At 61.2% G+C, this 57,299-nt stretch carries 49 protein-coding genes (1 of these 49 cut by a window edge); 26 read left to right on the top strand and 23 right to left on the bottom strand.

Translation table 11 applies throughout. From position 1 onward, the window contains the following. Positions 1-33 precede the first annotated feature (33 nt). From ACR0NB_RS10515 to lptF, 6 genes are read left to right on the top strand one after another with little or no spacing between them, the layout of a single operon-like run. Positions 34-1,593 carry an FAD-binding oxidoreductase gene (locus ACR0NB_RS10515; RefSeq protein WP_480775610.1) on the top strand — a complete coding sequence of 520 codons (1,560 nt, stop codon included), beginning with the start codon at positions 34-36 and terminating at the stop codon, positions 1,591-1,593. A gap of 44 nt (positions 1,594-1,637) precedes the next feature. Continuing rightward, positions 1,638-3,338, top strand: coding sequence for a hypothetical protein (locus tag ACR0NB_RS10510; RefSeq protein WP_480775609.1), 1,701 nt, complete (start codon positions 1,638-1,640; stop codon positions 3,336-3,338). Beyond that, positions 3,331-5,088, top strand: a complete 1,758-nt coding sequence (locus tag ACR0NB_RS10505; protein WP_480775608.1) for a ferritin-like domain-containing protein — start codon at positions 3,331-3,333, stop codon at positions 5,086-5,088. Before ACR0NB_RS10510 ends, ACR0NB_RS10505 begins: the two co-directional genes overlap by 8 nt. Beyond that, positions 5,085-6,392 carry a radical SAM protein gene (locus ACR0NB_RS10500; RefSeq protein ID WP_480775607.1) on the top strand — a complete coding sequence of 436 codons (1,308 nt, stop codon included), beginning with the start codon at positions 5,085-5,087 and terminating at the stop codon, positions 6,390-6,392. The genes ACR0NB_RS10505 and ACR0NB_RS10500 overlap by 4 nt, the downstream gene beginning before the upstream one ends. A gap of 11 nt (positions 6,393-6,403) precedes the next feature. After that, positions 6,404-7,843 carry a flavin-dependent monooxygenase QhpG gene (gene qhpG / locus ACR0NB_RS10495; RefSeq protein WP_480775606.1) on the top strand — a complete coding sequence of 480 codons (1,440 nt, stop codon included), beginning with the start codon at positions 6,404-6,406 and terminating at the stop codon, positions 7,841-7,843. Positions 7,844-7,894: 51 nt separating this feature from the next. Further along, positions 7,895-9,034 (top strand): LPS export ABC transporter permease LptF, encoded by a 1,140-nt coding sequence (lptF, locus tag ACR0NB_RS10490; protein ID WP_480775605.1) that lies wholly within the window; start codon positions 7,895-7,897, stop codon positions 9,032-9,034. A gap of 2 nt (positions 9,035-9,036) precedes the next feature. On the opposite strand, the gene ACR0NB_RS10485 is transcribed toward lptF, so the two are convergent. Further along, complete coding sequence (locus ACR0NB_RS10485; protein ID WP_170585011.1) at positions 9,037-9,879, bottom strand: LysR family transcriptional regulator; 843 nt, start codon at positions 9,877-9,879, stop codon at positions 9,037-9,039. A gap of 98 nt (positions 9,880-9,977) precedes the next feature. Here ACR0NB_RS10485 and ACR0NB_RS10480 point away from each other — a divergent pair, with 98 nt between their 5' ends. After that, positions 9,978-10,568 (top strand): HD domain-containing protein, encoded by a 591-nt coding sequence (locus ACR0NB_RS10480; protein WP_170585014.1) that lies wholly within the window; start codon positions 9,978-9,980, stop codon positions 10,566-10,568. Here the strand turns inward: ACR0NB_RS10480 and speB (ACR0NB_RS10475) are convergent. The 10 genes from speB (ACR0NB_RS10475) to ACR0NB_RS10430 all read right to left on the bottom strand — a co-directional run bounded on the left by speB (ACR0NB_RS10475) (position 10,565) and on the right by ACR0NB_RS10430 (position 21,655). Beyond that, positions 10,565-11,407: an agmatinase gene (speB, locus tag ACR0NB_RS10475; protein WP_170585016.1), complete on the bottom strand. Its 843-nt coding sequence runs from the start codon at positions 11,405-11,407 to the stop codon at positions 10,565-10,567. The two genes, ACR0NB_RS10480 and speB (ACR0NB_RS10475), sit on opposite strands and share 4 nt — an antisense overlap. Next, a complete protein-coding gene (gene nspC, locus ACR0NB_RS10470; protein WP_480775604.1) occupies positions 11,404-12,573 on the bottom strand; it encodes a carboxynorspermidine decarboxylase in 1,170 nt (389 codons plus the stop codon). The genes speB (ACR0NB_RS10475) and nspC overlap by 4 nt, the downstream gene beginning before the upstream one ends. Before the next feature lie 130 nt (positions 12,574-12,703). Further along, positions 12,704-13,915 (bottom strand): saccharopine dehydrogenase family protein, encoded by a 1,212-nt coding sequence (locus ACR0NB_RS10465; RefSeq protein ID WP_170340139.1) that lies wholly within the window; start codon positions 13,913-13,915, stop codon positions 12,704-12,706. A 23-nt stretch (positions 13,916-13,938) separates the two neighbouring features. Continuing rightward, positions 13,939-15,828 carry a biosynthetic arginine decarboxylase gene (gene speA, locus ACR0NB_RS10460; RefSeq protein WP_480775603.1) on the bottom strand — a complete coding sequence of 630 codons (1,890 nt, stop codon included), beginning with the start codon at positions 15,826-15,828 and terminating at the stop codon, positions 13,939-13,941. 99 nt (positions 15,829-15,927) lie between these two features. Next, positions 15,928-17,016 carry a DUF1513 domain-containing protein gene (locus ACR0NB_RS10455; protein ID WP_480775602.1) on the bottom strand — a complete coding sequence of 363 codons (1,089 nt, stop codon included), beginning with the start codon at positions 17,014-17,016 and terminating at the stop codon, positions 15,928-15,930. A gap of 3 nt (positions 17,017-17,019) precedes the next feature. Continuing rightward, positions 17,020-18,030: an imelysin family protein gene (locus ACR0NB_RS10450; protein ID WP_480775601.1), complete on the bottom strand. Its 1,011-nt coding sequence runs from the start codon at positions 18,028-18,030 to the stop codon at positions 17,020-17,022. A gap of 3 nt (positions 18,031-18,033) precedes the next feature. Beyond that, entirely contained in the window at positions 18,034-19,569 is a 1,536-nt protein-coding gene (locus tag ACR0NB_RS10445; protein WP_480775639.1) for a di-heme oxidoreductase family protein, read from the bottom strand. Further along, entirely contained in the window at positions 19,541-20,026 is a 486-nt protein-coding gene (gene bfr / locus ACR0NB_RS10440) for a bacterioferritin (protein ID WP_480775600.1), read from the bottom strand. The genes ACR0NB_RS10445 and bfr overlap by 29 nt, the downstream gene beginning before the upstream one ends. After that, positions 19,974-20,267, bottom strand: a complete 294-nt coding sequence (locus ACR0NB_RS10435) for a (2Fe-2S)-binding protein (RefSeq protein ID WP_480775599.1) — start codon at positions 20,265-20,267, stop codon at positions 19,974-19,976. The genes bfr and ACR0NB_RS10435 overlap by 53 nt, the downstream gene beginning before the upstream one ends. 116 nt (positions 20,268-20,383) lie before the next feature. Beyond that, complete coding sequence (locus tag ACR0NB_RS10430; RefSeq protein WP_480775598.1) at positions 20,384-21,655, bottom strand: imelysin family protein; 1,272 nt, start codon at positions 21,653-21,655, stop codon at positions 20,384-20,386. 284 nt (positions 21,656-21,939) lie between these two features. On the opposite strand from ACR0NB_RS10430, the gene ACR0NB_RS10425 reads away from it, so the two are divergent. Beyond that, on the top strand, positions 21,940-22,458 hold the full coding sequence (locus ACR0NB_RS10425; RefSeq protein ID WP_480775597.1) for a ZrgA family zinc uptake protein: 519 nt from the start codon (positions 21,940-21,942) through the stop codon (positions 22,456-22,458). A gap of 12 nt (positions 22,459-22,470) precedes the next feature. Here the strand turns inward: ACR0NB_RS10425 and speB (ACR0NB_RS10420) are convergent, their stop codons facing one another. Next, the gene (speB, locus tag ACR0NB_RS10420; protein WP_480775596.1) at positions 22,471-23,436 is read right to left on the bottom strand and encodes an agmatinase; all 966 of its coding nucleotides are present in this window, start codon (positions 23,434-23,436) and stop codon (positions 22,471-22,473) included. A gap of 350 nt (positions 23,437-23,786) precedes the next feature. On the opposite strand from speB (ACR0NB_RS10420), the gene ACR0NB_RS10415 reads away from it, so the two are divergent. Beyond that, positions 23,787-27,455, top strand: a complete 3,669-nt coding sequence (locus ACR0NB_RS10415) for a flavoprotein (RefSeq protein WP_480775595.1) — start codon at positions 23,787-23,789, stop codon at positions 27,453-27,455. On the opposite strand, the gene ACR0NB_RS10410 is transcribed toward ACR0NB_RS10415, so the two are convergent. Beyond that, on the bottom strand, positions 27,412-28,653 hold the full coding sequence (locus ACR0NB_RS10410; RefSeq protein WP_480775594.1) for a hypothetical protein: 1,242 nt from the start codon (positions 28,651-28,653) through the stop codon (positions 27,412-27,414). The genes ACR0NB_RS10415 and ACR0NB_RS10410 overlap by 44 nt on opposite strands. Continuing rightward, the gene (locus ACR0NB_RS10405; protein WP_480775593.1) at positions 28,650-31,949 is read right to left on the bottom strand and encodes an adenylate/guanylate cyclase domain-containing protein; all 3,300 of its coding nucleotides are present in this window, start codon (positions 31,947-31,949) and stop codon (positions 28,650-28,652) included. Before ACR0NB_RS10405 ends, ACR0NB_RS10410 begins: the two co-directional genes overlap by 4 nt. Positions 31,950-32,229: 280 nt before the next feature. On the opposite strand from ACR0NB_RS10405, the gene napF reads away from it, so the two are divergent. The 8 genes from napF to ACR0NB_RS10365 are packed head-to-tail and all read left to right on the top strand — an operon-like array spanning position 32,230 to position 38,727. Further along, positions 32,230-32,742, top strand: coding sequence for a ferredoxin-type protein NapF (napF, locus tag ACR0NB_RS10400; RefSeq protein WP_480775592.1), 513 nt, complete (start codon positions 32,230-32,232; stop codon positions 32,740-32,742). Then, positions 32,739-33,032, top strand: coding sequence for a chaperone NapD (locus ACR0NB_RS10395; RefSeq protein WP_093964450.1), 294 nt, complete (start codon positions 32,739-32,741; stop codon positions 33,030-33,032). The genes napF and ACR0NB_RS10395 overlap by 4 nt, the downstream gene beginning before the upstream one ends. Beyond that, positions 33,029-35,521 (top strand): nitrate reductase catalytic subunit NapA, encoded by a 2,493-nt coding sequence (gene napA / locus ACR0NB_RS10390; RefSeq protein WP_480775591.1) that lies wholly within the window; start codon positions 33,029-33,031, stop codon positions 35,519-35,521. Before ACR0NB_RS10395 ends, napA begins: the two co-directional genes overlap by 4 nt. 27 nt (positions 35,522-35,548) lie before the next feature. Further along, the gene (gene napG / locus ACR0NB_RS10385; protein ID WP_480775590.1) at positions 35,549-36,367 is read left to right on the top strand and encodes a ferredoxin-type protein NapG; all 819 of its coding nucleotides are present in this window, start codon (positions 35,549-35,551) and stop codon (positions 36,365-36,367) included. Beyond that, positions 36,364-37,281 carry a quinol dehydrogenase ferredoxin subunit NapH gene (napH, locus tag ACR0NB_RS10380; RefSeq protein ID WP_170365084.1) on the top strand — a complete coding sequence of 306 codons (918 nt, stop codon included), beginning with the start codon at positions 36,364-36,366 and terminating at the stop codon, positions 37,279-37,281. Before napG ends, napH begins: the two co-directional genes overlap by 4 nt. A gap of 12 nt (positions 37,282-37,293) precedes the next feature. Further along, complete coding sequence (locus tag ACR0NB_RS10375) at positions 37,294-37,731, top strand: nitrate reductase cytochrome c-type subunit (protein ID WP_170339556.1); 438 nt, start codon at positions 37,294-37,296, stop codon at positions 37,729-37,731. A 30-nt stretch (positions 37,732-37,761) separates the two neighbouring features. Further along, on the top strand, positions 37,762-38,457 hold the full coding sequence (locus ACR0NB_RS10370; RefSeq protein ID WP_093964455.1) for a NapC/NirT family cytochrome c: 696 nt from the start codon (positions 37,762-37,764) through the stop codon (positions 38,455-38,457). Between the two features lie 12 nt (positions 38,458-38,469). Continuing rightward, positions 38,470-38,727 carry a hypothetical protein gene (locus ACR0NB_RS10365; protein ID WP_170340171.1) on the top strand — a complete coding sequence of 86 codons (258 nt, stop codon included), beginning with the start codon at positions 38,470-38,472 and terminating at the stop codon, positions 38,725-38,727. A 15-nt stretch (positions 38,728-38,742) separates the two neighbouring features. Here ACR0NB_RS10365 and ACR0NB_RS10360 read toward each other — a convergent pair whose 3' ends face one another. The 3 genes from ACR0NB_RS10360 to ACR0NB_RS10350 form a co-directional block, all read right to left on the bottom strand. Then, entirely contained in the window at positions 38,743-39,213 is a 471-nt protein-coding gene (locus ACR0NB_RS10360) for a phage holin family protein (protein WP_480775589.1), read from the bottom strand. A gap of 11 nt (positions 39,214-39,224) precedes the next feature. Beyond that, positions 39,225-39,500, bottom strand: a complete 276-nt coding sequence (locus ACR0NB_RS10355; protein ID WP_170367714.1) for a hypothetical protein — start codon at positions 39,498-39,500, stop codon at positions 39,225-39,227. Between the two features lie 72 nt (positions 39,501-39,572). Then, a complete protein-coding gene (locus ACR0NB_RS10350; RefSeq protein WP_480775588.1) occupies positions 39,573-40,655 on the bottom strand; it encodes an AI-2E family transporter in 1,083 nt (360 codons plus the stop codon). A 173-nt stretch (positions 40,656-40,828) separates the two neighbouring features. On the opposite strand from ACR0NB_RS10350, the gene ACR0NB_RS10345 reads away from it, so the two are divergent. The 4 genes from ACR0NB_RS10345 (at position 40,829) to ACR0NB_RS10330 (ending at position 46,502) form a co-directional block, all read left to right on the top strand. Continuing rightward, the gene (locus tag ACR0NB_RS10345; protein WP_480775587.1) at positions 40,829-42,322 is read left to right on the top strand and encodes a BCCT family transporter; all 1,494 of its coding nucleotides are present in this window, start codon (positions 40,829-40,831) and stop codon (positions 42,320-42,322) included. A 474-nt stretch (positions 42,323-42,796) separates the two neighbouring features. Then, on the top strand, positions 42,797-44,251 hold the full coding sequence (xylB, locus tag ACR0NB_RS10340) for a xylulokinase (protein ID WP_480775586.1): 1,455 nt from the start codon (positions 42,797-42,799) through the stop codon (positions 44,249-44,251). Beyond that, a complete protein-coding gene (locus ACR0NB_RS10335; RefSeq protein ID WP_480775585.1) occupies positions 44,248-45,204 on the top strand; it encodes an aldose epimerase family protein in 957 nt (318 codons plus the stop codon). The genes xylB and ACR0NB_RS10335 overlap by 4 nt, the downstream gene beginning before the upstream one ends. Continuing rightward, a complete protein-coding gene (locus tag ACR0NB_RS10330; RefSeq protein ID WP_480775584.1) occupies positions 45,201-46,502 on the top strand; it encodes a cytochrome-c peroxidase in 1,302 nt (433 codons plus the stop codon). The genes ACR0NB_RS10335 and ACR0NB_RS10330 overlap by 4 nt, the downstream gene beginning before the upstream one ends. On the opposite strand, the gene ACR0NB_RS10325 is transcribed toward ACR0NB_RS10330, so the two are convergent. Together ACR0NB_RS10325 and ACR0NB_RS10320 are read right to left on the bottom strand one after the other, a co-directional pair. Continuing rightward, positions 46,503-48,014 carry a CRTAC1 family protein gene (locus tag ACR0NB_RS10325; RefSeq protein WP_480775583.1) on the bottom strand — a complete coding sequence of 504 codons (1,512 nt, stop codon included), beginning with the start codon at positions 48,012-48,014 and terminating at the stop codon, positions 46,503-46,505. It lies immediately after the preceding gene. Then, positions 48,004-49,221: an ROK family transcriptional regulator gene (locus ACR0NB_RS10320; protein ID WP_170356971.1), complete on the bottom strand. Its 1,218-nt coding sequence runs from the start codon at positions 49,219-49,221 to the stop codon at positions 48,004-48,006. Before ACR0NB_RS10320 ends, ACR0NB_RS10325 begins: the two co-directional genes overlap by 11 nt. A gap of 187 nt (positions 49,222-49,408) precedes the next feature. Between ACR0NB_RS10320 and xylF the strand changes: the two genes are divergently transcribed. The 4 genes from xylF (at position 49,409) to xylA (ending at position 53,874) form a co-directional block, all read left to right on the top strand. Continuing rightward, positions 49,409-50,392: a D-xylose ABC transporter substrate-binding protein gene (xylF, locus tag ACR0NB_RS10315; RefSeq protein WP_437438568.1), complete on the top strand. Its 984-nt coding sequence runs from the start codon at positions 49,409-49,411 to the stop codon at positions 50,390-50,392. A 63-nt stretch (positions 50,393-50,455) separates the two neighbouring features. Next, positions 50,456-51,754 (top strand): sugar ABC transporter permease, encoded by a 1,299-nt coding sequence (locus ACR0NB_RS10310; protein ID WP_170339578.1) that lies wholly within the window; start codon positions 50,456-50,458, stop codon positions 51,752-51,754. A 71-nt stretch (positions 51,755-51,825) separates the two neighbouring features. Next, complete coding sequence (locus tag ACR0NB_RS10305; RefSeq protein ID WP_480775638.1) at positions 51,826-52,557, top strand: ATP-binding cassette domain-containing protein; 732 nt, start codon at positions 51,826-51,828, stop codon at positions 52,555-52,557. 9 nt (positions 52,558-52,566) lie between these two features. After that, positions 52,567-53,874: a xylose isomerase gene (gene xylA, locus ACR0NB_RS10300; protein ID WP_480775582.1), complete on the top strand. Its 1,308-nt coding sequence runs from the start codon at positions 52,567-52,569 to the stop codon at positions 53,872-53,874. Positions 53,875-54,021: 147 nt separating this feature from the next. Here the strand turns inward: xylA and ACR0NB_RS10295 are convergent, their stop codons facing one another. Next, entirely contained in the window at positions 54,022-54,831 is an 810-nt protein-coding gene (locus ACR0NB_RS10295; RefSeq protein WP_480775581.1) for a glutathione S-transferase family protein, read from the bottom strand. Positions 54,832-54,836: 5 nt separating this feature from the next. Next, positions 54,837-55,280: a cupin domain-containing protein gene (locus ACR0NB_RS10290; RefSeq protein WP_480775580.1), complete on the bottom strand. Its 444-nt coding sequence runs from the start codon at positions 55,278-55,280 to the stop codon at positions 54,837-54,839. Positions 55,281-55,391: 111 nt separating this feature from the next. Between ACR0NB_RS10290 and ACR0NB_RS10285 the strand changes: the two genes are divergently transcribed. Then, a complete protein-coding gene (locus ACR0NB_RS10285; RefSeq protein ID WP_170356977.1) occupies positions 55,392-56,321 on the top strand; it encodes a LysR family transcriptional regulator in 930 nt (309 codons plus the stop codon). A 23-nt stretch (positions 56,322-56,344) separates the two neighbouring features. On the opposite strand, the gene ACR0NB_RS10280 is transcribed toward ACR0NB_RS10285, so the two are convergent. Beyond that, on the bottom strand, positions 56,345-57,085 hold the full coding sequence (locus tag ACR0NB_RS10280; RefSeq protein WP_480775579.1) for an energy transducer TonB: 741 nt from the start codon (positions 57,083-57,085) through the stop codon (positions 56,345-56,347). After that, on the bottom strand, positions 57,082-57,299 hold the 3' portion of the coding sequence (locus ACR0NB_RS10275) for an ExbD/TolR family protein (protein WP_480775578.1). 178 nt of this gene lie beyond the right edge of the window; 218 of the gene's 396 nt are visible here — the last part of the coding sequence; its start codon lies off the right edge, out of view; its stop codon occupies positions 57,082-57,084. The genes ACR0NB_RS10280 and ACR0NB_RS10275 overlap by 4 nt, the downstream gene beginning before the upstream one ends.

The following is a 57,299-nucleotide window of genomic DNA, read 5'->3' as shown; positions in this document are numbered from 1 at the left end:
CGTTCTGCATGTTATGCCAAGGGAGCGTCCATCATGCGCAAGATAAGCAAGACCATTCTGGCCAAGGATCGGGTCGCCTCCAGCCGAACGGACCTGTCGCTGCAGCGCTATCATCCGATTACGCCCGAGGAGATACGGGAGTTTGAAAAAGGCCTCGTTGGATCGGTCGTTTTGCCGACGGATCCGAACTACAACACGGATCGTCAGCTTTGGAACCCGGCCTTTCAGGACTACCCGGAAATCATTGTCTATTGCGAAACCATTCAGGACGTGCGGGCCAGTCTGGCCTTCGCGCGGGCCCATGATCTGTGGGTGGTCAGCCGATCGGGCCGGCACAGTACGGCCGGGTACTCGGTCAACAATGCGATGGTGCTGGATACCAGCAGGATGTGTTACGTGACGGTCGATCCAGATACCCCGATGGCCTATGTCGGCCCCGGTACCCCGTTCAAGGTCCTGAACTCGGTGCTGGATTCCTATCATCTGCACGTGCCGGGTGGCGCGTGTCAGGATGTCTGCGTGGCCGGATTCATGATGGGCGGAGGATACGGGTTCACGTCGCGCCTGTTCGGAATGGCCTGCGATAATGTCCTGGGCGTGACGGTGATGCTGTGGGATGGCAGTATCGTAATCGCGGATGACACGACCAACCCCGATCTTTTCTGGGCGATCCGGGGAGGCACCGGCAACAACTTAGGGGTGCTTCTGGAAATCCGGTTCAAGCTGCACAACCTGTACGAAGTTTGGGGCGTTCATATCAAATGGCCGCTGGACAGGGCTGCCAAGGCTTTGGAGTTTCTGCAGGCCAACTACATGAAGGACGGTCTCTCGGACAAATTTGGGGCCTACATCTTTCTGGCTTATCAAGGAGACCAGAAGGTTCTCTTGGTCTCGGCCCTATATCACGGGCCCGAAGACGAAGGGCGCCGGGTCATTCAGCCGCTGTTGGACGAACCCATTGGCGGCCACATGGAAAACAGCAAGACAGGGACCTACCAGCAGATCAATTCCTGGCTGTATGACGAGAAATACGACATCCCGGTGGTCCCGGATCAAGCCCGCGAAGACAAGCAGGGCGGGTACATCGCCCGCCAACTGTTGCAAGATGAATGGCAAAGGGTCGTCGATTATCTGGACAGCACGCCAAACGACTACGGGGCCGTGGCGATCGAGCCGTATGGCGGGGCGATCAACCGAATGCCGGTTGGCAAACAGGGAAACGCCTTCATTCACCGCGACGTGTCGATGAATTTCTACGTTGACGTGTTCTGGTTGTCCGAGGATGAGAAAGACGTCGTGGTCCCATGGCTGGATGGGTTCATGCAGATGATGACGGACGAGGGCTTCTTCATCGATCGCTGCTATCAGAATTATCCGCGGCGCACTCAGTTGAACTATCGTTGGCTCTATTGGGGCGACAACTTCAACTCACTTCTGTTCGTGAAGCAGAAATTCGACCCCCATAACTTCTTTCGCTACCAGCAGAGTATTTCTCCGGTTCCTGACGACGCGCCGCCGGACATCATTCGGGACAAGTCGACTCCGTTCTTCTCGGACCCGACGATCACCTATCAAAGCTATTCGTACCCCTGAAAACGGGTTGCGGACCGGCATGGCCAAACTGGAGAGGGCCCGGCATGGACACGATACAGGAAATCTTCTTTCTGCCGCCGATGGCCGTTGCCAGGCTTGGCCCGGGCGAGACCCCGCTGGAAAGCTACGAATGGCAGCAGGATCTGGACGCGCATGGCAACAACAAGACGGTCATACGCTCGAACGTGACTTTACGGGAAAACGAGGATGGGAGTGTCTCGGCCTACCTGCCGGACCCGCGGAAGATCCGATTTCGGGATGAAGGCACCGGCGCTCTGCGTCCGGTCGCGCCGTTCTTTGAACTGTGGGCGCGCATGTTCGATGCTGAAACCGGCGAGGCCTATGAAACTCCTGTGACTCTGAACCTTCTTGAAGGGCAGGGGCTGTCGCTGAAGAACATCCGCTACACGGTCGCTGTCGGCAATCAGAAAGCCGCCCGCCGCACCGGAGATGCAGCCTGCGGGTTTCGTACACGGGTCGAGATCGCGGCCGAGGATTTTACTCCCAAACCTTTGCTGGCCTTCAGTCCGCACACGTCGGAACAGCAACCGCTGGTCTATGAACACAACCCGATCCCGCTGGGCTCGGTGCGGGTTGTCCGCCCGGTCCACGGGACGGACGAGCCGGTGCCCGGCGAGATGGTGGACCGCAGTCTTCTGCGTTTGCGGTTCACTCCGCCCAAGGGCGAGGTATACGGCCCGCCCGATGCCGCCTTCGGCCCTGCAACCCTTGCTGTGCCGGGATACAAGAATGACCCGCCCAAATCGGAATATGGCCGGATTCATGAGATCGTGCCGGCGCAGAACCGCATCCTGAACCCGGACACGCCGTGGTCGAAATGGATCATGATGTCGGGGTTGTCTGATGATCCCGAACCGCATGACAGTTATGATGGTGCCAGGGTCGGCAACGATCAGTCTTGGGGAGTGGTTGACGACACGTGTGATGGAACGATCGAGGCCACGCTGGCTGTTCGTGGTCAGCGTTTGGTCGCCCGGGCGCGCATCTTCACCGGACCGCCGGATTTCGCACCGGATTGCCGGCCTTTCTACAGCCTCGAAGACGATCTGGCGGATCGCGACATGTCGTTGATCTCGGTCACCGCCGAAAACTACGTTGATGCAAAAACCGAAGTGGTCGACATCTTCCGAAGGGCGTTCGAGACCAACAGCCTGATCAATCTGGATGACATCCGGGCACAGGGCCTCAAGGACAATGCCTCTCTTCAGGCGCAGACCAATATCGCACCTACACCGGGCCTGCCGTCCACCGATGCTGCATCGATGACGGAAAAGGACGCGGTGCCGCCCGACAAGATCGACGAGTTGATCCGCCCACAGCCGATTTCGGTCTTTTCGAACTCGGTCCCGAATGAACAGCTGCCCTATACGGTCGCCACCAAGTTTGTGCACGAGCAGTTGATCGATGAGGAAAACCTTTTGGATTTTCTGCGCCGCAGGCCTGATTTCGTTCGGCGATTGATGCGCCCACCCTTTGGCGTTCTGGCCCAGTTCGAAGAGGACCCGAACCCTGACCAGACACCCGATCCCGCCTTCCGCGACCCGCGGATCGTGCGCGACATGATGCACGACGCCCGCATGCCGCCCTACATGCGGGATTCAAACTATTTTCCGCTCTCGTTGTCACGGCGGCAGTACCATCTGGTGATGTCTTTCATCGATTACCTCGAGGCGCACCCGCCCGCGCCCGAAACCGAACCGGTAGGAGAGCCTCGGGATGTCTGACAAACCAGCGCCGATCCGCATCAAACCCCGCAACCTGACGGCCCGTGCGGCCTACAAGGTGCCCGGAAACCCTGACAACACCCGGCTGGACGGGTCGGTCGGAAATTGTTTCCCGGGGCTGGAAATGGACGTACGCGACCTTGATCGCCGGTTCTTTCCGGGATTGGTTTTCAATGCCGTACGTGTCCCGCTGAACCCGGTTCCGGAAGCACCCGAAAACGCGCAAGGGTTTCATCTGGTCTATGTCGACTATTTCTATGACCCGATGTTGCCCGATGACAGTTCGACACCTTGGGTGCAGGATTTGCTGGACGCCTATCGTGGTGACATCGGCGCCGAGCTGTCCAGTGGCCGGTGGTTTCTGGCCTGGGTCGAACAAGGCGGTCGACGTATCTCGTTCTGTGATGACAAGGGCAAACCCTACGACGGCATGTTGGTCTGGCGGTTCATCCGCAGCCTTGAATGCGGCGACGATCATCCGGTGACCATCGCACTGGAGCGGCGCAATCACGACGGTGTCGTCGACGCTCCGCCGGTCGTCCTGCACGGATACCGCCGGCAGTACCGCACCGAAGCCGGCGTGTTCGATACGGCCTACGACCCCGGAGAGCTGACCCAAAGCCTGTGCAATCCCTGGTCGCATGACTTTCGGGATTGCGGCTGCCACTACTGGCCATCAAACCACCCGGATGTGGTCACTGCCGAAGTACCGCATGACACCCGCCTGCCGACTGGTGCGCCCGACGATCCGGTCGTGGCCGAAACCTATCTGGATTGGCTGCGTTCGGACAAATCGCCCTCGGGCAATGTGGCGGCGTTGAATACCGTCGAACAGAACCGCCCGTTCCAGATTGACCACTACGAGGTCAACCAGATGTGGAGCGACCTGCCGATCGTCGTCGAGGGACGCGAGACCGGCGAAGTCTATGAGGCCGACACGGACCTGCCCGGTGTCGAACCGTATGAAAGCGTAGCGGCGATGGTCCAGGACCTGCAGACCCGTCTGGCGCCGATGGAGATGACGCTCAGCCTGCAATACCTCTATGCCTATTTTTCGCTGGCCGATCCCGAAACCGTCGATTGCGAGCGCTGGCCAACGCTGAAGGATGATCTGATCTTTGCGCGGCGCGCCCTGCTGGAAGTTGCGATCGGCGAGATGACCCATATGCGCTGGGCAAACCAGTTGCTGTGGTCGTTGCAGGGCAAGGATTACGAACCGGTGCTAACGCCCGCGCTTGCCCTGCCCATCGGACCCAAGCGGATCATCCCACGGTCGTTGCGCCCTTTGACGCCTGAGGCCATCGACGACTTCATCGAGATCGAACGCCCCGACGGCTTCATCGACCGCGCTTATGCGCAGTGCGTGGCGACACTGGAACACAAGGCGTTCACCGATCGGCGCCTGTATGCTTTGGCCGTGCGGATCGACACCGACGGCGACGAGCATTTTCTGCGGTTCCGCCAGATGAAGGACGTTCTGGCCAAATACCAAACGGGCCGCGGCACACCTGCCTATCTGCGCCCGATCCAAATGGGCTCGGAAACGCAGGCGCAAGAGGCACTGGATCTGTTCCGCCGCATCACTGATGGGCTGGAACAGGCCTATCAAAACGAGGCTCAGAACCGATTCACCGAAGCGCAGGAGTATATCCAGCAGGTGCGCGACACGATGAAAAGCTTCCGGGTCGCCGGTGAAGTCTTGGCGGAAAAGGGTATTGGTATCCCGTTCTGGCCCGAGGTCGAGACATGATCGACCCATCTGCCGAGGTGCATTTTTTCGAAACGACCTTGGGCGAGCATATGCTGGCCGTAGATGGCTCGCGCGTGTTCGACGTGCCCGACGGAACGGCGGATCACTTCGCCGGTATGGCCGCCGAAGGACAGCGAGAGTTTCTGTCGCAGATGGGCCTTGATGGTGTGCCGTTCATTGACGACGCGCCGCCGCGCCGCATGCCGGTCAGGTCTTTGTCGCTGGCGGTCGCGCAGAAATGCAACTTGGCATGCACCTATTGCTATGCCTCGCAGGGCAGCTTTGGTGGTCCTGCCCGCAGTATGGAATGGGAGGTCGCGAAAGCCTCGGTCGATCGGCTGATCAAGGACTCGGAACCCGGCACCCGGATCAATCTGGCCTTCCTGGGAGGCGAGCCGTTGATCAATCGCGACCTGATCCGAAAAACGACGATTTATACTGCTGAACAAGCGCAACGCAACAAAGTGGATGTCGGATTTTCGATCACGACGAATGGCACGTTGTTGCGCCCGGAAGACGCTGAGTTTTTCGAAGACCACGCCTTTGCCGTCACCATCAGTCTGGATGGCGTTGGCAAGGCACATGACCGGTTGCGCCCCAACCAGGGTGGGCGCGGCAGCTACGACACCATTCTGCGCAAGGTGCAGCCGTTGCTGGACAAACAGCATCGCATGCAGGTGGGCGCTCGGGTCACCGTGACACCGCGCAACCTCGAGTTGCCTGAGACCCTGAACCATTTCATAGGCTTGGGTTTCCACTCGGTCGGGTTCGCACCCATGCTGGCTTCGCCAACCGGGCGCGAAGAAATGAGCAGCAAGGACATGGCCGAAATGCTTTCGCAGATGATCCGCTGCGGACGCGTTTTCGAAGACGCAGTGCTGCAGGGCCGCCGCTTCCCCTTCTCGAACATGGCCGCCGCAATGCACGAGATCCACCGTGGCACGCACCGGCCCTACGCTTGCGGAGCCGGTGGCGGATATTTCGGGGTTTCGGCGGATGGCGATCTGTTCGCCTGCCATCGCTTCGTCGAGGATGACGTGGCCGCGATGGGCAACGTCCATGACGGCCCCGATGCGCGGCGAGAGACCTGGCTGGCCGAGCGCCACGTGCACAACCAATCGCCGTGCAACACCTGTTGGGCACGGTACATGTGCGGTGGCGGTTGCCATCACGAGGTCATTCATCGTGGCCGCCCGGCATGTGATTATATCCGCGGTTGGCTGGATTATTCCCTGCAAGCCTATGTCCGGCTGTCGGCTGCCCGCCCGGATTTCTTCGGCGACGCTGCCCGCCGTTCGGCCTGAGGGCGCAGCGGATGGCGGCCGAGATTGAAACCGAGATCTGCGTGATCGGCGGTGGCCCGGCTGGGGCCGTGACCGCGATGCGGCTGGCACAGCTGGGGCGACGGGTCTGTCTGCTGGAACGCGCCACCTTTCCACGCCCACACATCGGCGAGTCACTGCCTGCCTCCATCTGGCCCATTCTGCGGTTTCTGGGTGTGGACGATGCGATGAAAGCTGCGGGATTCCTGCAATCGTCGGGTTCCGTCCTTATGTGGGGCGGGGCGTTTGAAAGGCGGGGTGAACCAGTTGGCGATCCGGGCCTTCTGGTGGATCGCGGCCAGTTTGATGCCGTCCTGCTGGACGCTGCACGCCAGTCGGGTGTTCGTGTGTTGCAACCCGCACGCGCCTATCGACCACGGCGCACCTGGGCCGGTTGGGAGGTTCCGATCCTGACGGCGCAGGGAAAAAGCCGGCTGCGCGCTGACCTATTGGTGGATGCGGCGGGCAAGCATGCGGGACTCGGTCGGAGATTCCGCCCGGCCTCAGCGCCATTGATGGCGCTCTATGCCTATTGGCAAGCCCCTCCGGGTTTTGGCACGCAGGCCCGCGTGGAGGCCGGTGGTGCCCATTGGTATTGGGGCGCAGCACAGCCGGATGGTACGGTCAACGCTTGCGTTTTCATCGACCCGTCGGATTGCACTGGTTTGTCGCCGGCGGCCCGGCGTTATCTGTATCTGAATCTTCTGGCACGATCGACTCTTCTGGCCTGCTGTCTGGAGCAGGTGCGAATGGGCCCGGTGCGCCGGTGTGATGCCAGCAGCCAATGTGAATTGACCCCGCCCGCCGATGATCTGCTGCGCGTGGGCGAAGCGAGTTTCTCGGTAGATGCGCTGTCATCGCAAGGGGTGCAACTGGCTATGGCGCAGGCCATGCAGGCCGCAGTGGTTGCAAACACGCTTCTGACTCGGCCCAGAGACACCAACATCGCGCTGGGATTCTATTCGGAACGACAGCGCGAACGCGTCGAAACCCACGCCGAACTGGCGGCGGCATTCTATGCACGTCACCACGAGGTCTCCTCTGGGCCGTTCTGGAGCCAGCGCGCGCGGCCGCTGGACTGGCTTCGCCGCCCGCCTGCAGACCTGCAGAATGCGGAGCTGTCCAAGGGCGAGGTGCTTCGCCGGTCGCCGGAGGCGAAGCTGATACAGGGCGGTGTGCAAGGCGACGCGTATGTTGTGCGGTCAGAGATTCTGACCCACCCCAATCTGCCGCGCCCGGTCCACTCGCTGGCGGGGGCCGAGCTGGCGCCGTTGATATCCGATCTGCGCGACCCACTCTCTGTGCCCGATATTCTGCAGCGATGGTCGAGCCGCATCGGACCCACCTCGGCGGCACAGGTCCTGCGGTGGCTGTGGCACACCAAAATCCTTGTGCCGGCCGGTGAACTGGGGCGCAATCGCGGTTCCCCTTGACTGGCGAATGGCCTAATGTCCCGCCAGGATAAAACAGCCGAAAGAGGTCACATGTCGCGCTTTGATGGGTATTTCCTGCGGCAGCTATTGGTTCTTTTCGGCTTTTTCACGCTTGTTCTGGTGGGCGTGTTCTGGATCACCCGCTCGGTCAGCCTGTTCGAACACGTCATCAGTGGCGGCCAGTCGGCAATGGTGTTTCTGGAGTTCACGGCGCTGACCCTGCCGACGCTTGTCCGAACGGTCATGCCGATGGCGGTCTTTGCCGCCGCAGTCTATGCCACCAACCGGCTGAGCCGGGAAAGCGAGCTGACCGTGATGCTGGCCACCGGGTCCAGCCCATGGCGGCTGGGCCGGGCGGTGTTGTTGTTTGGCCTGGTGGCGGGGCTAATGATGGCGATCGTCAGCGTCATTCTGCGGCCCGCATCCGTTGAACAGCTGGAATTGCGCCAGGCAGAGGTAGCAGGTGACATCACCGCGCAGTTGCTCAACGAGGGTGAGTTCATGCACCCGGCTCGCGGCGTGACCGTCTATATCGGTCGGATTGATCTGGATGGCACATTGCACGAGGTGTTCGTGTCCGACCGTCGCGAGCAGGAAAACCCCGCCACATACTCCAGCACGTCCGCCTATCTGGTGAACAACGGATCTGGCGTTCATCTGGTCATGGTGGATGGGGTTGCACTGCGGCTGAACAGGGAAGGCAAGACGCTGTCGTCGACCCTTTTCGACGATGCATCATACGACATTTCGGAGCTGTCCCGAAACACCGACAATGGACGCCGCAGTCTTGAGGCGATTCCGACGATCGAGTTGTTGGGCGATCTTGACGCCGTCGCCGCGGCGGATGGCTACCCGTTGGGGGAATTGGTGGAAGAGCTGCACCAGCGGTTTTCCTGGATCGCGATCTGTATCACCGTGGCGCTGGTGGGGTATTCGACGCTGATGCTGGGCAGTTTTTCCCGGTTCGGCCTTTGGCCACAGATATTCGCAGCATTCACGATTCTTGTCTTGTTGGAAGGTGTGCGTGGGTTCGTGTCTCCGGTGGTGATCAAGGATGCGAAGCTTTGGCCGCTGCTCTATGGTCCGGCTGTTGTCGGGTTCGCGATATCGGCCGTGTTCCTGGCTTTCGCCGGAAGACCGATCATTCGCCGGCGGGTGAGAGCCGCCGCACCTGCGCCATCCCCAGCCTAAGATCAGCCCCGCAGCTCTGACAGGCACTGGTGTAATTCATCCAACAATTTTGGGTGGTCATCCTCGGCGCGCGAGACCAAGTGGACCGGTAGAATTAGCGGTGCCGCTTCCTCGACTTTGCGCAGCGCGCCATTCTCAAGGTGCGGGGCGACGACGCTGTGCGGGAAAAAACCGCGCCCGCCGCGTTGCAGGATATAGCGCAGTGCCATCATGCAATTGCCCAGAAACACGGTTTGCCCAGCAGACAACCGGGCCAGACCGCGTACATGCTCCTGATAGCCTTCACCAAGTTCGAGGTTGATGAAAACAGGATCGCTGCCGGACTTAGCCAGATGGGGCGTCTCGACAAGGATCAAATGCTCGGGCGGCAAGTCCTGGCACGAAATCCCGGACCGCGATGGCCTCTCATGTGTCAACGCCACGTCCAGAACGTGCGAAGCAACGGCCTCGGCCATGTTCAGCGTGTGGTCATAGTTGAGCGTCAACAGAAGTTTGCCAAACCTCTGCTCGAACCGGACGGCCAGATCGACCAGAAGCGGGTCCCAGATGCTGAGCTGAGCGCCCAGGCGAAGGGCCACACGACCTTGACTTTGGGCCGGCAGGTCCTGCGAGGCGAAGGACCAAAGCGACAGCATCTGTTCGGCATAGGGTTTGAACTGCGCCCCAAAGTCGGTGAGGCTGGTACCGCCGGCACCACGTGAAAACAGGGCTTTGCCCGTGGCGGCCTCAAGCTGGCGGATCCGTGCACTGACGGCCGTCTGTGTTACGTTCATCCGTCGGGCCGCAGCATGGAACCCACCGGTTTCCGCCACGCACAAAAACGTTTCGAGCTCACGCATCTGCATGTGAAAGTATTTTTTGATCGACGTGATAAAATCAATTCATTTTTTCTAATGGCTGGGCGCGGCTAGTCTGGCTGTGCCCCGTAGCCAAAGGACCCGCCATGCTGGACAAAAGCCACAAACCCACCTGGACAAGTTTCGAAGAGGCCACCAAGGCGGATTGGGACGCCGTCATGGAATATGAAGAGGCCTATAACGCGGCTTTGCCCGACCGGATTCTGGACGCGATCCGGTCCTTGGACGAGGAATGGACACCCTATCCGGTCAACCGGTATCAGCACAGCCTGCAGGCCGCGACGCGGGCCTACGAGGATGGCGCGGATGAGGAACTGGTCGTTGCTGCCCTGATCCATGACACCGGGGACATCCTGTCACCCTACAACCACGGTGAGCTGTCAGCGGCGATGATGAAGCCCTATGTCAGCGAACGCACCCATTGGATCCTGAAACATCACTGCGTGTTCCAGGGCTATTACTACAACCACCATCTGGGTGGGGACCGCAACGCGCGCGACAAGTATCGCGACAGCCCTTACTGGGAGGACTGCCGCTATTTCTGTCACGAATACGATCAGAAGGCGTTCGACCCGGACTATCCGACAAAACCGCTGGAGTTCTTCGAGCCCATGCTGCGCCGCGTGTTGAGCAAGGGCGAGGGGCACATGGAGCTCAACGAAACCGCAGACGCCTAGCAGGCGGCCATCAAGCGATAGACGATCTGCGCGGCGGTGAAATCCCACGCCGCGTTGCCGTCCGGGGCCAGTTCGACCACGTCGAAGCCCACGCAGCGGCGGCCTTTCAAGGCGTGTTCGACCAGATGCAGTGCCTGATAGTATCCCAGCCCGCCCGGAACCGGCGTGCCGGTTGCGGGCATTAGCGACGGGTCCAGACCATCGACGTCAAAGCTGACATAGACCAGTTCTGGAAAGTCCTCGGGCAGGTCGACGGCATGAATGTTGCCGGTGACCAGTTCTTCGGCATCCACATGGAAGACACGGTTCCTCAGACGGCTTTTGGCTTCCTCGGTCGAGAAGGCGCGTACGCCGAATTGCGCCAGACGGACGCCTTCCTCGGCCAGCAGATGCATGACCGAGGCGTGGCTGTGTTTCTCGCCCTGATAGGCGTTGCGCAGGTCGGCATGAGCGTCGATCTGCACGATGCCGAGGGGCTGAGCCAACGCGCGGGCCACGCCCATCACCGCTCCATAGCTGAGCGAGTGTTCACCGCCCAGCGTGACCGGCACTTTGCCGGCGTGGATCGCGGCCTCGGTGCGCTGGGCCAGACGCTCCATGACGTCCGGCAGCGGGCCGGTGCAATCCAGCGAAGGTTCGGTGAAGATGCCATCGACACAGGGTTCGGAATGGCCAGTGATGCGTTCGAGTTCGTTACTGGCTGCGATGATCGCGGCGGGGCCGCCTGCCGTACCCGAACCGTAGGAGACCGTGCGTTCCAGCGGCACCGGGATGACACGGAACCGGGCGTCTTCGCTGCGCTCGGCCTCGGTCAGTTCGCTGTCGAGGAAAATGCTCATGAAAGCCTCTCTTTGAAGTCGTCGTAGCCGAATTGCCTGATGATCTTCAGGTCGTCGGTTTCGCTGTTCCACAGGGCGATGGTGGGCAGGGGCACGCCGTTGAACGTGTTGGTCTTGACCATCGAGTAATGCGCCTGATCGAGGAAGGCAAAACGCTGCCCGATCTGCAGCGGCTCGGCCCAGGTGTAGTCGCCGATCACGTCGCCCGCGAGGCACGAGGGGCCGCCCAGGCGATAGGTGTGGCCGGTTTCGGCTTCGTCCATCAGGGCGGGGCGATAGGGGGCCTCGATCACGTCGGGCATGTGGCAGGTGGCCGAGATGTCGGTGATTGCCAGGTCCACGCCGTTGTGCGGCAGGTCGAGGATTTCACCCACCAGGATGCCCGCGTCCAGTGCCACGGCTTCGCCGGGTTCCAGATAGACCTCGACGCCGTATTTGGCGCGGATGTGTTTGATGAACTCCACCAGCCCGTCGCGGTCATAGTCGTTGCGGGTGATGTGGTGGCCGCCGCCGAAATTCAGCCATTTCAGGCTGTTCAGGAATGGCGCGAGCTTCGGTTCGACCGCCGCCCATGTGCGCGCCAACGGCTCGAACCCCTGTTCGCAGAGCGTGTGCATGTGCAGGCCATCCACGCCCTCCAGCGCCTTGGCGTCTAGTTGGCTGACCGGGGTGCCGAGGCGCGAACACGGGGCGCAGGGGTCGTATTTCGCAACCTCGCCTTCGGAATGTTCGGGGTTGATGCGCAGCCCGACCTGCCGCCCGGCGGCCTGTGCCTTGGCCAAAAAGCGGTCTTTCTGCGCGGGGCTGTTGAAGATGATGTGATCTGAGAGCGCAAGGATTTCGTCGATGTCGGTTTCCTTGTAGCCCGCGCAGAAGGTCGCGACCTCGCCGCCATATTCCTCGCGGCCCAGCCGGGCCTCGTAGATGCCGCTGGCGCAGGTGCCGCCGATATACTGGCGCACCAGCGGGGCCAGAGCGAACATGGAGAAGGCCTTGAGCGCGGACAGAATATGTGCGCCGGACCGCTCGCCGATATCGGCCAGAACCGCAAGGTTTCGCTCCACTGCCTTTTCGTCGACGACGAAGCAAGGCGTAGGAACGCGATTGAGGTCGAAGGTGCGGAAGGCACCGGCGTCTCCGGCCTGTGTCTGCATCAGTTGGGTCATGTCCGGCGTCTCCGATTGGTGGATAAGCCGGGGGTGCGACTTGTCGCCATTGTCGCTTGGACCAATGGCGACCCCCCGGGATATTTTGGGCCAGATGAAGCAGGGCGGTCGCGCGGACCGCCCCGAGGGTTCAGAACTCGACCGGGCCGTCGAGTTCGTGGACCTGCCAAGGCAGGCCATGCTTGTTCAGCATGTCCATGAAATCATCCGGGTCGAGCTGCTCCATGTTCCAAACGCCCGGCTCGCGCCAGTTGCCCTTCAGCACTTGCGCCGCGCCGATCATGGCGGGGACGCCGGTGGTGTAGCTGACGGCCTGGCTGCCGACCTCGCGGTAGCATTCCTCGTGGTCGCAGATGTTGTAGATGTAGTAGGTCTTTTCGCCCGAGCCGTCCTTGGCCTGGCCGGTGGCGATGTCGCCGATGCAGGCCTTGCCCTTGGTTTCGGCGCCCAGATCGCCGGGATCGGGCAGCAGGGTCTTCAGGAACTGGATCGGAATGATCTCGACCCCGTTGTGCACCACCGGGTCGATCCGGGTCATGCCGACATTCTGCAGCACCTTGGCATGGGTGATGTAGGCATCGCCGAAGGTCATCCAGAAACGGGCGCGCTCGATCTCGGGGAAGTGGGTCGAGAGTGACTCCAGTTCCTCGTGATACATGAGGTACATGTTCTTCGGCCCGATGCCGGGGAAGTCGAACTCGACCTTGTGGGTCATGGCTGGCGTCACTTTCCACTCGCCGCCTTCCCAGTGGCGGGCGTCGGCCAGTACTTCGCGCAGGTTGATCTCGGGGTTGAAGTTGGTGGCGAATTCCTGATCGTTCTGGCCGCCATTGGCGTCCAGAACGTCGATCTGGCGGATCGAGTCCAGCTTGTGTTTCTTGAGCCACTTGGCAAAGACGCTGGTCACGCCGGGATCGAAGCCCGAGCCGAGGATCGCGGTCAGGCCGGCCTGCTTGAACTTGTCCTGATAGGCCCACTGCCAGTGGTATTCGAACTTGGCCTCGTCCTCGGGCTCATAGTTGGCGGTGTCGAGATAGTGGCACCCGGCCTCGAGGCAGGCATCCATCAGCACAAGGTCCTGATAGGGCAAGGCCAGGTTCACCAGAAGCTCGGCCCCGGTGTCCTTGATCAGCTTGACGGTGTCGGCGACCTTGTAGGCGTCAAGCTCGGCAGTTTTGATGTCGACGCCGGTGCGTTCCTTGACCGATTTGGCGATGGCATCGCATTTCGCCTTGGTGCGGCTGGCCAGCGTGATCTCGGTGAAGATGTCGGAATTCATCGCCATCTTGTGCACGGCGGCGTGGCTGACGCCACCCGCGCCAACAACCAGTGTCTTGCCCATGGGAAATTCTCCTTTCGCCGGGGTTATTCGTAGTAGGTATAGCCGTTGATGCTGTCGCGATAGGCAGTCATCAGGGTTTTGCGTTCATTCGCCTTGAGCGTGCCGGTCGAGATCGCCTCGTCGACCATCTTGCGGAAGGCAGCGATGCAGTCGCTTGGGTCGAACTCGACATAGGACAGGACTTCGCGGATCGTGTCACCCTCCTGTTCATGCAGCAGGTCGAACCCGCCATCGGCGCGCAGGTCGATGGTTACCACGTTGGTGTCGCCGAACAGGTTGTGCAGGTCGCCTAGGGTTTCCTGATAGGCGCCGACGAAGAACACGCCCATGTAGTAGTCGCGATCTTCGGGCAGGGAATGCACCGGCAGGCTGGGCGAGACACCGTCGGCCAGAATGAACCGGTCGATCTTGCCGTCGCTGTCGCAGGTGATGTCGGACAGTACCGCGCGGCGGTCGGGGGCCTGGTCCAGCATCTGCAGCGGCACGATCGGGTGCAGCTGGTCGATCGCCCAGACATCGGGCAGCGACTGGAACAGCGAGAAGTTGCAGTGATAGATGTCCGCCAGCTTTTCCAACTGGTCATCCACATCGGTTTCGACCTCGTCCGAGGCCGCCAGCGCCTTGATCCGCGCCATCAGCGACAGGTAGATGCGCTCGGCCCGGGCCATCTGGCGCAGGTCGACATAGCCACGGCGGAACAGGGCGCGCAACTCGTTGCGGTAGAAGGTGGCGTCGTTCCAGCATTCCTGCAGCCGATCGTGGCTGAGGTACCCGTTCACCGCCGCCAGATCGGACACCATGTGGTGGTCGTCGGGTTCCACCTCGGGGCCGTTGGGCGCGTCATAGAGCGTGCTTTCAAGCACGTTGAACACCAGCATCGACGAGGTCGCCACCACCGCGCGGCCGCTCTCGGTCACCAGCGTGGGGTGGTCCACCTCGGCCTCGTCCATGGCATAGGCCACGGTCTCCACCACATTGGCGCAGTATTCCTCGACCGTGTAGTTGATCGAGTTCTCGGTCGCCTTCTTCTCGCCCGTGTAATCGACGCCCATGCCGCCGCCCAGATCCAGGTGGGTCAGCGGCACGCCCTCGCGGGTCAGTTCGGTGTAATAACGGCAGGCTTCGCCCACGGCGCGGCGCACGTCGTTCACGTCGGGCACCTGGCTGCCCAGATGCGAATGCTGCAGCTTCAGGCAATGCAGCAGGCCCGCATCGCGCAGCTTGTCGACGACCGCGACCAGCTGATCGGTGTTCATGCCAAAGGTCGACCGATCCCCCGAGCTTTCCTGCCATTTGCCGCTGATCTGGTTGGTCAGTTTCACCCGCACGCCCAGCAGCGGCTCGATGCCCAGCCGTTTGTAGACCTCGATGACCGTGTCGGCCTCTTTCGGGCTTTCCAGAACGATGACCGTGTTGAACCCGATCTTGCGGCTGAGGATGGCCAGCTCGATGAACTCCGCGTCCTTGACGCCGTTGCACACGATCAGCGCCTCGGGGGCCAGACGGTGCGCCAGTGCGATTACCAGCTCGGGCTTCGATCCGGCCTCGAGCCCGTAATTGTATTGCTTGCCGAACTCGACGATCCGGTCGACGACCTGCGCCTGCTGGTTCACCTTGATCGGGAACACGCCGCGATAGGACCCCTTGTAGCCGGTACGCGCAATCGCATCGCGGAAGCTTTCGTTGATATGCGCGATTTCGCGTTCCAGATACGAGCTGATGCGCAGGATCATCGGCGCCTTGATCCCGCGCTGATCAAGGTCGTGCAGAATACCGGGCAGGCTGATGGCCGCCGCATCGGGTGCCATGGGATTGCGCAGACTGATCTCGCCGTCCTCCGTCACCTCGATGAGACCCTTGCCCCATTTTTCAACCCCGTAGATGGAATGCGGTGCGACGGGCGTCTGTTTCAATCAAGTCAGTCCTTGCGTTGCAGGCGTGGAAATTTCGCCCGCCAATACGGCAGCCGTTCGATTCTTCCAAGTGTAATCTGTATCGGAGGTTAGCCCAATTCAGATCGCAGGGCGAATGGGAACCAGATGGTTGTCCCAACGGACCCGAGGATGGGGCGATACCGCCGGGTTTGACCCAACCAGATGCCCCACATCGCCATGCCCGGTGGTAAAGACAAAGCCGGATGGCCCGGGGCCCAACCCGCACACGTCGCCGAGCGAATGGGCGCTGTCAAAACGAGCTGCCTCGGCATCAAAGACGTGCAGCGCGTTGCCGCGTGGGCAGGTGATGGCGACCTGACGCCCCTCGGCGGAAAAGGCGACACTGCCTGCATAGCCGGCCAGCGTCGCCTGAATGTCATCCGGCGCGGACAGAAGGTGGTAACGGCCACCCCGCCGATGCAGCCCCAGCAGGGCCGGTTTGTGGGACAGGTCGCCCTGCCACTGCATCGCGAAGGCCAGCAGGCCATCCGCACGAACGGCCAGATGCCGGATCGAGTTTTTGTGCAGCGCCGCGGGCAGCTCGACCTGCTCCAGAACCGATCCGTCGAGGCTGACATAGGTCAGGTTCGGGCGCATGGTCGGCAGGTTCAACTTGCTGCGCCCGGTATCCGGGTGGGTTTCGATGCCGCCGTTGGCGATGGCAAGAGATTTGCCGTCGGGCATCAACACTACGTCATGGGGGCCGACCCCCGCCGAAGAAAACTCGCCCATTCGGGCATAGCCCTCGGCCGCGTCCCAGACGCCGATGACCCCGGTGCCAGCCTCATAGTCGTTTTCGGTGGTGAACAACCGGCGGCCGTCGGGCGAAAATGCGCCGTGGCCATAGAAATGACGCCCGGCCGGCGCCTCGAGCCGGGTCAGCTGGTCCCCGGTCGCGCAATCGATCACAAGCGCAAATCGCCCCGGACGGCGCGCGAATGCAACGGCCCGCGCCAGATGGGGATGGGCGGCGGCGGCGTGCCCGCGGCCGGGCAGGGGGACCGAGAACCGCACATCCCCCGAACTGGTCAACCCGACCAGGCGGTACGACCCATCGTCGAACAGTGCAGCCGACAGGAAATCGGGCGAACCGACCGCAGCCCAGCCGGGCAGGGGGGCGAGAGTGGCCGCAGCCAAACCGGTCAGGAATCTTCGGCGGCTGGTCATCGGTCAGTCTCCGTCCAATGAATTGAACCCGGCGCTGATGCCCAGGGTCGGACCCAACTGCGCGGCGGCCAAGCTGCGGATGTCGTTGATCGACTGCTGCAGCGCCTCGATCCGCAGCCGCCCCTGTGGCTCGGCCACGCCAGCCAGCGCGGGATCGTCCAGCGCCTGCGCCCGGGTGATGCTGCGGGCAAAGGCATCGTCCAGCGAGGCCGCAATCTGCGGGTGGTCGGCCGACAGCCGCGCCGCCAGATCGCGCAGCGCCACCAGCGACAGTTCCACGTGCCGCAGCGACCGCAGCGACCGGCGGGCCTCGGCCCGGTTGGGCCGGGGGCGGTCGAAACTGCCCATCGGGCGGCCCAGACGGGTATCGGCCGTGAATTCGAGCCCGGTGACGAGGGCCTTGTAGAGCTCCTGCAGGGCTTCGTCTTCTGATCGGTAAACCTTGCCGGTGCCGGGCTGGGTCAAGTTCACTGCATAATCTGCCCAGTCGGCAGCGATCGCGGCGGCATTTTGGTGAATGTCGGACGCAATCGCACGGATCAGGTCGCAGTGATATGCTGCATCTCCCCGTCTGGAAAACTCGGGGTCGTACAACATGAGTTCCAGTGCAAAAAAGCCGCGCCCCGCGATCGATGTTTCGGCAAACGCAACTGCATCGGTGACCGCAGGATCCTGAGCCGAGATCATTCCGGTCAGAGCTTTGGGCGTAAAGCCCTTGGTGTCCGGCCAGAAGGCAAGGGCAAAAGCGCGATCATCGACTTCGGACGGACCAAATCGCAAATGGCTGGCAGAAATCCATGCATCGAACGCCGAATGGAATGCAGCGCGCAGGTTTTCGGAGTCCGAAGAACAGTCGTGCTGTGCGGCCGTGGAGAGTTCGGCCGATCTTTCGGAAAGCTCTTCAAATCTTGGAAGGATGTGGTTCTGTGTAACGTCCTCAGGAACTGTCGCCCGATCTTGAGCGGCAACAGCCAGAGGAACCAGAACGGCGATGATCAGTGGGACAAGGCGCATCGGTCAGAGGCTTTCAAGAAATTCGATCAGGGCGTCCCGATCCGGTTTTGGCATGGAAACGACTGCATCGCGCGCGGCCTGCGCTTCGCCCCCATGCCACAGGATCGCTTCGAGCAGCGAGCGCGCACGGCCGTCATGCAGGAGCTGAGTGTGCTCCGAGACCCGTTTGGTCAGGCCGACGCCCCATAGCGGCGCGGTGCGCCATTCGCGGCCCGTGGCGCGGGCCTCGGGGCGGTTGTCGGCCAGTCCCTCGCCCATGTCGTGCAGCAGCAGGTCCGTGTAGGGCCAGATCAGCTGGAAACTGTGCTCGGGCCGGTCGGGCAGACGGTGGGTGACGAAAGCAGGCGTGTGACAGGACGCGCAGCCAATGGTGTGGAAAACCTCTTTCCCGCGCAGAACTTGCGGGTCATCCACATTGCGGCGGGCGGGAACGCCCAGGTTGCGGCTGTAGAAGGCCACCAGATCCATGCCCTGCTGGTCGATCTCGAAGCCGCGTTCGTCGCCGTCACCATGCGGGGCGGTCTGGCAATCGGCCTGGGCCGGGGTGCAGTCGCCAAATGGCGCGGGGTAGAGCGGGCTGGAAATGCCGATATCGCCGGCGAAGGCCGCGGCCGACTGCTCCATGATCGTCGGCATGCCCGCCTTCAGCCCGAACCGGCCCAGCATGGGTTCGCCGAATTCCGTCGACCACACGATGTTGGGCCGCCCCGAGATCCCGTCCCCATCGGCGTCGTCGGGGTCGGCCTTGGCCAGGATGTCCTCGGCCGGGATCGCCTCGAGCAGGCCCAGACCGATCATCTGCGGCGCCACGCGTGGGCTGAGCATCGCGTCCGGGTGCAACGGCCCATAGCCCAGATCGGCCGCTCTGTAGGTGGGCTTGCGCAGCGACACGGTTTCGCCGTCGGACAGTTCCACCGGGATTTCCTCGTAGGTGATGTCCAGCCGGTATTCGGCCTGGTGGCCGGGCAGGGCGAAATCCTGCATCTGGCCGCCATAGGTGGGTTCGGGCAGGGTAGCGAGATACCCTTCGATCCCTTCCGGCGCGTCCGCAGGCGTTCCGGGGATGGAAACGCGCAGGAACATCGAAATGGCGTTGTCTTCGGGTCCGGCCGGGGTGTGGCCACGCCCGTCCTTGATGTGACAGCGCTGGCACGACCGGGCATTGAACAGCGGCCCCAGCCCATCCGAGGCCAGAGTCGAGGACGGAGACGACACCCAGACCTTCTTGAACAGCCCGTTGCCGACCTTGAAATCCAGCTCCTGCTCAAAGCTCAGGTTGGCCGAGGGTTGCGAGAACGCATCCGCATCGGTCCGGGCGCGCACCGTTGCGGCGCCTGCCGGCAGGTCCTCATAGCGCTGGGGCTGCGTGAAATCCGACGGCGCTGCGGTGACTGTGGCGATCCGTGCCCGTTCAGCGCCGGTTCGGGGGAGGGGGTTCAAATGACTGTCCCGCAGATCCTGAGACAGGGAAGGGGTGGCCGCAAAAACGGCCACCACGAAGAGGCCCGTCTTATTCGGCCTCGTCCATTTTCGATGCATTGAGTTGCGCATAATTTGCTTCGCCGAGTCTTTCGTACAGATCGAGCTGGGTTTCGAGGAAATCGATATGCCCTTCCTCGTCCGCCATCAGTTGTTCGAACAGCGCCATCGACACGAAGTCGCCGGCCTGTTGGCAGTACTCGCGCGCTTCCTTGTACAGGGCTCGGGCGTCGATCTCGGCCGCCAGGTCGCATTCCAGGGTTTCCTTTGGCGTCTGGCCGATGCGCAGCGGGTCGAGCTTCTGCAGGTTGGGGTGGCCGCCGAGGAAGATGATCCGCTCGATCAGCTTGTCCGCGTGCTGCATCTCTTCGATGCTTTCCTCGCGGCTTTTCTTGGCCATGTGGCCCAGGCCCCAGTCCTCCTGCAGGCGGTAATGCAGCCAGTACTGGCTGACCGCCGTCAGTTCATGCCGCAGGGACTTGTTTAGGTATTCGATGACGTTGGGGTCGCCCTTCATCTGCACTCTCCTGTGTATCATCCGCGCGCAGGGCGCGGAGTTGCATGGGTACTTCGAGGTTATCGGTTGCGCGCATCGTGTCCAGAAACAGCGGCATACACCCGCCACAATCCGCCGATTTTCCCAAAGCATGGTAAATCTTGCCCGGCGTGAATATGGTTCGGGGATCTGCCGCGCGCATCCAGTCGATTGCCGCGCGGATGTCGTGATCCGTGATGTTGGTGCAGTGGCAGACGATCATGGCGACTCGGCCCTTTTTAATTCCTAGTCAAATAGTAGGTTATTTGCTTCGGGTCCAGACACAGCTTGTCGCAGGGCCGGGCGCAAGCGATCGCTACGCCCGGCTGCTTTGGTTCATCAGTGGAAAACGGCGTCGGGGTTGTCGAGGCTGTCGGACCCTTCGAATGCGACATTGCCCAGGCCCAGCACGGACACGATGCGTTCGATCGTCTTGGTCTGATCGATCAGACCTTCAACGCCGCCCATGATCAGCGTTTCGCCACCGACATTCCCGCGCTCGAGCATCTGATCGTAGGCAAATCCGGCCTCGGCTGTGGTTTTGATCTGGCCCAGCGCGTACATTGTGTTGGCCAGCTTTGTCTTCATCTCGGTGTCCAGAGCCGGGTCCGAGGCCGCAACCAAATCCGACAGGGACGGACCCGAAACCGGAGTGCCGTCAATCCGGACATACCGACCCAGATAGACGTTCTGAATCCCCAACCCGTCATAGTAGTGGCTGTTGTGCGTGTTGTCCGAGAAACAGTCATGCTCTTCTTCCGGGTCGTTCAGCATCAGTCCAAGACGCATGCGCTCACCGGCCTGTTCGCCATAGGACAGGGATCCCATGCCCGTCAGAATTGCACTGATGCCCGAGTCAGCGTCGTCGGTCAGGGCCGCCCGCGCGGCACCGTCGTCCTGCCATTGCGCGGCCATCCATTCGAGATCCGAGACCAGCAGGTCGGTCGCCGCCACCAGATACTGGGCCCGGCGATCGCAGTTGCCGCCGGTGCAGGACTCGTCCTGCGCATAGTCGGTCCACGGACGGTTGCCGGCGCCCTCGCCGTGACCGTTCAGATCCTGGCCCCACAGCAGGAACTCGATGGCGTGATAACCCGTTGCCACATTGGCCTCGATTCCGTCGGCCTCGTGCAGGGTCTCAGACAGCAGCTCGGGCGTGATCTCAGTCGCGTCGACCGGCTGGCCAGACAGCTCAAAGCTGGGCGAGGCAATCACGTTCAGAACCGCAAGCTCGTTTTCGTCCGTCGCGCCGCCATAGGCCGCATCCACATAGTCGATCAGACCCTCGTCCAGAGGCCACGCGTTCACCTTGCCTTCCCATTCGTCGACGATGGGATTGCCGAAGCGATAGACCTCGGTCTGTTGATACGGAACGCGCGCGGCAACCCACGCCTGCCGTGCGGCGGTCAGGTTTTCAGCAGAAGGCTGTTCAACCAGTGCGGCAACGGCGGCCTGCAACTTGCGGGCAGCACGCAAACTGTCGTCATATTTTGCTTCGGCAATGTCAGCATAGGTTTCCAGAATGTCGACCTTGGCGGGGGCGTCGCCGGCGGCTGCCGCCGTTGCCATCAGCAAGGCTGCCAGGCTGGTCGTCGAGAATACGCGGGTCATGAAGTTCAGGCCTTCCTGTCGAAATGAATGGGCAAGAGCACCCGGTGCGGGTGCAGAGATGAATATTAACTGAGTGAAATTGTAAGTTATGTCAACCCGAGTCTTTAAGTCGGGAATTAATTGTGAAACACGCCGTTGTTTTGGCCAAATACGGTTTGGCTGGATGGGTTCTCTGGATCTGCCTAGGCATTTCCAGCGGGGCCAGACGGGGTTGCGCGCCGTTGCCTGCGGATGGCGCGCAGATACAATGATGGTGTGATTCTTGAGTTGGTGGTGGTTGCGTGATGAGATCCCTGGCGTTTGCCCTTTGCGTGTTTCCCCTTGCGTTGGACGCGCAGCAGGAAGGGGCGCCAAAACCCGCAGCGCTGGAGATCGCGTTTTTGGATTCGGGGTACACGCTGTCTCTGTCTGTTCCCGCGTCAGAAATCGTTGACTTTGATCTTCCCGCTTCGAGCGCAGAGGAAAAGGCGAAGGTCGCGGTCGCCATTTCGGACCTGTCACAGCCCATGACCCTGTTCGCGGTCACGGCCGAGGCGGGTTGTGCCACGGCCACGGCGAACGTGGCGCTGCTGGGCGGTGAAGCCGGGTCGGCCTTGGGGTCTGACGATCACCGGCCCGAATTTCAGGCCGAATACACGATCAGGTGCAGCAACCTTCAGGCGCTTGGTGAAATGAGATTTGATTACTTCGACCGGTTTTCGCAGGCTGAACGCGTGGACGTGCGGGTTCAGTCCCCCGGTGGTAGTCACGCCGTCGCGGTCACACGAGAGACCCCGTTGGTTGATCTCTCCGAGTTGATGTGACCGGGGTTTCTTTCATTCCTTGTGGTGAAAGATGAAGCCGATGAAGTTCAGCAACAGCTGCGCGGCAAGGATCTGCGTGCTTTCAGTCGGGTCATAGGCCGGTGCAACTTCTACAAGGTCGATGCCGGCGACCTGCCCTTTCCGGGCAAGGCCCTGCAGGATTTCCAGAACGTCGTAGTACAAAAAACCGCCGTGGCTTGGTGTTCCGGTGCCCGGTGCAATGGATGGGCAAAACGCGTCAATGTCGATGGTCACGTAGTATCGGACGCCCGAGGGGATGCGGTCCAATACCCCCTGGGTCCCCAGGTTGCGGACCTGCCGTACCGACAAGATGTCGGAGCCGCGCGCGCGTGCATCCTCGTAACCTTCTTTCGCGGTCGATGAGACATTGCGGATGCCCAGTTGGGTCATACCCGAGACATAGTCCTTCTCGATCGCCCGCCGCATCGGGCTTCCATGGCCCGCCGTAACGCCATGTCGCTCGTCCACGAAATCCAGATGCGCGTCGATCTGGACCACGTGAATGGGACCGTTTCGGGCGCAGTCCTGATCAAAGGCGTTGATGCATGGAATGTTGATGGAATGGTCACCACCGATCGTCACGGGCAGAGCGCCGGCCTCAAGGATCTTGCGTACCCCGTATTCGATATTCGCGTGGCTGGCTTCGGTCTTGGTGTGGATGATATCGGCATCCCCCAGATCGACGATGCGCACCTCTTCGCCCAAGTAGGTGGCATCGTCCTCGTGATCATAAGCACCTGCATGACCAAAGCTGAACAGAGTCGATGCCTCGCGCACCGCACGCGGGCCGAACCGGGCTCCGGACCGGTATTGGCAGCCGAAGTCGAACGGGGCGCCCAGAATGGCGACATCGGCATTGATCCGGTCCCAATCCTGCACATATGGCTTCTTGCCGAATGTGGCGATGCCGACGAACGGCAGATTCAGGCGGCCGGATTCATATCCATGTTTTGACATTGGGGGCTCCGTTACTTTGAACCGGCCGCGGGTCTGGCGGGTTGCTTGCACGTTGGCGTCTATCACCCGATCAATCAAGGCCGCTCTGCCCCAGCGGTGCATCAGGTTGCGAAGCTGGGTAAACCCCACAATCCCAGTGATTTTTCTGCAAATCTGTACTAAGAATGCAAGTATCGCTCGTATTGCCTGCGCAAATTAAGGGGTGGAGCCAGCATTGAATGGCGCCACGGGTCGGGCGGTCTGCCGTTTGTCCGGCGGGGGAGACTGCAAAATACACATGCTGATTTCAGGAAAGTGACCACGAAATACGAAACCATTGCGCCACTGACTTTTTGGGGGAGGAACTGGCCGTGACCACACAGACGATTTCCAATTCAAAACCGATTGAAGCCACATCTGCCGATTGGGAGAAAATATTCGCCGTTCTGCCCGGCGAACAGGTGCGGCAGAGCGCCGAGCGGCTCAGGCAGCATTTCGATCTGTTCGAAGTTCTTGAGGACACGGTTCTGCCGCCGCGCGGGATGTATGTGGTTTTGGGCGGCATCGTGAAGCTGCGCCAGAACGACGTTGATCTGGCGACCGCCGATACCGGGGACTATTTCTACGAAGAGCATCTGGAGATCCGCGACATACCGGTCAGCCTGCAGGCCGTTGCCTTGCCCGGCACTCGGCTTGCCTTTCTGGCCAGTAACGAGTGGCTGGATATTCCCGCGGAAATTCGACGCGAATGCTACGCCACGCTGTTTGGCGATCTGGTCAGTGTGCATCTTCAGAATTTCCAGCAACCCATCAACTGCTGTAGTGTGACCGCGGCCGCGCTGAGCATGTCGGCGCTGGGCTTCAGCTGCGAGGTGAACGACATCTTCCGGGTGTGCGAACTGCCCACCAGCTTTGTCGTCAATGACGGCATCTCGCTGGGTGAGCTGTTCGACGTGGCGTGCACCTATATCCATTCGCAGGGTCTGCGCGACCTGGTGCAGGTCCAGGCCTATTTCATGGACGAGGCCACGACCTCGGTGCCACTGCTGCTTGAGGCGATTGACGAGTCCAATCGTCTGGGCGGAGACAACGACATTCTGGTGGCGAATTTTCAGGTTGGGGTCGCGCATGGCAAGCCCACCATGCCCGGCGGCCATTTCGCGGTGATCGCCAAGTGCAACCCCAGCACCGGGTTGGTGCACATGATGGACGTGCATCCCGAAAAATACGGCAAGCTATGGGTCACCACGATCGACCGCCTGTACGCGGCCATGTCCGACCGCGACGGCACCTCGATGCGGGCGCGCGGGCTGTTGCGGTTCTCTGCACGCGAAGCGGTCAAGACCACGCTGCAGACCTTCCGGCAGGACTGCAACTATGTGGACAGCACCAGGTATCTGGCCCGCGATCCCAAGAAGCGCCGCAACCTGTTCCGTCGGGCAAGCCCGAACATGAACAGCCTGGGCGTTCTGGCCGAAAGCCTGCAGATTTTGGGCGATGTCCAGGTCACCGAAGACAAGCTGCTGATCGCGACCCAGACCTCGTACACCGAGGCGCTGAGCCGGGTATCGACCGCCAAGAAGATGAGCGAGATGGCCCAGCGGTATCTGGCTGGAACGTCCGAGGTGCATATCGGCAGCACGTTCCGCAGCTATGCCGAACGACCCGGGAAGGACAAAAGGTCGCCGCAAGACTGGTTCCGGGATCAACTGCGCAGTCTGAACGAACATGAGGGACGCCACCTGATGATCAACATCGACTTCAACCGCGTGTTGGGGTTCGAGGTGATCCGGCCGCCCGAAAACGTGTTCCGCGAGACGGCGCTGCTGGAAGAGTTCTGGTGCTTGTGCGTGGCCTATGACGAAAAGGCCGATCTTGTAACGGTCGTAGATATGAGCCCGGCGACTTCGCAGGTTTGGCAGGCGCCGCGCGGGCATATCTTTCGCGGGCTGCGCGACCTGAAAAGCCCGGCCATGCTGGTGATCGAGGAGACCCAGCCCCCGGAAGACCCCAGCGACGTGGCGCGGATCGTCCGGGAAAACCCGCTGGTTCTGTTCTACGAGGATGAGGACCCATGGTCGAACATGCTGAAGAACATTCTGGCCAATATCGGCGCGACCGGTCTGAAATTGGTCGATGTCGCCGGACACGGGGCCAACGCCATGAAAATGCGCCGGCAACTGGTGGCGGAAAGCGGCAAGGAAAAGGTGCCTTATCTCTTCTTCCATGGGAAATGCCTGGGCAAGCGCAGCGACATCGTCGACATGATCCTCGAAGGCGGCCTGCAGGAAGACATGAAGAAAGCCGGTCTGCCTGTCTTGCTGCGCCACGAGTCGCCGAGCCTCGACAAGAACATCTTCGGATATCCCAAGGGCGGGTTGACAGCCCCGCCAAACGGTCGCCGGAACGTTCTGCTGTGCGCCTGCGGCTCGTCGGCTGCGGACAAGGTGCCTCAGTTGGTCGCCCGGATCACCGAGGCAGGTCACAACGTGAAACTGATCCCTTCGGTTTCGGCCGAAAAGTTCTTTCGCGATATCGGGACCGACAAGGCCAGCGAGGCCCGCAAGGCAAAAAAGACCGGGAAGAAAACCAAGACGGTTGACGACTACATCACCCACAATGACTACTACCGCGACGATGACGAGTGGAACTTTCGCTATACCGAGTTCGGGATGCCTTTGCGCGCATCGCATCTTGCGCTGTGCGACTGGGCCGATTGCGTGATCGTCGCGCCGGTCACCTGCAACACGATGGGCAAGATCGCCAACGGCATTGCCGACAACCTGCTGACCTCGGTTTTTGTGGCCTGGCAGTACCGCAACAAGCCGGCGATCCTTTGCCCGGCTTGCAACACCAACATGTGGAACAACGTCACCACCCAGAACAACGTCGAAAAGCTGCGCGATCTGGGGATTGATCTTGTGGGTCCCCGCAAGGGGCGCTTGTCGAACGGGATGATGGGCATCGGCATGATGGCCACGCCCGACCAGATCATGGAGGTGCTGGAAGAAGCCTTCGAAGAGCTGGAAAACCACGAACACAATATCTGCAAATGGGCGCAGGAGGCCGCGGCCTCGGATGACTTCGCCCAATGGGAGCCGGTGTTTCAGGCCATAGATGATGGGGTCGCCGGTATCGACATTGTCGATGACCATAATGGCGACACGCTGCTGCACTATGCGGCCGGGGGCGAGGGCGAGCTGACCGAGAACGGGCAAGACCTGGGAAAACCGGACATCGAGGCTGCCAAAGCCCTCATCGCAAGAGGTATCAACGTGAACGCGGTCAATGACCACGGATTTACCAGCCTGCATGTCGCCGCGATGAACAACTCGGCCGAGATGGTAGAAACACTGCTGGCGGCGGAGAGCATCGATGCAAGCCCTCTGATCCACTTCCTGCAGGATCGGGTGCGGTCCAGGGGCATCAGGGTGTCGGACGAGATCCGCGCGATGCTGGACGAATGGGCCAACACGCACGCCCTGTCAGAACCGGAAGAGGTGGAAGACGAAGACGACCTGATCGATGAACGCGAAAAGACCTATCTGTATTTTACCTACGGATCGCTCAAAAAAGGATTTCCCAACCACGACGCTCATGCGGACGTCCTGGATGATTTCGTTGGACAGGCGGTCACTCGGCAGCCCATGCCCCTGATCGTTCCGAAAGAGCCGTTTTGCGACAACCCGAACTGTGCCTATCTGCACCGCATGGCCACACTGGTGGATCGCAAGGGCACTGGCCGTCCAATCAAGGGCGAGGTCTACCGGGTCACCTCGGGCGGGTTGAAGGAACTCGACAAGCTCGAGGGTTTTCACGGACCGGGCGCGGCTGACAATGTCTATGTCCGCAAGCGGATCAATGTCCTGATGGATGGGGTAAAAAAACCGGCCTACGTCTACGTCATCGCCAATCCGGAAAAATACCTTGCCGAACTGGAAAGCGGTGCGTCCGAATTGGTCGACGAATACTCGATCGACATGGCCACAGGGACGCTCAAGCCCGGGTATGAGGCGGCCGCGAGCCGTCCTGATGCGTGATGGCCTCGGGGGCATCCGTTGACGGAGGTGACTTGAGGCTGAGGTTGTAGGCGGTGATCGCGATCATGCAGCTCAGGACAAATGGCCAGAACGCGGCCTTCGGAATCAGGTTGTCACGATAGTGGATCAAGCGCAGCGACGGTGCGGACTCGGAGACGAACAGATAGGTGTTCACCGAGACAACAAGCAGCATGAAGTACATCAGGAAAAAGAAGGACTCCATGTAGATCACCGGTGACCCGGCAAAACCCTCGCGCAATTGCACATGCGCCAGCAGGATCACGAAGAACAGGACCGAGCAGGTTCCGATCACGCTTGAGGTGCTGAAATCGTGCCGTTCGACCAGGTTCGGCTTCCGCGTCACCGTCATTACGGCGCCGAACAGAAGCATCGTGACTACGATCAATGGGATCATGTGCACCACGAAGGCGTTCGCAAAGTTGCGTTTGATGACAAAGTTGTAGTGCAGTTCGGGCAGTCTGGTCTGAAACTCGTTCTGGTTGATGCCCAGCGTCGTGTCCAAATCGGACAGCTTGTAGTCAAAATAGGTGTTTTCGCGTTCCCAAGTGCCCATGACGATGCGGTTGTCGATCCCGAAAATGTCCTTTGGCCCAGTCGCGGGATAGGCGTCGAAGTCGGGAACCAAGGCGACGTTCACGTCAAACCGGCCCGGCCAGAACCGCACCCAGACGGTTTTGTGGTCGAAAGGATAGCTGGTGTAGTCGAAGGACTGGCGCAGGGTCTGCTCAAAGTACCAGCCGATCACTTCGCCGCCGGGTTCTGGCATCCGGTAGGCTTCTTCGATAAGGCCGCTCCCGACATCCACGGACTCGGGCAGAAGGAACCCGGCCTGACCGGGTTCGGGTTTTATCGCGTCATGGACGCCGGTTTGATAGTGCTGCCAGACATAGCCCGTGACGTGGACATCGCTTGCGTCGACGAAACTGAAGGATTTGAGGAATATTCCCGTCCTGACCCGATAATCCGGCGCGTTCTCCAGCGACTCCAGGTAGGAATCGACCGAGGCTTGATCCGGCAATTGGGTCGGGTCCTGCTCGAAATGGTTCAGCGATGCCCATAGGTAGAACAATACGGCCGTCAGTATCAGCGACACGAGGCCTGACAGACCCCAGACCTTTTTCTCGACCGTCATTACGCGCCCTGTTTCTTCCTGTTGTTCCATCGTCATGCGGTTCATGCCGTCGGTTGACCGGCCATCCCGGCCACCGGAAAATCCAGATGCCCCATCAGCGACCGCACCACGCCCAGATCATCGAACTGTGATCGAAGTCCTGGAAACTCGGCGTGGTCAGACAGGGCGAGGCCCTGTTGCCCGGTCGCAGCAAGAAGACGGGTGTGACGGATGGACAGATCGGCCATCGACAGCGGCTCCGAGGCGGTGAACTCGGACAAGGCGTCGGCAAAGCGGATCGCGCGGTCCCAATTCTGGCGGGCCAGCATCACGGCGCAGGCGTCTGCGTAGAAATGCAGGTGGCTATGCCCAACGCAGCCTTCGCCCAGTATCCGGACGCCCTGATCCAACAGATCATCCTGGGCATCCGGATCGTCCAGAGCCAAGGCCAATGCCGACAGCGCCTTGGGGCCGACAAAGTTGCGGCCATGTTCCAACGCGATTTCCACGGCGCGCCGCCCCACCTGTTCAGCCTCGTGCCTTTGCCCGGCATAAACCTGCGCCCGCGCCAAGTGTTCCAGCGCCTGAGCCTCGAGTCGCTTGGCACCGACACGTTGGGCGATATCGGCGGATTGGATGAAGGCCTGCAGCGCACCGTCCAAGTCATCCTGAAAGGTGCACGCGACGCCCAGGCAGGTCTGCGCGACACATTCCGGCACGAAGGCAAAGTATTTCTGCGAGATTTCGATGGCTTCCTGCGCATCGGCCCGACCTTGCGCCACGTCACCCGAGTAACTGCGGGCAACACTCAGATTGTGAAGGTTGGCGGCCAGGTCCCGGACCAGTCCTTTGTCCCGCGCTCTTTCGACGGCCTGAGTGTAGAACCCTGCGGCGGTACGCATTGCGGCATTCATGAAATTCGCATCGCCAAAGCCGCTGAGGGCGCCGACCTCCAGCCGGACGGATTCCAGTTTGCGGGCCAGCGTCAGCGCTTTTTCGTTGCTTTGCAGAGCATCCGCGACCCGTCCCAGTGGGAAATAGATGTTTCCGCGAACATAGCTGATCTGGGCCAGATCCCGTTCCGATCCATTGCGGTCAGCGGCGGCCTCGGCGATGTCGAGGCTGTGCAGCGCATCCTGGTACAGGCTGGCCTGGCGTGCGGCTTGTGCCAGACCGATATGAACGCGGCAACTCTGCGCGTCAGTCTCGGCCAAGGCAGCGGCTTCGTTGAATTCGCTCAGGGCCTCGTCCGACAGGCCCTGAAGTCGATGGGTTTCCGCGCGGGCACACATCAGGTCAAACCGGATACCCGGCGGCGCCGAAAGCTCGAGCGCGCGTTCGATCAGCGGGCTGGCCTCGTCAAACTGGAAGGCATGAATCAGGTTTTCGGCGGCCTCCAGATAAGCTTCGGCTGCGTTGGAGGCGTCGGCACGGTCCAGGTGTTGGGCGCGCAAGGTGGCGTCCTTGCCTTCGTACCAGCTTGCTGCCTGCCGGTGCAGTCGGGCGCGCTCGGACTTGACCAGCGTAGCATAGGATCCGTCGCGGATCAGAGCATGCGCAAACATCAGATCTGCCCCGGCCTCGCGGATCAGGGCCGAGCGGATCAGGTCGGACGTGTCCAGATGGCCTTCACCCAGCAGATAATTCAGAACTTCGGGCGAGAACCGCTGCCCCAGAACCGATGCTGCCTGAATCGCCGTTCTGCTACGACGATCCAACCCGTCCAGACGGGATTGCACGATGCCTTGGATGCTGCCGGGGACAGTGTCGCGGGTCAGGCCGTCGATATTACGCAGCAGTTGCTCGAGAAACAGCGGATTGCCTCCGGCGCGTTGCACGCAGGTTTCCAACAGCTCGGGGTCGATGGCGGTGAATTCCTCGACCAGTTTCCGCGCCTGTTCGTCACCCATCGGTGACAGCTCAAGCTTGGACACCAGCGCACCATCCGTTCCCATCTGCCATTCCCGATCGATCGGGTCGCCTTCGACCCGGCTGGTCATCATCAGAACGCAAGGCAGGTCCCGCGTCGCGGCAGCCATGTAAGAGCACATGGTCAGAATGTCCGGTGGCGCCCAATGGATGTCCTCGACCTGGAGCAGAAGGGGGGCCTCGCGGCTGCGGGCCTGCAGCAGTTCGTCGATGACCTGTCGCCGACCCCGCATGCGTGCGGCGTTGTCCATCGCGGCATAGACTTCGGCCAGCCCGGGATCCTGTTCAAGTTCGAGCAAGGCGCTCAGATGGGCTGAGCTGGCGGGGTTGATCCACCTCCGGCTGATCGCGTCATGAGCGGCTGCGGTGCTGGCATCGGAGTCGTCGGTCGGGTCGAGCCCCAGAAGGCTGCGGGCGATGGACTGGATGGCCGAATGCCCTTCGCGTGTGCCGAAATCCATCACCACGCCCCCGTGGATCGAATAGGACCGGTTTGCGGCCAGCTCGGCCACCTGTTCCGAAAAGTGGGTCTTGCCGATACCGGGTTCGCCAAGAATGATGTGAACCTCACCCTTTCCATGGCGCTGGCACCGGTCGAATGTTGCCGAGAACAGCGACATCTCGCGTTCCCGCCCGATGAATTTGTGGCGCCGCGTGCGAATGTTCCGGGCCAGACGGTCCAGACGCCAGATTCCGACCTCCTTGTTAAGGCCCTTGATTGCCTTGGTGCCGATCGCCTCGCCGACGAACAGTGGGCCAAGCGCGCGCTGGATGTCATCCGACACCAGCGTCTGACCCGGCGCAGAAATGTCGGTCAGGCGGGACGCTAGATTCACGCCGTCCCCGGTCACGGTGTATTCGGTATGGGCCTCGCTTCCGGTGGTGCTGGCGATGACCTGCCCCGAGGCGATGCCGATATGGCACGACAGGGGCGGGTCAAGTGTGGGCAGCGCGGCGTGAATCTCCAGCGCGGCGCGGGCCGCCCGTTCGGTGTCATTGGTGTGCGAGATCGGCGCCCCGAACACCGCCATGACGGCGTCTCCGATATGCTTGTCGATCCGGCCTCCAAATTTCTCGACGGCGCGATCAACCTTGCCGAAGAATGCATTCAGCAGCGCGTGCATGTCTTCGGCGTCGTGTTCGCTGGACAATTTGGTAAAGCCGGTCAGGTCCGCGAACAGAACAGTGACCTGACGTTTTGCCGGTTCCAGTTCGACCTCGGGTTCAAACGCGCCGACGGTTTCCGGGACGTCCAGCTCGGATATCGCGCGCAGCAACCGGCGACGGTCGCCGACGGCAGTCACCCCGATCTCGCGCAAATCCTCGCCCGTAAGTTCAGGAAGAATTGCAAAGTCGATTTTGTTTTCCGCGAACGCTTGGGCGTAATCGGACAACCCAAGGGCGCTCAGCCATTCCCTTAGGTCGCCAGACATTGGTGCCCTCAGAAGTATCCACCCGCAGGCAGCCTAGTACAGACCACCGGGTCGAGTCTGCATTTTTATAGTAATATTCGATTATGACTGCGCAATCCGCTGCTGCCGGTCCTGCGGATCAGCTTTGTGCCGCGCCTTTCCAGAGTTGGATTTCAGGAAGGATTCGTTTGCTCAATCCATGAGCAAATCTGATCAAGATCAAGTCAGAGTTGACTCGTATCCGCTATCCACGCAGCATGAACGGAGTACCACAAATGTTTCTAGAACAGGTGGGCGGCACATGTCTGCAGTAGCCAGCAGGCGCGCGTTCCTGACAGGATGCCTGCCTCGCGAAGACGACAGCGTGAAGCGGCCGCCAGGAGCGGCGCGCGAAAACTTCCACGATCTCTGCACTCGATGCGGCGACTGTGTCTCGGTTTGCCCCGAGGATGTCCTGGCGATGGACGACGCGGGCTTGCCGGTGTTTCAGCCGCAGCAGGGTGGCTGCACCTTTTGCGGAGGCTGCGCGGATGCCTGCAAGACCGACGCATTGAGCCTGGACCGGTTCGCCGAGTGGCCGTTGCGCGCGAAAGTGTCCGACACCTGCCTTTCGGCAAATGGAGTCAGTTGCCGGGTGTGCCAGGACAGCTGCGATCAAGGGGCCATCCGATTCCGCCTGAAAACCGGAGGCCGCGCCGAAGTGAACCTGGACCTGGCATCATGTGTCGGTTGCGGGGCCTGCTCGGCCGCATGCCCGACCGGTGCCGTTTCCCTCGAGAGATACCAGCCCGCCACAGTGGAGGTGCGTGAATGAATATCTGTGGATGCCTCGTGCATGTCGCGCCGGACCAGACCTCAGCGGCACGGTCGGCGATGACCGCGTTCGACGGGGTCGAAATCCATGCCGAATCCGACGACAGCCGGTTCGTTGTCGTCGTCGAGGACACGCCGACACGGTTGGCGTCCGAGATCATCATGGACCTGCACCAGATCCCCGGGGTCGTTTCACTGACCCTGACATATCACCATTTCGAAGATCTCGCGGAGACCCGTCCGCGTCCTGAAACTCCCAGCCAAGATTCCAGCCGGAGGCCCTTGTCATGACCATTTCCGAATCTCGCCGTACGTTTCTGAAAGCAACCGCCGCCGCCGCGACAGCGTCCGCGGCCGGTATCCCGCTGGCGACTGGCCAAGCTGCCGCCCAAGTCGCCAATGCCGACATCCGCTGGGATAAGGCACCTTGCCGGTTCTGCGGCACGGGCTGCTCGGTTCTGGTGGGCACCAAGGAAGACCGCGTGGTTGCCACGCAAGGCGACCCGGACGCTCCGGTGAACCGGGGGCTGAACTGCATCAAGGGCTATTTCCTCTCCAAGATCATGTACGGCAAGGACCGTCTGACCACCCCGTTGCTGCGCAAATCTAACGGCGTCTATGACAAGAACGGTGACTTCGAACCTGTCAGCTGGGACGAAGCCTTCGACGTGATGGCCGAGAAGTGGAAAGAGGCGCTGGCCAAGAAAGGCCCGACCAGCGTGGGCATGTTCGGCTCGGGACAGTGGACCGTGTGGGAGGGCTATGCCGCGGCCAAGCTGATGAAGGCCGGGTTCCGATCGAACAACATCGACCCGAACGCGCGGCACTGCATGGCCTCGGCCGTGGTGGGCTTCATGCGCACCTTCGGCATCGATGAGCCGATGGGCTGCTATGACGACCTCGAACATGCCGACACGTTCGTGCTGTGGGGTTCCAACATGGCCGAGATGCATCCGATCCTGTGGTCGCGCCTGACCGATACGCGCCTTACCAAGCCGGGCGCGCAGGTGCATGTGCTGTCCACCTTCGAGCACCGCTCGTTCGAGCTGGCCGACAACGGCATCATCTTCAAGCCGCAGACCGACCTGGCGATCCTGAACTACATCGCCAACTACATCATCCAGACCGGCGCGGTGAACGAGGAGTTCGTCAAGAACCACGTCAACATCACCAAGACCGCCACCGACATCGGTTACGGCCTGCGCGAGACCAACCCGCTGCAACAGGCCGCTGCGAACCCGGACTCGGGCAAGCTGGAGCCGATCTCGTTCGAGGAATACGCCGCCTCGGTTGCCGACTACACGCTGGAGTACGTCTCTGAGTTGTCGGGCGTGCCGGCGAACCAGCTTGAGCAACTGGCCAAGGAATATGCCGACCCGAACCGCAAGGTCATGAGTCTGTGGACCATGGGCTTCAATCAGCACACCCGCGGGTCCTGGGTGAACTCGTTGATGTACAACGTGCACCTGCTGGTGGGCAAAATCTCCGAGCCGGGCAACTCGCCGTTCTCGCTGACCGGTCAGCCTTCGGCCTGTGGCACCGCGCGCGAGGTTGGCACTTTTGCGCACCGTCTGCCCGCCGACATGGTGGTGACCAATGATGAACACCGCAAGATCACCGAGACCAAGTGGAACATTCCCGCAGGCACCATTCCGCCCAAGCCGGGTTTCCACGCGGTTCTGCAGAACCGCAAGCTGAAGGATGGTGACCTGAACGTCTATTGGGTGCAGTGCAACAACAACATGCAGGCCGCGCCCAATATCAACGAGGAAGGCTATCCCGGCTATCGCAACCCAGAAAACTTCATCGTCGTATCGGATCCGTACCCAACGGTGACTGCCGTTGCGGCCGACCTGATCCTGCCCACCGCCATGTGGGTCGAGAAAGAAGGCGCCTATGGCAACGCCGAACGCCGCACCCAGTTCTGGCGTCAGCAGGTCAAGGCCCCGGGCGAGGCCAAGTCGGACCTGTGGCAGCTGATGGAGTTCTCGAAACGCTTCACCGTCGAGGAGGTTTGGGACGAAGAACTGCTGGCCAAGATGCCCGAGCATCGCGGCAAGACCCTGTTCGACGTGCTGTTTGCCAACGGCAAGATCGACCAGTATCCGCTGTCGGAAACCGCCGAAGGGTTCCACAACGATGAGTCCGAGCATTTCGGCTTCTACGTCCAGAAGGGCCTGTTCGAGGAATATGCCAGCTTTGGCCGCGGCCACGGGCACGATCTGGCGCCCTTCGAAACCTATCATCAGGCTCGCGGGTTGCGCTGGCCGGTCGTGGACGGGAAAGAGACGCTCTATCGCTTCCGCGAGGGCTACGATTCCTATGTGCCTGAGGGTGCCGGTGTCAAATTCTATGGTCACAAAGACGGCAAGGCCAAAATCATCTTTGCGCCCTACGAACCGGCAGCAGAGGAGCCGGACGAAGAGTTCGATCTGTGGCTGTGCACCGGCCGGGTGCTGGAGCACTGGCATTCCGGGTCGATGACCCGCCGCGTACCGGAGCTTCACCGCGCCTTCCCCGCCGCCGTGGTGTTCATGCACCCCGAGGACGCCAAGGAACGCGGTGTGCGCCGCGGGCAGGAGATCGTGCTGTCCACGCGCCGCGGCGAGGTGATCAGCCGGGTCGAGACCCGCGGGCGCAACAAGGTGCCGCGTGGCCTCGTGTTCATGCCTTGGTTCGACGAGGGCCAGCTGACCAACAAGCTGACGCTGGATGCGACCTGCCCGCTGTCGAAAGAGACGGACTTCAAGAAATGCGCCTGCAAGGTCGAGCGGGCGTAAGGACAGGGGTCGCAAAGGTTGCGTGTGATGTCTCTGGTCGGCAAACCTCTCTCGCCGCAACGGCGCCGGTTCCTGCAGGACTCGGCGCGCGCGGCGGGTGGCTGTCTGGTCGCCGGGTCGTTGCTGGCCTATCTGGCCCGCGACGCCCGCGCCCTGCCGACCGAGGCCTTGCGCCCGCCGGGGGCATTGCCCGAAGATGGCTTTCTGGGGGCCTGCATCCGCTGCGGACTCTGCGTCCGCGATTGCCCCTATGACACGTTGAAGCTGGCCGAGCTGGGGGTCGATGCGGTGGCGACCGGTACACCGTATTTCATCGCCCGCGACGTGCCCTGCGAGATGTGCGAAGACATCCCCTGTGTTGCGGCCTGCCCGACCGGAGCGCTGGACAAGGGGTTGCAGGACATTGACGACGCCAAGATGGGTGTTGCGGTTCTGGTGGATCAGGAGAACTGCCTGAACTTCCTGGGGCTGCGCTGCGACGTTTGCTATCGCGTCTGCCCCGTCATCGACGAGGCGATCACGCTGGAGTTGTCGCACAACGACCGTTCCGGCCACCACGCGATCTTTGCGCCGACGGTTCATGCCGACCACTGCACTGGCTGCGGTGTCTGCGAGAAAAGCTGCGTTCTGCCCGAGGCGGCGATCAAGGTTTTGCCCGCACGGCTGGCGCGTGGCAGTTCGGCCGAGCACTATCGCAAGGGATGGGAAGAAAAGGCCGAAAAGGGCGGGCCGCTGGTCGAAGGCATCTTCGACCTGCCCGATCGCCTGCCCGGACCGGGCGCGGACAACCTTGCCGCGCCGGGCGGGTACGAACCGGGCTACAACCTTCCGGGGGCAGGCCAATGACGGCGCGGACACATATGCCCGTCGGGCACGAGGCCCGCGAGGTCAAGGGATGGGTCGGCGCCCATCGGTTCCTGCTGCTGCGGCGGTTCAGTCAGGTGTTCTTTCTGGCGCTGTTCCTGTTGGGACCGTGGTTCGGCATCTGGATCGTCAAGGGCACGCTGGCCGGATCGTTGACGCTGGACGTGCTGCCGCTGACCGATCCGTTCATCCTGCTGCAGGGGCTGGTGGCCGGCCACTGGCCGGAAATGACCGCGCTGATCGGCGGGCTGATCGTTCTGGTGGCCTATGCGCTGATCGGAGGGCGGGTCTATTGCTCGTGGGTGTGCCCGATCAACCCGGTCACGGATGCCGCGCATTGGCTGCACCGTCGGCTGGACCTGTCCAAAGGCTGGCAGCCCAAACGCAGCACCCGATTGTGGATATTGGCGACCGTTCTGATCGTGTCCGCCCTGACCGGCGTGATTGCATGGGAACTGGTGAACCCCATCACCATGCTGCACCGCGGGCTGGTCTTTGGCATGGGTTTTGTCTGGGCGATGGTCGTGGCGATCTTTGTCTTTGACCTGTTCGTGGCCCGGCACGGATGGTGCGGCCATATCTGCCCGGTCGGTGCCTTCTACGGCCTGATCGGCGCCAAGAGCCTGCTGCGGGTCAGCGCGACCAATCGCGCCGCCTGTGACGACTGCATGGATTGCTATGCGGTCTGTCCGGAGAACCAGGTGATCTCGCCCGCACTGAAGGGCAAGCCGGGATCCAGCCCGCTGATCCTGTCGCCCGATTGCACCACATGCGGCCGCTGCATCGACGTGTGCTCGGTCGACGTATTCAAACTTACCCACCGGTTCGATGACGCCGTCGTCGCGCCACCCGATCCAGCCGCCGCGCCAGAACCGCGCGCCGCCAGACCTGCTTAAGGGAGTGCCAAGATGAAAAAATCAATAGCGACAGGCGCAATAGCCCTGATCCCTGTTCTTCTTGTGACCGGGCTTGCCTTTGCGCAATCCGCGTCCGTGACCACGTTGCGAGGCGTGGATATCGATGATCCGGCCATCCTAGATGATGTGCACCGCAACATCGAAGGGCGCATGCAGCGCAACTATCGCCAGCAGCCGCCGCTGATCCCGCACAAGATCGACCAGTACCAGATCGACATCCGCACCAATCAGTGCCTGTCCTGCCACGACTGGACCAAGGCCGGTGAGCGCAACGCGCCGACCCTGTCGATGACCCACTATCTGGATCGCGAAGGCAACGAGCTCGATCAGATCGCGGGCACCCGGTATTTCTGCAACCAGTGCCATGTGCCGCAGGCGGATGCGCCGGCCCTGGTCGACAACCTGTTCCAGCCCTCGGCCGGAAACTGATCCAGCTTTGGACTGAAAGGAGCACCAAATATGGCAGACTCTCCTGAAAAGCGCGGCTTGATCGGCCGCATCTGGGCGTGGATCTGGACTCCGGCCGCCGCGTTCAGCGCAGGCTTTCTGGTTCTGGCGGGCTTTCTTGCCGGCATCCTGTTCTGGGGTGGGTTCCACTGGACCCTTGAGATGACGAATACCGAAGAATTCTGCGTCTCGTGCCACACGATGGAAACCAACCTTGGCGAATACCGGGAGACGATCCACTACAACAACCATTCCGGCGTACGGGCCATCTGTTCCGATTGCCACGTGCCCAAGGAATGGAGCTTCAAGATCGAAGCCAAGATCATGGCGGTGAAAGACGTCTATCACGAGCTGGTCGGCACCATCAGCACGCCCGAGAAATACGAGGATCACCGCCTGCAGATGGCCTCGGCCGTGTGGAAAAAGATGAAGGCCTCGGACAGCCGCGAATGCCGCAACTGTCACAATTTCGAATACATGGACTTCACCATTCAGGAAACGCGCGCCGCCAACGAACACCAGCGTGCGATCGACGAGAACATGACCTGCATCGACTGCCACCAGGGCATCGCGCACAGCCTGCCGCCGGGCTATCTGGAGGAGTATCAGAAAGTGGTCGCCTCGCTGGATCCGGTGACCGGCACCGAAATTGCCCAGAGTACCGGCGCGGCCGAGATCCGATCATTCCTGAACAGCACATCCGACTAGGAGTGGCACGACATGCTTGAAATTCTTGGAACAATCGGCGGCAATATCCTGAGCCTGCCCGGCATTCTGGGCCTTGCGGTGGGCATGATGACCCGCCAACTGTGGTTGGCCGCGACCATGGGCGCGGTGATCGGCATACTGGAAACCCTGGCTTTTGCGCATTGGGCCTTTGCCAAGGTCGAGCCCATGGAGCTGATAATCGGCGTGCTGGTCGGTGTGTGCGCCAGCAGCATTGGCTGTCTGATCCGCCAGAAAGGGGCGACCGTCTAGGGCGACAGTCGCCGCTTACTCTTTGCGGTTCTTCAGGTGTTTCAGAACGGCGCTTGCGGTCATGGTCACCAACCCGGGGGCAAGCGTTCCCAGAGGGTCGCGTGAGACGGTTCTAAGGTCGCGGACCGTCTCGCGAGCCTCTGACATCATGTCCTGAATCTCGGCCTCGATATCGCCGATCGCCATGTCGCGCAGTTCTGCTACTGGCGCAGTGTCGGCCTCGGCGCTGACCGAGTTGGCGATGGCCGCGAGTATCAGCGCCACGATCAGGTTGATCAGGGCGATGACCAGTGCAGCCAACGGCTTGGACATCACTGACGCCAGAGCAAGATAGCCCGCGACATTCAGCATGATGATGGCCAACCCGCCCGCCAATCCGGCTGCGGCGAAAAAGCCTGCGCGTTTGGCCAAGACGGTCATGTTCCGCTGAGCGATCAGCCGTTCGGTGCGCAGGATGATGGAAATGTTTCGGGAAATGCGGCTCATCTGACTGTCTCCTACCTGGACCGACCGATCACGTAGCCCAGAGCGAAAACGCCCAGGGCGAACAGGATGGCTTTCTTGTGTGGCATGGCATCCAGCTCGGCCAGCGCGGTCTCGATCTCACCGGACCAGTCTTCGAACTCGGCTGACAACTTGTCGGGAATGTCCTGGACGGCCTCTTTCACCTTTTCGCCCGCTTTGCGCGCGCCCGTTTTTTTCTCCTCGGCTTGCTCTTCAAGCTGTCGCTTCAACTCAGCAACCTGCTGTTCAAGTTCCGCTTTGGTAACCATTGGCGTTGTCCTTTCGTGAAGCGGCCAGTCGCGCGGGCGATGGGCCGATAATCCGGTTTGGCGGCATCGAGATCAGTCTTTTGGGCCCACGCGGCCATCGCCCGACATCAGTATGGCGATGGGGCGCGTGGCCGGAATGTGGGTCAGAATGATCATGATGCAGACGGTGATCGGAACGCTCATCAGCGCACCGGGAATGCCCCAGATCGCGGTCCAGAATGTCAGGGCCAGTATGACCATAAGAGGGGACAGGTTCAGGCTTTTGCCCAGCAAGGTCGGCTCAAGAATATTTCCGACCGAGAATTGCACGGCCCCGCACCCCAACAGCACCATCAGGAACGGGCTCAGTTCCTCGAACTGGACAAGAGCGACCAGAGAGGGCAGGGCGACACCAATGATGGACCCGACCGTGGGAATGAAATTCAACAGAAAGGCCAGAACCGCCCAGGTCTCGGCAAAATCCAACCCGACCGCCCACATGACAAGAAAGCTGCCGAACCCGGTTAGCGCGCTGACGAAAGTCTTGATCCCGACATAGCGCTGGATGCTGGCGGACGTGCTGTGCAGCACGTTGCGAACTTTGTTGGCAAGCCTTGGATCCGAGATCGCGAGGTCAATCTTGGTCTGCATCGGCAGGCGTTCAACCAGCATGAACGGCACGTAGAGCAGCACAAGGAAGAAGGCGCTGAGAAAGGCGCCGGCGGACCCGATGATGCTGCCGGCAAAACCCGACAGGTTGATCTGGCTCAGAGCCTTCTGGGCCGCAGCATAGTTCTCGTTGCCGACGAGGGCGACAAGTTTTGCCAGAATACCGGACAGGCGCTCTTCGTATTTCGGGAAAGCCTCGGACACCAGACCGGCCTGGCTGGACAGGATCGACAGGATGATCAGCAATCCAAACAGGATCAGGCACAAGGCCCCAAGATGCGCCATCCATTTCGGTACGGAATGGCCCAGAATGACGATCCGGTGGATCCGGTCAGATGTTGCAGTGAGCAGCACAAACAACAGTATGGCGAAGGCAAGCGGTATCAGAACCGAGGACGCCAGCACCAATGACGCGATGGTCAGAAACAGCAGAACAACCAGCTGATACCAGAAGGTCAGCCCAGGCTTGCCCACGCGTTGGTTGTCGGCCTTGGGTTGAGTTGCCATGCACGTCTCCTGCGGGCTCAGCACCATTGCGGCCCGCCACCGTTGGTCGGTTCCGCCATTAGGCACAGATATTCGGCTGTTCTCAAACAAAATTCTCGAAAGAGTTGATTTCTGGACAGGTTGCAAGCGGGTCTCTACGCTCGGCGTTGGATCAAATCCAAGGACCAAAGCCCATGCGCCGCACATCGACCAACTCGCTGCTTGTTATCGCGCTTGCGATCAGCGCAGGCATCGCGATTTGGGGTCTTGTCGACCCGGCGGGGCTGGGCCGGTTGGCGTCTGCCGCGGTTGCGACGCAGTTCGAAAGCCGGGGCTGGTTCATCATGCTCGAAGCCAGCGGCCTGCTGTTCGTTGCGCTGTTTCTGGCCTTTTCGCGCTTTGGGCGCATCCGGTTGGGGCCGGATGGTGCCGAGCCCGAGTTTTCGACCCCCGCATGGATCGCCATGCTGTTTGCGGCCGGGATGGGGGTTGGGCTGCTGTTTTATGGTGCAGCCGAGCCGCTGACCCATTTCGAAGAGCTCAGAAAATACGAGCCCGATCCGAGGGCCGCCGGAAACGCTCTGTTCGTAACCTACCTGAACTGGGGCTTTCATGCCTGGGCAATCTACGGGGTGGTCGGTCTGATCATTGCCTATTTCGCCTTCCGCCGTGGGGGCACTCTGCTGCTGAGCGCGCCGTTGAACGACGCTCTTGGGTCGGCCCCGTGGGTTCGGGCGATGGGCTGGGGCTTTGACCTTCTGTCAATCGTTGCCATTGCCGCGGGGTTGGCTGGCTCGCTGGCCATGGGGGTGTTTCAGGTGCAAACCGGGCTGGCCGGATTGCTTGGCGTGGCGGATTCGGCGGCTCTGACGCTTCCGGTCTTTTTCGCCATGTGTGTGGCATTTGTCATCCCTCTTCGGCGGGATCTGGGGGACGGCATGGCCAAGCTGTCCAATGCTGCGATGCTGATCGCCGTGGCAATGATGATCTATCTGTTGGTCCTTGGCCCCACTTCATACCTGATGAATGGTATCGTGAGCGGCTTCGGGAGATACGTGTTCCACGTTCTGCCCGCAGGGTTTGCCACGGCCGAGTTCTTTGGTGACGACCTCGTCAACTGGTTCCAGGATTGGACTCTGAACTACATGATCTGGTGGCTGGCCTGGTCGCCGTTCGTCGGTATCTTCATCGCCCGGATTTCCCGGGGCCGAACGATCCGGGCTTTTCTTTTGGGTGTGATCGTCGCGCCAACCTTGTTCTCGATCCTTTGGTTTGGCGTGTTTGGCGGGCTTGGGTTTTTCGACGCGCTGCGGCAGCAAGGTTCCTTGTCCGTGGTCAATCAGCAGAATCTTGACGCGACCACATTCGCGTTGCTTCAGCGTTTTCCTCTGTCCGGTCTGACGCAGACAGCGACCATTGTCGCGGCGTTTCTATTTGTGGTCACCAGCGTCGTCAGCGCCGGATTTACCCTCGCGATGATCGGAACCGGTGGTGATGAAAACCCGTCTCCCCGGATCCGCACGGTGTGGGGGGCAATTCTGGGTGCGCTTGGGCTTGCCATGGTCTTTGTCGGGGATATCGGGCTGGTGCGATCTGTGATCGCAATTTCGGCGATCGCCTTTGTTTTCATAGTTCCGGTTCTGGTGGTCTGTCTGTTCCGGGTGCTGGCGCGGGAGGAAGGGCCATGACAGGCGAGTTTCTGGATACCGTTCTGAACGTCACCGTCTTTCTTTACCTGGGCTTTCTGATCTGGCTGTGCCTGCGCCCGGATCCCTGAGGCCCGTTCGCCGAGAAAGGGGATGTCGCCATCCGTCAAACCTGATGGGCGCAACCCAAAGAACGCGCGCGCTTTCCTTGCAGGTTGAGTTGCAGCCATGCCCCATGTTGCGGTCGTCATGCAACGAGACACCCGCCTTGATCTCGGAGATATAGGGCAGCATGCGAAAGAGTGGGCAGCCTGTAGCGAACTACGTCTTGAGCGTCCAAACAGCCTATTGGCAGAGAGCTTTTTGATCCGCTGCCGACCAAAGAAGTTGGGTGAGGACTGGGCATTCCGCCCTATTTGTGTCGTATGAATTTGAGCGCCGGATTCCGGTGTTGACATTTTCTGAACTCAGTTAATAATTTTACTAACTAAAATAATTTGGGTGAGGGCGCGTCTCGTGTATCTGGGTTTGGATCTGGGGACCTCGGGTCTCAGGGGAATTCTTGTGGACGAGGCCGGGCAGGTTCTGGCCGAGGCTGAGGCTGAGATCGCCACGTCGAACCCGCAACCGGGCTGGTCCGAACAAGCCCCGCAGGATTGGATCGACGCCTGCGCGACCGTCATGGGCCGACTGCGTGAGACGAACGGCGATGCACTGGCGCAACTGCGGGCGATCGGACTGAGCGGCCACATGCACGGCGCAACGCTGTTGGATCGGGACGGCGCCGTCCTGCGGCCGTGTATTCTGTGGAATGACACCAGATCGGCGCTAGAGGCCAAAGACTTGGACCAGACCCCCGGGATGCGCGAGATCACGGGCAATATCGTGTTCCCCGGGTTCACCGCGCCCAAGTTGGAATGGGTTCGTGCCCATGAACCCGACCTGTTCGCCCGTACGGCCATGGTGTTGTTGCCGAAGGATTATCTGCGGTTCTGGCTGACCGGGGAATATGTCAGTGACATGTCCGACAGCGCGGGAACGTCCTGGCTGGATGTTGGTACGCGGAACTGGTCGGACAAGGCGCTGGAGTTGGGTCACATGAGGCCCGATCAGATGCCGCGGCTGGTCGAAGGCACCGACCCCGGCGGTGAGCTGCGGAATGAACTACTTCGGGAATGGGGGTTGTCCGGACCGGTTGTGGTCGCTGGCAGTGCTGGCGACAACGCCGCTGCCGCTTGCGGTATCGGCAGCATCGACGAGGGGTCCGGGTTTCTTTCTCTTGGCACCTCAGGTGTGCTGTTGATGGCCCGGAACAGCTATGCACCGGCACCCGAGACGGCGGTTCATTGCTTTTGCCACGCGGTGCCTCGACGATGGATTCAGATGGGCGTCATCCTGTCGGCGACCAACAGCTTGAACTGGCTGTCGCGTAACCTCGGTCAGCCGATCGAGGCGCTGGCCGGGGCGCTGCCCGCCCAGCCAAGCGGTCCGTCGTCGCTGACCTTTCTGCCCTACCTGTCCGGCGAGCGGACGCCGCACAATGACAGCGCCATCCGAGGGGCTTTTCTGGGCCTCGACATCGCTTCGGAGCCGACGGATCTGGTGCAGGCAGTGATGGAGGGTGTCGGTTTTGCAATGCGCGATTGCCTTGAGGCCCTGAGGAGCACCGGTACCGAACCGGCGCAGTTGATTGCCGTAGGTGGCGGTGCGCGGTCCCGCTACTGGCTTCAGACCCTCGCGACCACGCTGAATGTGCCGCTGGCCCTGCCCAAGGGAAGCGCGTTCGGGGCTGCGACTGGTGCCGCGCGGCTGGCCATGTGCGCAGCCGGAGACGCAACACCCGAACAGATCATGACCCCGCCAGAGATCGACGCCATCATCGAACCGCAGAGTGATTTGACCGAAGCCTATGACAGCGCCTACAGACGATACAGAGCGTATTACAAGGCGCTGGCGCCATTGGCTGGATGATGAACAAAAGTCGCACTGATTGCACTGATATCCCGGTTATCGTCCTGCAAGACGGGGACATGCGGGTGTCATTGCTGGGCTATGGAGCGATCACGCAAGGGTGGTGGTACAAGGGCCAACCGCTGATCCTTGGCTATGACGACCCGACCGAATACCTGAACGACCCGTTCTATCTGGGCGCGCTCGTCGGGCGGGTTGCCAACCGGATCGGCGGCGCAGGGTTCGATCTGGACGGCACCCATCATGCGCTGATTGCGAACGAAGGGTCGAATACGCTGCATGGGGGGGCAGAAGGGCTCTCGCGCCAGTTCTGGCAGGTCGAGCAGCTTTCGCCGTGCGAGGCGGTGCTGGTCCATGTCTCGCCCCACGGCGCGGGCGGATTTCCGGGGGCTGTGCGCTTCGAGGTCAGGGTCCGGTTGGATTTCCCTCGCCTGACATATTCGATCTCTGCCTGGCCGGACAGGCCGACCCCGATCAGCATCGCGCAACACAACTACTACACGTTGGGGTCCGCTCGAGGCATCTCCGAGCACCGATTGCAGTTGGCGTCGGATCGTCACTTGGAACTGGACGATCAGGGGATACCGTCTGGCGGGATCGTCGACTCTGCATCGGTCGGGCTGGATTTCGAGGCCCCCGAACCGATCGGACAGGCCGCCACGGACCTCGATCACTTCTTCCTGTTCGGCACCGGCGGCAAGGTGGCCCAACCGGTTGCCACCCTTGCGGCGCCGTCGGGATTGACGATGACGGTCCATTCCGATCAGCCCGGGGCGCAGGTCTACTCTGCCGCCCATTTGTCCGCGCCATTTGCGCCGCATGCCGGGCTCTGTATCGAGCCATCGGGCTATCCGAATGCGCCGAACGTCCCCGCGTTCCCCTCGATCATATGTACGTCCGAGAAACCGTATCACCAGACGCTGATGCTTGAGATATCCGAGGCAGGGGCATGAGCGTGATCCGTTCCTTATCGGCCTTGGCTGTTTTCGCCAGCTTTGCCGCCGGGACAGCGGCCCAGAACCTTGGCCCGGCTCCCGAGTTCATCGAGCCCGACCTTGCGATCGTGGAACTGGGGCAAATGCTGTTCTACGACCCGATCCTGTCGGGAAACGAAAACATCAGTTGCGCCACCTGCCACCACCCAAGGTTCGGGACCTCGGACGGGATGTCGCTGGGCATCGGAGAAGGCGGGGTGGGGCTGGGCAGCGCCCGCGGGCTTGGGTCCGACAACCTGCCCGAGCAGCGCATCCCGCGCAACTCTCCGGCCCTCTGGAACCTTGGCGCGACCGAGTTCACGACGTTTTTTCACGACGGCAGGCTCGAGGATGCTCCTGAGCAACCTTTCGGCATCAGAACACCGTTGGGGCAGCATATGCGGCCGGGGTTCCGCTCGGCATTGGCGGCTCAGGCCATGTTCCCGGTTCTGTCGCCGGATGAGATGGCCGGACATTATTCGGAAAACCCGATCAGCAAGGCGGTGCGGCTGGGCCTTCTGACGCAACAGGGTGGTGCATGGGACCTGATCGCCGGGCGGGTGGCTTTGGTTCCGGAATATCAAAGGATGTTCCGCGACGTGACCCCCGAAAAGGAGGTCTCGTTCGTAGCCATCGCCAACGCGATTGCCGACTTCATCGCCTTTGAATGGCGTGCCGACAACAGTCCCTTTGATCGCGCGATGCGCGGAGAGGAACCTCTGCCGCCCGACGCGGCGCGCGGCATGCAGCTGTTTTACGGCAAGGCCGGTTGCGGATCGTGCCATTCGGGGTGGTTTCAGACTGACCACGGGTTTCATGCGATCGCGATGCCGCAGATCGGCCCGGGAAAGGCTGCTCGTTTTGAAAACCACGTCCGGGATGATGGTCGACTGCGCGTAACCGGTGCAACCGAAGATGCGTTTGCGTTCCGGACGCCGTCGCTGCGCAATGTGACGCTGACTGCGCCCTATGGTCACGATGGCGCCTATGCTCGGCTCGAGGACGTGGTACGGCACCACCTTGACCCCGAAGGCGCGTTGCGGCGCTACTCGATCGAAATGGCAGATCTGCCTGTCTTTCCCGGAGCCGATGATCAACGGCCGCTACAGGATCCGGCCTTGGTCGATGCCATCGCCGCGGCCAACGAACTGCAACCGATTGCCCTGTCAGATGCAGAGATTGACGACATCCTGAGCTTTCTGGCTGCACTGGAGGATCCCGCCGAACGGCTGGGTGTACCAGAGCGGGTGCCCAGTGGGCTGCCAGTCGACAAGTGATCAGCGCCGCAGTCGGATGATCCGGTTGGTGTCGTATGTCTCCCAGTCCGAGCGGTCTCCACCAGGCCAGACGACACGAATGTCCACGGTCCTGGCGTCGCCCAGACCGAAATGATGCGGCCCTGCCATCCCGCTGGCATGGCCTCCGCCGATCGTGATCTCGCGGGTCTGAAATCCGGCAGCGGTCCGGACTTCGACAAAGGCGCCGATGGCCTGAGAATTGATGTCATGCTGGCCCAGATTCACCATGACCCAGTTCCCTGTTGCGGGCTGGTTCTGATAGATTTCGGCGGGTGATCCGCGATTGACCACAACCAAGTCCAACCAGCCGTCAATGTTCAGATCATGCAGCGCGGCGCCGCGAGATTTGGCCATTGATGCCACACCGGCCTCAGCCGCGGATTCGAAAAACTGACCGGATTCCTGCTGCAGCAACAGGCTGTTTGGGTCGTCCTGCGCCGCATCCGGCATCTGCTCGACATTGCCCTTCGCGACGAAAATGTCGTCACGCCCATCGTTGTTCACATCCGCGAATTGCGCGTGCCAACCGGTCGATGGTCGCCCGTCCGCGCCGATGTGCGGCCGGTGTGCGGTCGTGCCCTTGTCATAGGTCGCATCACGCCATGTGGGACCGCCGGCTTCGGGGTCGAAAATCTGGAATTTCTGATCTCCCATCGAGGTCAGGTAGACATCGGGATAGCCATCCCCCGTCAGATCGCGCGACGCGATGCCCATGCCCCAGATCGAGTAGGGCAACCAGCCTTCTGCCTGATCATACAGGCGCGGAGTTTCTTCCATCGCCCACATCTGTTCCTGTCCGTCACGGACATAGTAGTGCCGATCGTTGCTGATCCGCAGATCCGCGCGCCCGGTCCGGCCCCAATCCGAGAACAAAGCCGACAGCGCACAGTACCCAGGTTCCAGCCGAACGGGCGGGCCATAGGTTTCACCAAGGGGGCGGTACAGCAGAGTGGGGCCGCAGGCCTCGAATGGGCCATTCGGATTGTCGCGGTCCACATAGGTTCCGAAGGCCAGAGTGGGCAGTGCCTGCCCGGGTTCCCACGTGGCCGAGAAGGCCGTGGTCCAGTGGTCATCGGGCTCAAACCCCAGCCCCGCGAATGGGCTGAATTGGCAATCGGGCCCACCTTTGAGCAACAGGTCCGCCCCAACGCGCAGAACCACAAGGTCCAGGATGGTATCGCCGTCGATGTCCATCGGGTAGGCGCCGGTCACACCTGTCAGGGACAGCGGCTCTGGCGTGTTTGCCTGAAAGGATATTTGCGTCTGAGAGGTGTTTCGGAACAGCTGCGATGGGTTCGCCCCACCAGCGAGGAAGAGTTCGGGCAAGCCGTCCCCGCTGCAGTCGAAAACCGCGACGCCGCCACCCACGAAATGCTCCCAACCGCCGTCGTAGACATGAGAGGGAACGTCGATCGGTTGATACCGGGGGATGGCAGGATCGGCACTGGCGGTCGTGGCGAGGGCCGCCACCAAGGCGAGTTCAGCTCGCATGGGCTGCGATCTCCTGCACCTTCAGGATGGACACTTGTTCGATCCCGTAGGCCGCCGCGCCCTTGGCCCACATGAGGTCGCCCCAATGATGCACCTTGATCTCGGGCAGGGCGGTGTCGACATTCACCACTCCGTTTCGAATGCGCGCCATCACGTCGTCCGAACACAGGTGCTCAAAGCTGACCTGGGCTCCGGACAGAATGATGCAATCTGGGGCAAACAGATTGATGAGGTTTGACAGGCCCAAGCCGAACATCTGACCCGCGCGGGCCAGAACGGAAATTGCCCGTTGGTCTCCGGCGTGCGCGCGGTCGTGAATGTCGGAAACGGTTTCCAGCGCGCTGCTTTGCCCGGCGACCGTCATTTCTCGGATCAAAGCATAGTCGCCGACATAGGCCTCGAGGCATCCCCGTTGCCCGCATTGGCACAGCGCCCCGTCCAACTGGACCTTGGCATGCCCGAATTCGGCCCCGCATCCGTGGTTGCCCCGGAACAGCTTGCCGTCCAGAACGATGCCCAGTCCGACACCGTGCTCGATCGTGACGACAAGAAAGTTCGACAGGCCCTTGCCCAGCCCGAACAGCTGTTCGGCCTTGGCCACCAAGTTCGCATCGTTCTCGATGAAGGCCGGGCAGGGCAGGCCTTCGTCCAGAAACGCGGCGAAGTTCACATTGCGCTCGGTGATCGAAGATGACCAGTGCACGAAATTCCTCTCGGCATCGACCAAACCGGCGATGCCAATGGAAACACCTGAAAGCCCGTCGATCGTGCGGTCGATCTTTGCGCAGGTCTCCTCAAGCGCAAGGCGCACGGTGCGGACGAAATCGCGCGGTGACATCCTGGCATCTTGCAGGGCGTACATGTGCGAGGTGACTTCGTTGCCTTCGAAATCGACCAGAATGACCGAGATGACCTGACGCGCGACCTTGAGGCCCGCCACAAGATAAGAGGGCCCGTCTAGTTGCAGAAGAACCCGCGGCCGCCCGCGTTTGGCCGATTTGGAATGGGCCTCGCCTTCGATCTCTCGGACCAGGCCGGCGGAAATCAGGTCAGCGGTTGCAGCGGTGATGGTGGCCGGGCTGGTCTGCAGGGCCGATGCGATGTCGATCCGCGAAATCGACCCCTTGGTCCGGATATGCTCCAACACCCGCAGGCGTGTGGCATTCCGTTGGTCCAGCGAGTTTTGAGAAGCCTTGCTTTTCAGCATCTTGTCTCCGCGAATCTTCTGTTGGCCTCAATCTATTGGGATTTGAGGTCCACGAACAGAGTAAATATTTTACCCGCTGAAATAAATATGATACGCAGAAATACGAGGGCCGCGAATCATGACGCGATGGCCCCATCAACGGGAGGAAATCATGAAACGAATTCTCAGCTTTTCAGCTGCTGTTGCCATGGTTGGCTCGGTTGTCTTTGCCGAGCCGGTCGTCGGTGTAAGCTGGTCCAACTTTCAGGAAGAGCGCTGGAAGACGGACGAAGCGGCAATCAAGTCTGCGCTTGAGGCTGGTGGCGCCGAATATATCTCGGCGGACGCCCAGTCGTCCTCGGCAAAGCAACTGTCCGACATCGAAAGCCTGATCGCACAGGGTGTGGACGCTCTGATCATTCTGGCGCAGGACGCGCAGGCCATCGGTCCGGCCGTACAGGCCGCCGCGGATGAGGGCATTCCCGTCATCGCCTACGACCGCCTGATCGAGGACGACCGCGCCTTCTACCTGACCTTCGACAATGTCGAAGTGGGACGCATGCAGGCGCGCGCCGTGTACGAGGCGATGCCCAAGGGCAACTACGTCATGATCAAGGGTTCGCCTACGGATCCGAACGCGGACTTCCTGCGCGGTGGTCAGCAGGAAATCCTTCAGGCGGCGCTGGACAGCGGTGACATCGTGATCGTCGGTGAAGCCTATACCGATGGCTGGTTGCCCGCCAATGCGCAGCGGAACATGGAACAGATCCTGACCGCCAATGAAAACAAGGTCGATGCGGTTGTCGCCTCGAATGACGGGACCGCAGGTGGTGTTGTCGCGGCGCTGACCGCGCAGGGCATGGAAGGTATCCCAGTGTCGGGTCAGGATGGCGATCACGCCGCGCTGAACCGCGTGGCCTTGGGTACGCAGACCGTTTCCGTCTGGAAGGACGCCCGCGAACTGGGCAAGGCCGCCGGCGAGATTGCCGTCGCACTCAGCAGTGGCACCGATCCGTCGGAAATCGACGGAGTGGTCAGCTGGACCTCGCCGGGTGGAACGACGATGAATTCCGTCTTCCTGGCTCCGGTTCCGATTACCAAAGACAATCTGTCGGTTGTTGTGGATGCCGGTTGGATCGCGCTGGAAGATCTGTGCCAAGGCGTCGAGAACGGCCCAGCACCCTGCAACTAAACTCCAAAGTCCCCGGCCTGCATGGGCGGGCCGGGGACCCTTGCTGAATTTGAAAGATCGGAAATGACCGAAACTTCGTCTCAGCCGATACCTCAGAAAACCAAGCCAAGCCTGTTCCAGCAGCTGGAACTGGACATGCGGCTTTTGGGCATGATCGGCGCATTCGTGATCCTGTGCATCGGGTTCAATATCGTCACTGACGGACGGTTCCTGACGCCCCGCAACCTGTTCAACCTGTCGATCCAATCGGTTTCGGTGGCGATCATGGCCTGCGGTATGGTGTTCATCATCGTAACCCGGCACATCGACCTGTCCGTTGGCGCTTTGCTGGCGACCACCTCGGCGGTGATGGCCATGACGCAGACCGAGTTGTTGCCTCGCGTGTTGGGGATGGGTCTGGACCATCCCGCCACCTGGATCATCACCATTCTGGTCGGTCTTGCCATCGGAACGCTGATCGGAGCGTTTCATGGCTGGATGGTCGGCTACCTGACCATTCCGGCGTTCATCGTGACTTTGGGTGGCTTTCTGGTCTGGCGCAACGTCGCCTGGTATCTGACAAGCGGGCAGACAATCGGGCCGCTGGACAGCAATTTCCTGATGTTCGGGGGAACGAACGGAACCTTGGGAACAACGGCAAGCTGGCTGTTCGGGTTGTTTGCGGCGGCCATTGCGATCTGGGCGCTGTGGGGCAGCCGCCGGGCCAAGGCGGCGCATGGCTTCCCGGTCAAACCCGTCTGGGCCGAGGCAACGCTCGCCGGGATCATTGCCGCAAGCATCCTGGGATATGTGTACATCCTGAACAGCTATGCCATTCCGACGCGCCGGTTGCAGCGTATGTTCGAAGCCCGCGGCGAGACGATGCCCGAGGGCCTGATCGTCGGATACGGCATCCCGATCTCGGTCCTGATCCTGATCATTGTCGCCGTGACCCTGACGGTCGTGGCCCGCAAAACCCGTTTTGGGCGCTATATCTTCGCGACCGGCGGCAACCCGGACGCAGCCGAGCTGTCGGGTATCAATACCCGCCTGCTGACCGTCAAGATCTTTGCGCTGATGGGTTTCCTGTGCGCGGTTTCGGCAGTGGTCGCCTCGGCGCGGCTGGCCAACCATTCCAATGACATCGGAACACTGGACGAACTGCGAGTGATTGCGGCTGCGGTCATTGGCGGAACCGCCCTGTCTGGCGGCATCGGCACCATCTATGGCGCGATTCTTGGTGCGTTGATCATGCAGGCGCTGCAGTCGGGCATGGCCATGGTCGGCGTGGATGCGCCGTTCCAGAACATCGTCGTCGGCAGCGTGCTGGTTCTGGCCGTCTATATCGACATCGTCTATCGCAAGCGATTGGGTGGAAAATGACGCAAGCGCAGGAAACTCAGAAAACGCCGCCGGCATCCGGTCGCGGTTCCGGGCAACCACCTCTGGTCGAGATGCGAGACATTTCGATCTCGTTCGGCGGGATCAAGGCCGTCGACCAGGTCTCGGTCGATCTGTATCCCGGCGAGGTGGTGGGATTGCTGGGGCACAACGGGGCTGGCAAATCGACGCTGATCAAGGTCCTGTCCGGAGCCTATCAGATGGACCACGGGCAGATCCTGATCGATGGCAAGCCGGTCGAGATCAACAATCCGCGCGACGCGCGGGCCAACAATATCGAGACAATCTACCAGACCTTGGCCCTGGCCGACAATCTGGACGCCACCTCGAACCTGTTCCTGGGACGCGAAATGACTACGCCTTTCGGTCTGGTCAACGACGCGGCGATGGAGGCCGAATGCCGTAAGATCATGGCGCAGCTGAACCCCAATTTTCAAAAGTTCAACGATCCGGTTTCGGCTCTGTCCGGTGGCCAGAGACAGTCGGTGGCCATCGCGCGGGCTGTCTATTTCAACGCCCGCATCCTGATCATGGACGAACCGACGGCCGCCTTGGGCCCGCACGAGACGCAGATGGTTGCCGATCTGATTCACCAGCTCAAGGCGCAGGGGATCGGAATTTTCCTGATCGACCATGATGTCCATGCGGTCATGGATTTGTGTGATCGGGCCTCGGTCATGAAGAACGGCAAGCTGGTCGGCACGGTCGATATCGCGGACGTGACCGACGACGATCTGCTGTCGATGATCATTCTGGGCAAGCAGCCCGGGCAAAACTCGAAATAGGGGGCAGGTATGACAAGCGGTTTCTTCGAGGGTATCGAAAAGGTCCGGTACGAAGGCGTAGACAGTCGGAACCCGCTGGCGTTCCGTCACTATGACCCGGACGAAGTGGTGTTGGGCAAGCGCATGGAGGACCATCTGCGCTTTGCCGTCGCCTGGTGGCACTCTTTCGCATGGGAGGGCGGAGACCCGTTCGGTGGTCCGACCCTTGTCCGCCCGTGGCACCCGCAAGACGACATGGGACGCGCCCGGATGAAGGCCGATGTCGCCTTTGAGATGTTTGAAATACTGGGACAGCCCTATTTCTGCTGGCACGACGCGGATATTCGCCCCGAACAGGGCAGCTTTGCCGAAAACCTGCGCACGCTCGAGGAAATCACCGACTATATCGGTGAAAAGATGCAGGCGTCGGGAACCAAGCTGCTTTGGGGGACCGCCAACATGTTCAGCCATCGCCGCTGGATGGGGGGTGCCAGCACGAACCCTGATCCGGACGTCTTTGCCTTTGCCGCAGCAACCGTGAAATCCTGTATGGATGCGACCCACAAGCTGGGCGGCGAGAACTATGTGTTGTGGGGCGGGCGCGAAGGCTACGAGACGTTGCTAAACACCGATCTGGGGCTGGAACTGGACCATATGGGACGGTTCCTGAACATGGTGGTCGACTACAAGCACAAGATCGGGTTCAAGGGCACCATCCTGGTCGAGCCGAAGCCACAGGAACCCTCCAAGCACCAGTACGAATACGACGCCGCAACCTGCATCGGGTTTCTCAGGAAATACGGGCTGGAAGACGAAGTGAAGCTGAACCTGGAACAGGGCCACGCGATCCTGGCTGGCCACAGCTTTGAACATGAGATCGCCGTGGCGGCGGCCGAGGGTATGCTGGGTTCGATCGACATGAACCGGAACGATTATCAATCTGGATGGGACACCGACCAGTTTCCCAACAACGTGCCCGAAGTCGCGTTGGCCTACTACTACATCCTCAAGGCCGGAGGGTTTTCGACCGGGGGCACGAATTTCGACGCCAAGATCCGCCGCCAGTCGATCGACCCCGAGGACCTTGTCGCGGCGCATGTGGGCGGCATGGACGTCTGTGCCCGCGGGTTGAAGGCCGCCGCCGCGATGATCGAGGATGGCGGGCTTGATGCCGCGTTGACCGACAGATACTCCGGATGGGGCAGCCCGGAGGCGCAATCCATGCTTGCCTCATCGCTGGATGAAATCGCGGCTCGAGTGTTGGCCGAAGGTATCAATCCCGAGCCTCGATCCGGAAGGCAGGAGCGCTTGGAGAACTACGTCAACAGGTTTGTCTGACGGCTAAAGGTTCAACGGTTCCGCGCCCGGAAGCCTAAGACTGGTTCGGTTTAATCAGCCGGTATTCATTAGGGCCATATTCGAATGCGCGTTGTGGGCGTCGGTCCTCCGCGGAGGGGGGACAATTGACCCGGGTGCCTTCTGGATTCAATCAGATGCCGGGACTACCAGCCCAAGTTCTTTGTCCGATGCCGTCCCGGCATATTTGTCCCGCGGTGGCATTGGCCTCGACTTCCAATGTGGCTCGAACGCAAAGCTCGACACTTTGCGGCCGCCCACCAACGCTCCGTTTCCGGCACCCAAGGCATAGTCGTAGTAGAGTTTCACGATTTCTTCTTGTGTCACCTGCCCCGTGGCCTCATGGGCCATGCAGGCGGCTCTCCAGTTTCGGACTCTGTCGTACTCGCCGTTCTGCGGGAGTTCAAAGTCTTCGTAATATTCCAGAAACCAGAAACGCTGAAACATCGGTGTGAACACCGCCTCGGCCAACCCGAACTGATCGAACAGAAAAACACCGTTCGGGTTGTGGGTCAGAAGAAAGTCATTGAGGTCACGATAAAGCGCGAGCAGTTTTTCGTTGTGGGCATCTTTCTGCGCGGGGTCCTGGTTCATCACATAGACGTAGCCGGTCATCGTGAAGGCGCCCTCTTTGGCAATCAGCATCGACTCGACCGCATGCTCGGCCGGGTCGCTGCGCCGCAGCTTTGGCCCTTCGAGCATTTCATCGAGATAGCGCAGGATCACGAGGCTTTCCTTGATGATCTGCCCGTCCGGAGTCTCGAGAACCGGCAGAGCGGTCGTTCCGCGCGTTTTCTTCAGCAGCTCTGGATCGCGGGGTTTGGTGATGTCCACGACGCGGAACTCCACCCGGTCCCTCATCCCCCGCAACGCCAGCAGAATTTCAAGCCGCTGTGAAAAGGGACACACAGGAATATGATAGACGATGTGCTGGGTCATGACGTTCAATCCAATGGAGGGCCAGTAAATGACAGGTTGTACTTGGCGGCTACGGCCTCGATGTCCGGCATGTCTTCCGGAATTTTGTACCGGGCCGTTGCCATGGCGTGGAAAAAGCCCTCGAAACCTCCCGGTGTGAGAATGACAAGGTGACGGCTGGGCTCATCACTGATGACCTTGAACGTGTGTTCCTTTCCGCGGGGTATGAAGATGCTTTCGCCCGGGCCGACACGCGTTTCGACACCTTCGACCCAGACTTTGCAGACACCGGTCAAAATCACGAAAACTTCGTCTTCTGCGTGATGGATGTGCCGTGGCGGACCGCTTCCGACCGGCGAAAGGCTGTCTACAATCGACATGGCGCCCCCGGTTTCGGCGGGGTCCAAAATTGTTTTGTAACGAACGCCCTGCCATTCGAGCGTGGCGTCATCAACCAGATGATCATGCATCGCTTCTGTCCTTTGATCCGACATGAAACGAAAGCGCTTTCGGTACCTTACTTGTAGGCGCAAAAAACGGTATCAATCTAACGAAAGTTCATAATACACGGTATTACCAACATGAATTTCGCAACGCTTGATCTGAACCTGCTCCGTGTTCTTGATGCGATTCTGACGGCGGGGTCCACCACCAAGGCAGGGGAAAGACTTGGGGTCTCGCAATCCGCAGTGTCGAATGCGTTGAACCGCCTGCGGCACGCCTTGGGTGACGATCTGTTTGTGCGGCGGGGAAATCAGCTTGTCCCAACGGATTTTGCGGTTTCGATCAAGGACGGGCTGCGTGAGGAACTCAATCGACTGGAAAGTTTGCTGAGCCACAATGACGATTTCGACCCCAGGCAGGCATCCGAAACTTTCAAGATCGCGGCCAGCGACTTTTTCGCCGAGCTGCTGATGCCCGGTCTTGGGGGTGTTCTGAACCGCAAGGCTCCGAAGATGGTCGCGCAATTGGTGGATCTTGTTCCCGAGAACTATGTCGAGAGTATTGAGCGCTACAATGCTGATCTCGCGTTGATCCCGGATACAGATGCACCGGATTGGATCAGCAGAGAGGTGCTGTTCCGGTCGTCCTTCATGGTCGTCGGCCGCGTTGACAACCCATTCCTTGCACAGATCGAAGACGGCACCGAACTTCCGATGGAAACGTTCTGCGCCTTGTCGCATGTGCTGTTTTCACCCGAGGGTAAACTGGCGGCGATGGGTGATGCGGCTCTGGCGAAAGTTGGTCGGAAAAGGCACGTCGCGATGACCCTTCCGGTGTTTTCAGGGGTGTGCCGAGTGGTCAGTGCAAGCGATCTTGTGGCCTTGGTGCCTTCTCAGCTGGCCAGGAAGTTGGCGCCGGAGTTCGGCCTGAAGGTACTTGCCCCGCCGTTCGAAATCGAACCCGTCAACATCATAGCTATCTGGCACAGACGATCGGATGCAAATCCGATGGCAAAATGGATGCGGCAACAAGTGTTCGATCTGTTGAAGCCGCTGGACACCAGGTAGCCGGACAAGCGCGGGTTGAGTTTCTATTTGCTGACGATTTCCACGGTATAGGCGCGCCGGGCCGAGGCCGGCGGCGGCGGGAAGGGCGCGGCGGCCCGGACCTGCGCCAGTGCGACCTGATCCAGCCGGGCCGAACCCGAGCTGCGGGCGACGCTGACCGACGCCAGCGCACCGTTGTCGGCGATACGAAGGGCCACCAGAACCGAGCCTTGGATATTCACGCTTTTTCGACGGGCGCGCAAAATCTTGCGCTTGACCAGACCGGCATAGGTGCTGGCCTCGGCATTTCCCTGTTCCTGCTCGGCGCGGTTCGTCCGTTTCGCCGAGGCCGCCCCGGTCACCGCCTTGCCGGTGGCGCTGCCCTTTTTTCGGCTGTCCGCGGCATTGCCGGTCGGGGTGGGTGGTTTTGGAGGCCGGGCCTGTTGAGGCTCGGGTTTTTGCAGGGTCGGCGTATGGGCGTTCTGCCGCTGGGCCGGGGCCTGCGCCTGCACCCTGATGGCCGTCTGCGCGCGCGCACTGTCCGCCGGGGCCTCTGGCGCGGTCCGGGCCGGGGCAACGGGTGAGTGCTGCGCGGCCGCCGGGGGCGGGGACACGGTTCCGGCCGCATAGTCCCGGAACGAGGACCCCAGCGCCGCAGGGGCGACCGCGCCACCGCCTTCGACGAAAACCGCCTCGTCCGTGTCGAATTTGAACAGGGCGGCGGCGTGGGCCGCGGCGGCCAGCACGACCAGCGCGGCGGCCATGATGCGGGATTGCGGAATCATGGCAGGCCCCGCTCGGTCACGACAAAGACCCGGTTGGCGCCCAGGGCCCGCAGGGCGTCGCTGATCTGTTTCAGCCGCACGGCCGGCAAGGCCCGGTCGGGCACCAGCCGCACGGCGTCCAATGGCAGGTCGATCGAGGCGCGCTCGACATAGGCCGCTACGTCGGTCAGCTCGGCCCCGCGATATTCCAGCACGCCGTCGGCGCGGATGACCA

It is taken from the genome of Ruegeria sp. CG3 (assembly GCF_056537205.1).
Note: the sequence above shows the minus strand (reverse complement) of the source record. Positions and strands in the feature narration are given on the sequence as shown.

Bases quoted from the DNA above. Each gene is read 5' to 3' on its own strand.
- ACR0NB_RS10515 (WP_480775610.1), top strand. From the start codon at position 34: ATGCGCAAGATAAGCAAGACCATTCTGGCCAAGGATCGGGTCGCCTCC.
- ACR0NB_RS10510 (WP_480775609.1), top strand. From the start codon at position 1,638: ATGGACACGATACAGGAAATCTTCTTTCTGCCGCCGATGGCCGTTGCC.
- ACR0NB_RS10505 (WP_480775608.1), top strand. From the start codon at position 3,331: ATGTCTGACAAACCAGCGCCGATCCGCATCAAACCCCGCAACCTGACG.
- ACR0NB_RS10500 (WP_480775607.1), top strand. From the start codon at position 5,085: ATGATCGACCCATCTGCCGAGGTGCATTTTTTCGAAACGACCTTGGGC.
- qhpG (WP_480775606.1), top strand. From the start codon at position 6,404: ATGGCGGCCGAGATTGAAACCGAGATCTGCGTGATCGGCGGTGGCCCG.
- lptF (WP_480775605.1), top strand. From the start codon at position 7,895: ATGTCGCGCTTTGATGGGTATTTCCTGCGGCAGCTATTGGTTCTTTTC.
- ACR0NB_RS10485 (WP_170585011.1), bottom strand. From the start codon at position 9,879: ATGCAGATGCGTGAGCTCGAAACGTTTTTGTGCGTGGCGGAAACCGGT.
- ACR0NB_RS10480 (WP_170585014.1), top strand. From the start codon at position 9,978: ATGCTGGACAAAAGCCACAAACCCACCTGGACAAGTTTCGAAGAGGCC.
- speB (WP_170585016.1), bottom strand. From the start codon at position 11,407: ATGAGCATTTTCCTCGACAGCGAACTGACCGAGGCCGAGCGCAGCGAA.
- nspC (WP_480775604.1), bottom strand. From the start codon at position 12,573: ATGACCCAACTGATGCAGACACAGGCCGGAGACGCCGGTGCCTTCCGC.
- ACR0NB_RS10465 (WP_170340139.1), bottom strand. From the start codon at position 13,915: ATGGGCAAGACACTGGTTGTTGGCGCGGGTGGCGTCAGCCACGCCGCC.
- ACR0NB_RS10455 (WP_480775602.1), bottom strand. From the start codon at position 17,016: ATGACCAGCCGCCGAAGATTCCTGACCGGTTTGGCTGCGGCCACTCTC.
- ACR0NB_RS10450 (WP_480775601.1), bottom strand. From the start codon at position 18,030: ATGCGCCTTGTCCCACTGATCATCGCCGTTCTGGTTCCTCTGGCTGTT.
- ACR0NB_RS10445 (WP_480775639.1), bottom strand. From the start codon at position 19,569: ATGCATCGAAAATGGACGAGGCCGAATAAGACGGGCCTCTTCGTGGTG.
- bfr (WP_480775600.1), bottom strand. From the start codon at position 20,026: ATGAAGGGCGACCCCAACGTCATCGAATACCTAAACAAGTCCCTGCGG.
- ACR0NB_RS10435 (WP_480775599.1), bottom strand. From the start codon at position 20,267: ATGATCGTCTGCCACTGCACCAACATCACGGATCACGACATCCGCGCG.
- ACR0NB_RS10430 (WP_480775598.1), bottom strand. From the start codon at position 21,655: ATGACCCGCGTATTCTCGACGACCAGCCTGGCAGCCTTGCTGATGGCA.
- ACR0NB_RS10425 (WP_480775597.1), top strand. From the start codon at position 21,940: ATGAGATCCCTGGCGTTTGCCCTTTGCGTGTTTCCCCTTGCGTTGGAC.
- speB (WP_480775596.1), bottom strand. From the start codon at position 23,436: ATGTCAAAACATGGATATGAATCCGGCCGCCTGAATCTGCCGTTCGTC.
- ACR0NB_RS10410 (WP_480775594.1), bottom strand. From the start codon at position 28,653: ATGAACCGCATGACGATGGAACAACAGGAAGAAACAGGGCGCGTAATG.
- ACR0NB_RS10405 (WP_480775593.1), bottom strand. From the start codon at position 31,949: ATGTCTGGCGACCTAAGGGAATGGCTGAGCGCCCTTGGGTTGTCCGAT.
- napF (WP_480775592.1), top strand. From the start codon at position 32,230: ATGTCTGCAGTAGCCAGCAGGCGCGCGTTCCTGACAGGATGCCTGCCT.
- ACR0NB_RS10395 (WP_093964450.1), top strand. From the start codon at position 32,739: ATGAATATCTGTGGATGCCTCGTGCATGTCGCGCCGGACCAGACCTCA.
- napA (WP_480775591.1), top strand. From the start codon at position 33,029: ATGACCATTTCCGAATCTCGCCGTACGTTTCTGAAAGCAACCGCCGCC.
- napG (WP_480775590.1), top strand. From the start codon at position 35,549: ATGTCTCTGGTCGGCAAACCTCTCTCGCCGCAACGGCGCCGGTTCCTG.
- napH (WP_170365084.1), top strand. From the start codon at position 36,364: ATGACGGCGCGGACACATATGCCCGTCGGGCACGAGGCCCGCGAGGTC.
- ACR0NB_RS10375 (WP_170339556.1), top strand. From the start codon at position 37,294: ATGAAAAAATCAATAGCGACAGGCGCAATAGCCCTGATCCCTGTTCTT.
- ACR0NB_RS10370 (WP_093964455.1), top strand. From the start codon at position 37,762: ATGGCAGACTCTCCTGAAAAGCGCGGCTTGATCGGCCGCATCTGGGCG.
- ACR0NB_RS10365 (WP_170340171.1), top strand. From the start codon at position 38,470: ATGCTTGAAATTCTTGGAACAATCGGCGGCAATATCCTGAGCCTGCCC.
- ACR0NB_RS10360 (WP_480775589.1), bottom strand. From the start codon at position 39,213: ATGAGCCGCATTTCCCGAAACATTTCCATCATCCTGCGCACCGAACGG.
- ACR0NB_RS10355 (WP_170367714.1), bottom strand. From the start codon at position 39,500: ATGGTTACCAAAGCGGAACTTGAACAGCAGGTTGCTGAGTTGAAGCGA.
- ACR0NB_RS10350 (WP_480775588.1), bottom strand. From the start codon at position 40,655: ATGGCAACTCAACCCAAGGCCGACAACCAACGCGTGGGCAAGCCTGGG.
- ACR0NB_RS10345 (WP_480775587.1), top strand. From the start codon at position 40,829: ATGCGCCGCACATCGACCAACTCGCTGCTTGTTATCGCGCTTGCGATC.
- ACR0NB_RS10335 (WP_480775585.1), top strand. From the start codon at position 44,248: ATGATGAACAAAAGTCGCACTGATTGCACTGATATCCCGGTTATCGTC.
- ACR0NB_RS10330 (WP_480775584.1), top strand. From the start codon at position 45,201: ATGAGCGTGATCCGTTCCTTATCGGCCTTGGCTGTTTTCGCCAGCTTT.
- ACR0NB_RS10325 (WP_480775583.1), bottom strand. From the start codon at position 48,014: ATGCGAGCTGAACTCGCCTTGGTGGCGGCCCTCGCCACGACCGCCAGT.
- ACR0NB_RS10320 (WP_170356971.1), bottom strand. From the start codon at position 49,221: ATGCTGAAAAGCAAGGCTTCTCAAAACTCGCTGGACCAACGGAATGCC.
- xylF (WP_437438568.1), top strand. From the start codon at position 49,409: ATGGTTGGCTCGGTTGTCTTTGCCGAGCCGGTCGTCGGTGTAAGCTGG.
- ACR0NB_RS10310 (WP_170339578.1), top strand. From the start codon at position 50,456: ATGACCGAAACTTCGTCTCAGCCGATACCTCAGAAAACCAAGCCAAGC.
- ACR0NB_RS10305 (WP_480775638.1), top strand. From the start codon at position 51,826: ATGCGAGACATTTCGATCTCGTTCGGCGGGATCAAGGCCGTCGACCAG.
- xylA (WP_480775582.1), top strand. From the start codon at position 52,567: ATGACAAGCGGTTTCTTCGAGGGTATCGAAAAGGTCCGGTACGAAGGC.
- ACR0NB_RS10295 (WP_480775581.1), bottom strand. From the start codon at position 54,831: ATGACCCAGCACATCGTCTATCATATTCCTGTGTGTCCCTTTTCACAG.
- ACR0NB_RS10290 (WP_480775580.1), bottom strand. From the start codon at position 55,280: ATGCATGATCATCTGGTTGATGACGCCACGCTCGAATGGCAGGGCGTT.
- ACR0NB_RS10285 (WP_170356977.1), top strand. From the start codon at position 55,392: ATGAATTTCGCAACGCTTGATCTGAACCTGCTCCGTGTTCTTGATGCG.
- ACR0NB_RS10280 (WP_480775579.1), bottom strand. From the start codon at position 57,085: ATGATTCCGCAATCCCGCATCATGGCCGCCGCGCTGGTCGTGCTGGCC.